The organism is Gemmatimonadaceae bacterium, from assembly GCA_020851035.1.
Lineage (GTDB): Bacteria > Gemmatimonadota > Gemmatimonadetes > Gemmatimonadales > Gemmatimonadaceae > JACMLX01.
In genome coordinates, this window is the sequence record JADZDM010000005.1 from 516,609 (window position 1) to 574,279 (window position 57,671).

Annotated in this window: 41 protein-coding genes (2 of these 41 cut by a window edge); 33 read left to right on the plus strand and 8 right to left on the minus strand. The window is 71.5% G+C overall.

Annotated features, from left to right (window positions below; translation table 11 throughout):
* The 26 genes from IT355_06035 to IT355_06160 all read left to right on the plus strand — a co-directional run.
* Positions 1-339, plus strand: the 3' end of a protein-coding gene (locus IT355_06035) for a response regulator transcription factor (GenBank protein ID MCC7052808.1). Its footprint begins 393 nt before the window's first position; only the last 339 of its 732 coding nucleotides appear in the window; its start codon lies off the left edge, out of view; it ends in the stop codon at positions 337-339.
* A gap of 246 nt (positions 340-585) precedes the next feature.
* Complete coding sequence (locus IT355_06040; protein MCC7052809.1) at positions 586-966, plus strand: hypothetical protein; 381 nt, start codon at positions 586-588, stop codon at positions 964-966.
* 1 nt (position 967) lies between these two features.
* A complete protein-coding gene (locus IT355_06045; GenBank protein ID MCC7052810.1) occupies positions 968-1,600 on the plus strand; it encodes a DUF4255 domain-containing protein in 633 nt (210 codons plus the stop codon).
* Complete coding sequence (locus IT355_06050) at positions 1,597-2,796, plus strand: hypothetical protein (protein MCC7052811.1); 1,200 nt, start codon at positions 1,597-1,599, stop codon at positions 2,794-2,796. The genes IT355_06045 and IT355_06050 overlap by 4 nt, the downstream gene beginning before the upstream one ends.
* 98 nt (positions 2,797-2,894) lie before the next feature.
* Complete coding sequence (locus IT355_06055; protein ID MCC7052812.1) at positions 2,895-6,257, plus strand: phage tail sheath subtilisin-like domain-containing protein; 3,363 nt, start codon at positions 2,895-2,897, stop codon at positions 6,255-6,257.
* Between the two features lie 64 nt (positions 6,258-6,321).
* The gene (locus IT355_06060) at positions 6,322-6,759 is read left to right on the plus strand and encodes a phage tail protein (protein ID MCC7052813.1); all 438 of its coding nucleotides are present in this window, start codon (positions 6,322-6,324) and stop codon (positions 6,757-6,759) included.
* 41 nt (positions 6,760-6,800) lie between these two features.
* Complete coding sequence (locus tag IT355_06065) at positions 6,801-8,849, plus strand: phage tail sheath subtilisin-like domain-containing protein (protein MCC7052814.1); 2,049 nt, start codon at positions 6,801-6,803, stop codon at positions 8,847-8,849.
* Positions 8,849-9,415 (plus strand): phage tail protein, encoded by a 567-nt coding sequence (locus tag IT355_06070; protein ID MCC7052815.1) that lies wholly within the window; start codon positions 8,849-8,851, stop codon positions 9,413-9,415. The genes IT355_06065 and IT355_06070 overlap by 1 nt, the downstream gene beginning before the upstream one ends.
* A 2-nt stretch (positions 9,416-9,417) precedes the next feature.
* Complete coding sequence (locus IT355_06075) at positions 9,418-9,609, plus strand: hypothetical protein (GenBank protein ID MCC7052816.1); 192 nt, start codon at positions 9,418-9,420, stop codon at positions 9,607-9,609.
* Entirely contained in the window at positions 9,609-10,301 is a 693-nt protein-coding gene (locus IT355_06080; GenBank protein ID MCC7052817.1) for a LysM peptidoglycan-binding domain-containing protein, read from the plus strand. The genes IT355_06075 and IT355_06080 overlap by 1 nt, the downstream gene beginning before the upstream one ends.
* Positions 10,302-10,312: 11 nt before the next feature.
* The gene (locus IT355_06085; protein ID MCC7052818.1) at positions 10,313-11,548 is read left to right on the plus strand and encodes a phage late control D family protein; all 1,236 of its coding nucleotides are present in this window, start codon (positions 10,313-10,315) and stop codon (positions 11,546-11,548) included.
* Positions 11,545-12,012, plus strand: coding sequence for a phage baseplate assembly protein V (locus IT355_06090; protein MCC7052819.1), 468 nt, complete (start codon positions 11,545-11,547; stop codon positions 12,010-12,012). Before IT355_06085 ends, IT355_06090 begins: the two co-directional genes overlap by 4 nt.
* 61 nt (positions 12,013-12,073) lie before the next feature.
* On the plus strand, positions 12,074-12,787 hold the full coding sequence (locus IT355_06095; protein MCC7052820.1) for a hypothetical protein: 714 nt from the start codon (positions 12,074-12,076) through the stop codon (positions 12,785-12,787).
* 1 nt (position 12,788) lies between these two features.
* The gene (locus tag IT355_06100) at positions 12,789-13,199 is read left to right on the plus strand and encodes a GPW/gp25 family protein (GenBank protein ID MCC7052821.1); all 411 of its coding nucleotides are present in this window, start codon (positions 12,789-12,791) and stop codon (positions 13,197-13,199) included.
* A 2-nt stretch (positions 13,200-13,201) separates the two neighbouring features.
* Complete coding sequence (locus tag IT355_06105) at positions 13,202-15,151, plus strand: putative baseplate assembly protein (protein MCC7052822.1); 1,950 nt, start codon at positions 13,202-13,204, stop codon at positions 15,149-15,151.
* An 8-nt stretch (positions 15,152-15,159) separates the two neighbouring features.
* Positions 15,160-17,361 carry a hypothetical protein gene (locus IT355_06110; GenBank protein MCC7052823.1) on the plus strand — a complete coding sequence of 734 codons (2,202 nt, stop codon included), beginning with the start codon at positions 15,160-15,162 and terminating at the stop codon, positions 17,359-17,361.
* Between the two features lie 30 nt (positions 17,362-17,391).
* Positions 17,392-18,861 (plus strand): collagen-like protein, encoded by a 1,470-nt coding sequence (locus IT355_06115; GenBank protein MCC7052824.1) that lies wholly within the window; start codon positions 17,392-17,394, stop codon positions 18,859-18,861.
* 19 nt (positions 18,862-18,880) lie between these two features.
* Complete coding sequence (locus IT355_06120; protein ID MCC7052825.1) at positions 18,881-20,806, plus strand: hypothetical protein; 1,926 nt, start codon at positions 18,881-18,883, stop codon at positions 20,804-20,806.
* Positions 20,807-20,818: 12 nt separating this feature from the next.
* Positions 20,819-23,497 (plus strand): hypothetical protein, encoded by a 2,679-nt coding sequence (locus IT355_06125; protein ID MCC7052826.1) that lies wholly within the window; start codon positions 20,819-20,821, stop codon positions 23,495-23,497.
* 63 nt (positions 23,498-23,560) lie between these two features.
* Complete coding sequence (locus IT355_06130) at positions 23,561-23,776, plus strand: hypothetical protein (protein MCC7052827.1); 216 nt, start codon at positions 23,561-23,563, stop codon at positions 23,774-23,776.
* A gap of 22 nt (positions 23,777-23,798) precedes the next feature.
* Complete coding sequence (locus IT355_06135) at positions 23,799-25,796, plus strand: hypothetical protein (GenBank protein ID MCC7052828.1); 1,998 nt, start codon at positions 23,799-23,801, stop codon at positions 25,794-25,796.
* Positions 25,793-28,006, plus strand: coding sequence for an ATP-binding protein (locus IT355_06140; protein ID MCC7052829.1), 2,214 nt, complete (start codon positions 25,793-25,795; stop codon positions 28,004-28,006). Before IT355_06135 ends, IT355_06140 begins: the two co-directional genes overlap by 4 nt.
* A gap of 22 nt (positions 28,007-28,028) precedes the next feature.
* Entirely contained in the window at positions 28,029-35,231 is a 7,203-nt protein-coding gene (locus tag IT355_06145; protein MCC7052830.1) for a hypothetical protein, read from the plus strand.
* Between the two features lie 27 nt (positions 35,232-35,258).
* On the plus strand, positions 35,259-36,029 hold the full coding sequence (locus tag IT355_06150) for a hypothetical protein (protein ID MCC7052831.1): 771 nt from the start codon (positions 35,259-35,261) through the stop codon (positions 36,027-36,029).
* Positions 36,026-37,201, plus strand: a complete 1,176-nt coding sequence (locus IT355_06155) for a hypothetical protein (GenBank protein MCC7052832.1) — start codon at positions 36,026-36,028, stop codon at positions 37,199-37,201. The genes IT355_06150 and IT355_06155 overlap by 4 nt, the downstream gene beginning before the upstream one ends.
* 95 nt (positions 37,202-37,296) lie before the next feature.
* The gene (locus IT355_06160) at positions 37,297-37,530 is read left to right on the plus strand and encodes a hypothetical protein (GenBank protein MCC7052833.1); all 234 of its coding nucleotides are present in this window, start codon (positions 37,297-37,299) and stop codon (positions 37,528-37,530) included.
* Positions 37,531-37,652: 122 nt separating this feature from the next.
* Here the strand turns inward: IT355_06160 and IT355_06165 are convergent, their stop codons facing one another.
* On the minus strand, positions 37,653-39,974 hold the full coding sequence (locus IT355_06165) for a carbohydrate binding family 9 domain-containing protein (GenBank protein ID MCC7052834.1): 2,322 nt from the start codon (positions 39,972-39,974) through the stop codon (positions 37,653-37,655).
* 176 nt (positions 39,975-40,150) lie between these two features.
* Here IT355_06165 and IT355_06170 point away from each other — a divergent pair, with 176 nt between their 5' ends.
* On the plus strand, positions 40,151-41,071 hold the full coding sequence (locus tag IT355_06170; protein MCC7052835.1) for a pyridoxal-phosphate dependent enzyme: 921 nt from the start codon (positions 40,151-40,153) through the stop codon (positions 41,069-41,071).
* A gap of 25 nt (positions 41,072-41,096) precedes the next feature.
* Here the strand turns inward: IT355_06170 and IT355_06175 are convergent, their stop codons facing one another.
* Both IT355_06175 and IT355_06180 read right to left on the minus strand, forming a co-directional pair.
* A complete protein-coding gene (locus tag IT355_06175; GenBank protein ID MCC7052836.1) occupies positions 41,097-41,576 on the minus strand; it encodes a DinB family protein in 480 nt (159 codons plus the stop codon).
* Between the two features lie 84 nt (positions 41,577-41,660).
* A complete protein-coding gene (locus tag IT355_06180) occupies positions 41,661-42,005 on the minus strand; it encodes a Spx/MgsR family RNA polymerase-binding regulatory protein (protein MCC7052837.1) in 345 nt (114 codons plus the stop codon).
* Positions 42,006-42,213: 208 nt separating this feature from the next.
* Here IT355_06180 and IT355_06185 point away from each other — a divergent pair, with 208 nt between their 5' ends.
* On the plus strand, positions 42,214-42,759 hold the full coding sequence (locus IT355_06185; protein ID MCC7052838.1) for a hypothetical protein: 546 nt from the start codon (positions 42,214-42,216) through the stop codon (positions 42,757-42,759).
* A 248-nt stretch (positions 42,760-43,007) separates the two neighbouring features.
* Positions 43,008-44,153, plus strand: coding sequence for a hypothetical protein (locus tag IT355_06190; protein MCC7052839.1), 1,146 nt, complete (start codon positions 43,008-43,010; stop codon positions 44,151-44,153).
* Positions 44,154-44,249: 96 nt separating this feature from the next.
* Here IT355_06190 and IT355_06195 read toward each other — a convergent pair whose 3' ends face one another.
* Entirely contained in the window at positions 44,250-47,072 is a 2,823-nt protein-coding gene (locus tag IT355_06195; GenBank protein MCC7052840.1) for a hypothetical protein, read from the minus strand.
* A 256-nt stretch (positions 47,073-47,328) separates the two neighbouring features.
* Here IT355_06195 and IT355_06200 point away from each other — a divergent pair, with 256 nt between their 5' ends.
* Positions 47,329-49,242: a hypothetical protein gene (locus tag IT355_06200; GenBank protein ID MCC7052841.1), complete on the plus strand. Its 1,914-nt coding sequence runs from the start codon at positions 47,329-47,331 to the stop codon at positions 49,240-49,242.
* A gap of 113 nt (positions 49,243-49,355) precedes the next feature.
* Positions 49,356-49,913: a hypothetical protein gene (locus IT355_06205; GenBank protein MCC7052842.1), complete on the plus strand. Its 558-nt coding sequence runs from the start codon at positions 49,356-49,358 to the stop codon at positions 49,911-49,913.
* 190 nt (positions 49,914-50,103) lie between these two features.
* Here the strand turns inward: IT355_06205 and IT355_06210 are convergent, their stop codons facing one another.
* The 3 genes from IT355_06210 to IT355_06220 form a co-directional block, all read right to left on the minus strand.
* Complete coding sequence (locus tag IT355_06210; GenBank protein ID MCC7052843.1) at positions 50,104-50,580, minus strand: hypothetical protein; 477 nt, start codon at positions 50,578-50,580, stop codon at positions 50,104-50,106.
* Positions 50,577-50,951, minus strand: a complete 375-nt coding sequence (locus IT355_06215) for a helix-turn-helix transcriptional regulator (protein MCC7052844.1) — start codon at positions 50,949-50,951, stop codon at positions 50,577-50,579. The genes IT355_06210 and IT355_06215 overlap by 4 nt, the downstream gene beginning before the upstream one ends.
* 240 nt (positions 50,952-51,191) lie before the next feature.
* Complete coding sequence (locus tag IT355_06220; protein MCC7052845.1) at positions 51,192-51,344, minus strand: DUF2256 domain-containing protein; 153 nt, start codon at positions 51,342-51,344, stop codon at positions 51,192-51,194.
* 95 nt (positions 51,345-51,439) lie between these two features.
* Here IT355_06220 and IT355_06225 point away from each other — a divergent pair, with 95 nt between their 5' ends.
* A complete protein-coding gene (locus IT355_06225) occupies positions 51,440-54,352 on the plus strand; it encodes a 2-oxoglutarate dehydrogenase E1 component (GenBank protein ID MCC7052846.1) in 2,913 nt (970 codons plus the stop codon).
* Between the two features lie 3 nt (positions 54,353-54,355).
* On the plus strand, positions 54,356-57,037 hold the full coding sequence (locus IT355_06230) for a PIG-L family deacetylase (GenBank protein MCC7052847.1): 2,682 nt from the start codon (positions 54,356-54,358) through the stop codon (positions 57,035-57,037).
* Here IT355_06230 and IT355_06235 read toward each other — a convergent pair.
* On the minus strand, positions 56,988-57,671 hold the end of the coding sequence (locus IT355_06235; GenBank protein MCC7052848.1) for a glycoside hydrolase family 95 protein. The gene runs 1,824 nt beyond the window's last position; 684 of the gene's 2,508 nt are visible here — the last part of the coding sequence; its start codon lies off the right edge, out of view; its stop codon occupies positions 56,988-56,990. The genes IT355_06230 and IT355_06235 overlap by 50 nt on opposite strands.

The window sequence follows — 57,671 nt, forward strand, 5'->3', positions numbered from 1 at the left end:
ATCGCCGCCCGCTGCGGGGAACTGAACTGCTCCCCGCGCAGCGCCGCGCTGCTGCTGCGGCGACTCGCAACGCTGGCGTCGAGGGTGTCGGCGTCGCGCGCCCCGGGGGATGTGCTGTCGCAGCTCACGGCGCGTGAGCGCGAGATCCTCGCGTTGCTGGCGACGGGGTGCTCGAACAAGGCTATCGCCGGCGAGCTGCACATCGAGACGACGACCGTCAAGAACCACGTGCACCGGATCCTCGAGAAGATCGGTGCGCGCACCCGCATCGAGGCCGCGGCCCGCGTGCGCGGGATGGAGCGGCTGCCGCACCTGAACCGGCGGGTGAGCGACCGGTAGCGAAGGACGACGCAGCAGCGCTTCCACGGCGGCGGACCCCCGGGTCCGCCGCCGTTTCGTTGCGCCATGCGTCCGGAGGTACAGTCCCGGATCCGGATCCGATGGTCCGGGTCGCGGACCGGGGTCGCGCTCCCGGATCGCGGTGGGCCCGAAATGGGATCGTGCGCTTCATGGGCAGGCGCCGCGGGCACGGGCAGTGTGTGGCATGTCCATCACCTGCCGCTCGTGACACGGAAACGGATCGCCATGGTTGCGCTCCCCGCACTCATGGAAGACCTCGTCCGCCGCGCCTGCGCGTCCGATGCCTCGGTGGAGGTCATCGAGCCGTCGGTGGCCACGGTGGACGAGTTCCTGCGGCAGCCGGCCCTGTGCGACGTGGACGTGATCATCACCGCCGGCACCCGCGCCGCGGCGCGCCGGACGCCGCGTGCGCTCCTGCTGGGCCGGCCCACGGCCCGCGTGCTGCTGATCGAGCAGGACGCGGGCGAAGGGGTGCTCGTCGAGCTGCGCCCGGCGCGCACCACACTCGGCTTGGTGAGCCCGCCGGAACTGCTCCGGGCCATCGCCGGTGACGAGGCGCACCGCAGTGCGTGGCGCGCGCTCGATGCGTCCCAGGCGGCGGGCTGAGATGCACACCGCGCTCCGGGCCACCAGCCGCACGCTGCAGGCGTACTTCCAGCGCGGCATCAACGCCGATCCGGACCTGCAGCTGCTCTTCGACGCGCTGCTGGGCGGCACCATGACCATCTCGCTCAACACGCCGCAGGAGATGCGGACGCACAACCTGCAGGGTCTCTCGCTCTGGCTCTATCGCGTGGAGCGCGACGACCAGCGCCTGAACGCCCCGCCCACGCGGCCCACGCCGGGCCAGCTCCTGCGCGCGCCGCTGCCGATGCGGCTGCACTACCTCGTCACGCCCTTCGTCGCCATCGACCCGGCCAACCCGCAGTCGAGCCCCGCCCGCGAGCAGGAGCTGCTGGGCAAGGTGCTGCAGCTCGTCCACCAGGCACCGATCATCCGCGGCGCCGACCTGGCCGACACGCTCACCGGTGGCGAAGGCCAGCTCGCGGTGCGCCTCGAGACCCTCTCGCTGGAGGAGATCACGCGGGTCTGGGCGGCGCTGCAGGCACCCTACCAACTCTCGGCGTCGTTCGAGGTGACCCTCGCGCTGATCATGCCGCAGTCCGAGCCGGTGCTGGCGTCGCCGGTGCAGGTGGTGCAGACGGAGTACGTGGTGATGGTCGGGGCCAACGCACCGTGAGCGCCGAGACCCGCTACAGCGTCACGGTCGGCGGCCGCGTGCAGCTCGTCGCGCCGGATGACCCGATTCCCGGCGGGATGCGCACCGGGGCGCTGGTGCGCGCCAGGCTGCTGGACGAGCTGACGCTGCAGCCGGTCACGGCACCGGTGGTGATCACGCCCTTCGGCGCCGCGTTCGACTCGCCGCAGGCCCGTGCGTCGGTGAACCCGCGCGCCGCCACGGGCGGACTGGTGGGCCTCGTCGGCACGGCGTCACGCGCCTTCCCGTCACTCGACGTGGTGGCCTACGACGTCGGCCTGCGCGTCGCGACCGACGGCTACCTGCCGGTGGCCGTCTCGCAGCCGCTCGGCCCGCAGCCGCTCTTCCCGCAGCAGTTCACCGCCGCGGTGCTGCCCGACCTGCTGCTGCACCGGGCACCGGTGATCCTCACCGGCCGCACGGTGCTGCAGGGCATCGGCACCACGACCGCCCTGCCCGGCGCCGTGGTGCAGGTGACGGGGCTCTGGCGCGTGGCGCCGACGGTGGTGCTGGCGCCGCCCGCATCGCCGCCGGACCTGGTTGCCATCCACCCGCCGCTCTACGCGGTGGCACCCGCCGCCACGACGGTGATCCGCATGGTCACGCCGGCGCCGGATCTCGCGAACCCCAAGCGCCTGGTGCGCGCGGTGGCAGCGGGTGCGCGCGAGGTGGTGCTCTCGAACCGGGTGGCGATCGCCGCCGGCCAGGTGCTCGAGGTGAACGCCGCCGACGTCACGCGCGCGGAGTCGGTTGTGGTCGCGTCAGTGGTGGGAGCGGTGTCGCCGGCGGGTGAGGCGGTGGTCACGCTCGAACATCCGCTGGCGAACGGCCATCCCGCAGGCGCCGTCGCGCGCCGCGTCGACCTGCTTGCCCCGGGCCCGAACGAGACGCTGGCCATGGATGCGATCGGTGGCGACGTGACGCTGCTCGTCACCACCGCCGCGGCGTTCGCGGCCGGCACCGTGGAGATCACGGCGGGCGCCGGCGTGCCGCAATACCACCGGGTGTCGCGCTACGCCGTCACCAGCGACGCGGACGGCTACTGGGCGCTGCCGCCGCTCTCGCGGGTGGCGGTGGTGGAAGTCCGGGCCACGCACGGCGCGCATCCCACCGTCACGCGCCTCGTCGCGCCGGAATACCCGCGGCGCGAGCAACGCGCCGACTTCGTGTTCAGCTAGCCCGCACCACCCGCACCGCCCACGCACGACCCGCACGCGCCGTTGCACACATCGCCGCCAGTCTCCCGCAAGGCCGCACGATCTTCAGGAGGAGTGAGATGCCCGAGTACCTGTCGCCCGCTGTCTACGTCGAGGAAGTCGACACGGGATCGAAGCCGATCGAAGGCGTGAGCACGAGCACCGCCGGCATGGTCGGGGTGACCGAACGCGGGCCGGTGAACGTGCCGATCCTGGTCACCAGCATGGGAGAGTTCACGCGCTGGTTCGGGGAACCGCTCGGCGACGTGGAGTTCCGCAACGCGAACGGCTTCCACTGCTACCTGCCGCACGCGGTGCAGGGCTTCTTCACCAACGGCGGCAAGCGGGTGTACGTCACGCGGGTGCTGCGCGACGATGCGCGTGCCTCGGTGGCGGCGCTCTTCGACCGTGGCGGACCCGCCTCGGTGGCCTCGCGGCTCCTGCGCTCGACGCGGGCCGGCACGGGCACGCTGGTCAACCAGCCGCTGGTGTCGATCCTGGCGCCGGCCGCCCTGGCCGCGGGTGACGCGATCCGCATCGGCAACGGCAGCCAGAGCGAGTACCGCACGCTGGCGGCGAATCCGGTGGCGAGCACGCATGTCGCGCTCTCGTTCCCGCTGGCGCATGCCCACGACGCGGGGACGCCGATCACCGACGTCGCGCGCCTGCTGCTGGCACCGTTCACCGCTCCCTGCACCCTGGCGGCGGCGACGCCGGCCGGCACGGCGACGGTCACGCTCACGGAGGGTGTGGCGGGTGAGGCGGCGTTCCTGGCCGCCGGCCAGGTCCTCGAGTTCGGTGCTGCGGCCGACGCCGAGCACCGGCGCATCGAGCGGCTGAGTGGCGCGGGCGCCTCACGCACCGTGGTGCTGGATGCGCCGCTGGTGCTGGCCCATGCCGCGGCGACAGCGGTGACACCGCTGAACGTGGCCGGCGGTGCGGCGACGACGCTGCTGGCGGCCGCCAATGCCCGGGACAGCGTGATCTTCGGCGATGCGATCGGCGCCGACTTCACGCTCACCGCCAACCTGGTGGTGTTCGAGGCGGGCACGGCCCAGGTGGAGGTGCGGCGGATCGCCGACCTGCACCAGCTCGCGCTGCTGCGCAGCACGTACGACGCGTACCCGCGCGGCTCGACGGTCTCCGAGGTCACCGTCACCGACGACCGGCGCACGCTCACCGCCGCCTCGGTGGTGGACACGATCACGATCGACGATGTCGCCGGCCTGGAGCCGGGGCAGCGCCTGCGCGTGGATCCCGGCGGGGCGCCGGAGGTGCGGACGATCCGTTCCGTCGACACCACCGCGCTGACCGTGACCTTCACGGTGGCGTTGGCGGGCCCGCACGGGGCGGGCCAGTTCGTGGAGGTGCTGCCGACCACGCTCACCGCAGCGACGGCGGTGGCCGACGTGAGCATCCCGCTGGCGTCGCGGCTGGGGCTCGGCGTCGGCGACGTGCTGCGCATCGGCGTGGCGCCTGACGCGGAGTTCGCGACGGTCGCCGCCCTCACCGGCGACCCGGCTGCGCCGCCGAATGCGGGGGCCATCGTGCTGGCGGGCCCGCTGGCGATCGCCCACGCGAATGGTGCCACGGTGCAGCGGGTCCGGGTCGGTCCCGCGGCGGTGGTGCGCCAACCGGCCTCGCTGGTGCTGGACGCGGCCGCCGACAGCGACGTGCTGGTGGTGAGCGAGAACTTCGGCTTCGCACTCGGCGACATGGTCGAGGTGACGACACCGTCGGGGCTCCGCTGGCTGCACGCGCTGTCGGCGGCGGCGGCGGCAGTGGTGCCGATGGAGGTGGAGCTGGATGCGCCGCTCGATCGCAGCCATGAGCTGGGGGCCGAGATCGCGCAGCGGACGGCGATGATCGGCATCTCGGCGATCGATGCGGGGCGCTGGGGTGACCGCCTGCGGATCTCGGTGGAGGACGAGGCGAACGGCCTCGTGTCGGGTGCGACGCTGGCGATCGTGAACAGCCCGACCGACATCCGGCTCTCGTCGCCGACCGGCGTGGAGCCGGGCACGGTGCTGGAGCTGATCGCGCCGGCGGGGGACGACACGGTGATCGGCGGGTTGCTGAAGGTGGCCGCCATCAACCGCTCCAACAACCGCATCACGCTGGCCGCGCCACTGAGTGCCGCGCAGAACACGGCGTACACCAATGCGCTCGGGCTGGGCCAGCAGCTGCGGGTGCGGTCGCGCGAGTTCCGGCTCTCGGTGCTGCTGATGCGGCGCCCCGACCCGATGGTGCCGTCGCGCGACGACTCGGCGGTGGACCGCGAGGTGTTCGCGAACCTCTCGATGGACCCGCGGCACTCGCGCTACTTCCTGTCGCTGATCGGTGACGTCGCTGGTGTGCCGCGGTTGAGCGACGGGCGTCCCGACGGCGGCTCGTGGTACGTGCGTGCCGAGGACCTGGCGGCGAACGCGGCGGCGCGCGAGGCGGTGCGCCTGGGCCCCGAGACGCTGGTGGACCGGTTGCCGAGCGGCATGCCCCGTGCGGCGCGCCACGCGCTGGCCGGCGGTGACGACTCGCTCGCGCTGCTGGACGACACGGTCTACATCGGCGTCGACGCCGTCGATCCCGGTGACCGGACCGGCTTGCAGGCGCTCAAGAACATCGAGGAAGTGAGCATCGTCGCGATTCCCGGCCGCACCGCCACCGCGCTGCAGGGGGCGCTGATCTCGCACTGCGAGGAGATGCGCTTCCGCTTCGCCGTGCTGGACTCGCAGCGGGCGCCGCTGGATGCGATCGCCGACGTGCGGGCGCAGCGCCAGCAGTTCGACACGAAGTACGCGGCGCTCTACTACCCGTGGCTGCTCATCCCGCAGCCCTTCCCGACCGTGCCCGGGCCGACGCTGCCGTACATGGTGCCGCCGGCCGGCCACATGGTGGGCGTGTACGCGCGCACCGACATCGAGCGCGGCGTGCACAAGGCGCCGGCGAACGAGGTGGTGCGCGGCATCGTGGGGCTGCAGCGCAGCCTGAGCAAGGGCGAGCACGACATCCTGAACCCGTACCCGGTGAACATCAACGTCATCCGCGACTTCCGCAGCAACAGCCGCGGGATCCGGGCATGGGGCGGGCGCGTGATCACGAGCGACAGCGACTGGAAGTACGTGAACGTGCGGCGCCTCATGATCTTCATCGAGCAGTCGGTGGAGCGCGGGCTGCAGTGGGTGGTGTTCGAGCCCAACGCCGAGCCGCTCTGGGCCCGCGTGGTGCGGACGATCTCGAACTTCCTGCGCACCGTGTGGCGCAACGGCGCCCTCGAGGGCACCAAGGTGGAGGAGGCGTTCTTCGTGCGCTGCGACCGCAGCACGATGACGCAGGCCGAGATCGACAACGGGCAGCTCATCTGCCTGGTGGGCATCGCGCCGGTGAAGCCGGCGGAGTTCGTGATCGTGCGCATCGGGCTCTGGACCGCCCACACCAGCGACTGACATGCCGCGCCGCTGACCCGCGCCGCGCGTTCCCCACGTCACCCCCTGTCCCGTCGAGAGAGCCATGGGCACCTCCGTCCGTCCCGACCCGTTCCGCAGCTTCAACTTCAAGATCGAGTTCGACGGGCTCCCCGTCGGCAGCTTCAGCGAGTGCAGCGGCCTCACCGCCGAGGGCGACGCGGTGGACTACCGCGAGGGCACCGACCTGCAGCTCTCGGTGCGCAAGCTGATCGGCATGCGCAAGTACACCAACATCGTCCTCAAGCGCGGCTACACCGTCAACGGTGAGCTGTGGGCGTGGTACAAGCTGATCGCCAACGGCGTGAACGAGCGGCGCGACGGCTCGATCATCCTGCAGGACGAGGAGCACAACGAGGTGATGCGCTGGAACGTGTCGAAGGCCTGGATCAACAAGATCGAGGGGCCGACGTTCAACGCCACCGCGAACGAGGTCGCGATCGAGTCGTGCGAGCTGGTGCACGAGGGGCTGGAGCTCGCGTGAGCCGGCCCCGCCGCACGTCCCACGCCGCGCGCTGACCGGCCATGGCGACGTACACCACTCCCGGCGTCTACTACGAGACGGTGGATGTCACCGACTCGCGGGTGGCCTCCGTGCGCACCGACGTGGCCGGCTTCGTGGGCATCGCCGAGCGCGGGCCGGTGGACACGCCGGTGCCGCTGGAGTCGTGGCGCCAGTTCCGCGCGCACTTCGGTGACGTGACCGGCAGCGGCTACCTGGCCTACACGGTGCGCGCCTTCTTCGAGAACGGCGGCGCGCGCTGCTGGGTGGTGCGGGTGGCGTCGCGCGATCCGCTGTCGGGGGTGGAACCGGCGGCGGTCACGCTCACCTCGCCGGTGGGCGCGCTCCCGGTGTGGCGCGTGCGCGCCTCGAGCCCTGGGGCGTGGGGCAACGCGCTCGCGATCCAGGTGACGGTGACGCACCGCGCGCAGACCACCGGCTCGCCGATCGGTGCCACGCCGACCGCGACGGCCGTGGCGTCCACCAGCGGGTTCGAGCGCGGGACGCTCGTGCGCCTGTCGCAGTCGGCCCTCGCGGCGCCGGTGTACCGCGTGGTGAACCGTGTGGACGCGGTGGAGCGCCAGCTGCACTGGGTGGCCGACCATCCGTCGCGCCGGCTGCCGTACGACGCGGCACTGTCGGGGCTCGATGCCACGCTGCCGGTGCTGATCGAGAGCGTCGAGCTCACCGTGGTGGTGAGCGAGGGCGGGACGGTGGTGGCGGTGCACGAGGCGCTGTCGCTGGTGCCGGAGCACCCGGCATACGGCCCGCGTCGCCTGTCGCCCCCGCGCGAGGCGCTTGCGGCCGGCGCGGCCCGCTCGACGGCCGTGGCGCCGTTCCGCATCGCGATCGACGAGCTGCGCGAGGCGTACGGCGCCGACCCGCTGGTGCCGCGCCCGCTGGTGCGGGCCGTGACGGCGTCCGACCTGCTCGAGGCCTCGCGCGTGACGCTCACGGGTGGCCGTGACGGGCTGCGACTGCTCACCGCCGGGGATTTCACCGGCGGCGACTGGGCGCCGGATGACTCCGACATGGTGCAGGCGGCGCGCCGGCGCGGGTTCCGCGCCCTGGCGCGCGTGGACGAGGTCGCGATGCTCGCGGTGCCCGACATCCACATCCATCCCATCGCGCCACCGCAGTTCGCACCGCTGCCGCCCTGCGTCCCGGATCCCTGCGCGATCGGCGCCACGCCGCCGGCGCCGGAGCCGCCACCGCCGGTGGTGCACGAAATCCCGCCGGTGTTCAGCGAGGCGGATGTGTTCCGCGTGCAGGCCGACCTGGTGGGCCACTGCGAGGTCATGCGCGACCGCGTGGCGTTGCTGGATCCCCCGTTCGACGCGGCGCACGGCACCACGCTGGGTGTCGCCGCGATCCGGAGCTGGCGCCAGCGCTTCGACTCGAACATGGCCGCGCTGCACCATCCGTGGGTGCGCGTGGTGGATCCGCTGCGGCTGCGTCGCGAGCCCACGCGGGCGATCCCGCCGTCCGGGCACGTGGCCGGCCAGGTCGCGCGCACCGACCGGGCGGTCGGCGTGCACAAGGCCCCCGCCAACGAGCCGCTGGCGTGGGCGCAGGACCTCACCGCGGCCATCGACGAGGAATCACACGGCCTGCTCAACACCCTCGGCATCAACGTGCTGCGGGCGCTGCCGGGGCGCGGCATCCGCATCCTTGGGGCACGGACGGTGAGCTCCGATCCCTCGTGGCGGTTCCTTCCGGTGCGCCGGCTGGTGCTGATGGTGATGAAGGCGCTGGACCTGGCCTCGCAGTGGGCTGTGTTCGAGCCGAACGACACCGGCACCCGCGAGCGGCTGCGGATGTCGATCCTCATCTACCTCGCGACCCTCTGGCAGCAGGGGCAGCTCGCCGGCGCATCGATGGAGGAGGCGTTCTTCGTGCGCTGCGACGAGACGAACAACTCCGCGGCCGACGTGGCGAACGGTCGGCTGCACGTGGACATCGGCATCGCGCCCGCGATCCCGTTCGAGTTCGTGGTGGTGCGCGTCTGGCGCTCCCGCAACGAGCTCGAGCTGGCCGAGTGGACGGTGCAGCGTGACGGGAGGGTGGCCTGATGGCGCTCCTCAGCACGGTGGGTGTGCGGTTCGACCCGTTGATGGCCTACAACTTCACCATCAACCTGATCGACACCTCCAGCACGATGGCCACCCTCAAGTCTGTGGCGATGTCGGCCATCACAGACACGCTGCTCGGTGGCTTCTCGGAGTGCTCGGGCCTCGACATGGCGCTCGAGGTGGAGGAGTACAAGGAGGGGGGCAACAACGGCGGGGTGCTGAAGTTCCCGACGCGCGTGACCTGGGCGCCGCTGGTGCTGAAGAGCGGGGTCGGTGCCGGGTCGAGCCTGTGGGACTGGCACTATGACTTCGCCATCGGCAAGGGGAAGCGGAAGGACGGCATCATCACGCTGCTGAACGACCTCCACCTGCCGTCGCACATCTGGCACTTCCGTCGCGGGCTGCCGACGAAGTACACCGGCCCGTCGCTGGTGGCGGGGCAGAACACGGTGGCGATCGAGGGCCTCGAGATCACGCACGAGGGGCTGTGGCAGGTGCCCTACGTCGGCTTCGGCGCAGCGGCGGCGTCCCTCGGCGTGTCGGCGGCCGTGGGCGGGGGGTTCTGAGCATGGACATCGAGATCGGCTCGATCGAGAGCACGGTGCGGGCGGTGGACGGGGCGGCGCTGGTGGACCCGCGCGTGCGCCGGCAGCTGCTCACCGAGTTCCTGGCCCAGGTGCGCGCCGCCGACGCGCATGCGAAGCGGGTGCAGGGCGAGCGCGACTTCACCGGCAGCCGCGCCAGCCGGGGGCCGGGCTGATGGAACAACTCGAGAAGGCGACGATCGTGGCGATGTGGAAGGACGAGATGGAGTTCATCCCGGTCCAGTTCAATCCCACGGAGTACACGCTCACCAAGGGCGCGCAGCTGGCCGAGATCGCGATCCCGGGGCTGGACACGCCGCTGGTGCAGTTCGTGCGCGGGCAGGCCGAGACGCTGTCGCTGGACCTGTTCTTCGACACCACCGACGATGGGATGGGCACCAATGCCACCAGCGTCACCACGCTCACGGACCAGATCTACCAGCTGGTGAAGATCGAACCCGACACGCATGCCCCGCCGGTGTGCGCCTTCCTGTGGCACAAGAAGTTCCCGGGGAGCGAGGTGTCGGAGAAGGTGGGCAACCAGCGCCGCACCGACTTCCAGTGCGTGGTGGAGAGCGTGAAGCAGCGGTTCACGCTGTTCAGCCCCGAGGGGGTGCCGCTGCGCGCGATCGTGACGGTGTCGCTGCGCGAGTACAAGACGCTGGACGAGCAGCTCAAGCAGCTGAACCTCAACTCGCCGGACAAGACGCAGAGCCACGTGGTGCAGCGCGGTGACACGCTCAGTGGCATCGCCGGCCGGCACTACCGCATGCCGCACCGCTGGCGCGAGGTGGCGCAGGCCAACGGCATCGCCGACCCGCGCCGGCTCGAGGTGGGTGCGTTCCTGCGCGTCCCGCCCCTGACCTGAGGCCTGCCGCGATGAACATCATGCCGCTGGTCGAGGAGTCCCGGCTCCAGGGTGGGTTCCGGGTGCCCCGCTTCGAGGTGAAGATCGAGGGTGTCGGCCTGCCGCGTGACGTGCTCCGCGACGTGTCCCAGCTCACCTACCATGACAGCACCGGTGAGATGGACGGGTTCGAGATGGTGGTGAACAACTGGGACACCGAGACCCGCGAGTTCAAGTACGTGGGCGCCGAGACCGACGCCGAGCTGCAGCGCAACGACGCGCGCGGGCTCCGCTTCAAGCTGTTCGAGCCCTGCCGTCGCGAGGTCACGGTGCGCATGGGCTACGTGGACGAGATGCGGACGATGCTCACCGGCACCGTCACCACGATGGAGCCCACCTTCCCCTCCGGCGGTGCACCGACCCTGACGGTGCGCGGGCTGAACGTGCTGCACCAGCTCCGGCGCAAGCCGTACGACTTCGCCTGGGAGAAGGTCACCGACAGCGAGATCGCGAAGAAGCTGGCCACGCTGAAGGACGACGAGACGCAGCTGAAGCGCTTCCCGCTGCCGGTGGAGGTGGACCCGGCGGTGGACGGCAAGGAGCCGCGGCTGGAGTACATCGCCCAGAAGAACCAGACCGACATCGACTTCCTGTACAGCCGCGCCCGCGAGCGCGGCTACGTGATCTTCATCATGGAGGAGTCGAAGACGCGCAACGGCACGGTGCGCCCGCGCCGGCTGTACTTCGGCCCCCCGCATGGCGGGCAGGGCGTGGTGCTGCGCGACGTGATCTACCGGCTCGAGTGGGGGCGCTCGCTGATGGAGTTCAAGCCGACGCTCACCACCGCGAGCCAGGTGAAGTCGGTGACCGTGCGCGGCTGGGACCGCGCCACCAAGAAGCCGATCGAGGAGAAGGTGGACCTCGACGACAAGGAGCTGAACCGCAACAAGGACCTCCACCGCCTGCTCGGCAGCTGCGACCCGCACGACGACATCGTGGTGGACCTGCCGGTCTTCACCAAGGAGCACGCCCGGGACGCGGCCCGCGCGCGGCTGCTGGAGGTGGGGCGTACGATGGTGAAGGCCAGCGCCACCACCATCGGCCTCCCCGACCTGCGCGCCGGTCAGCTGGTGGCGATCGGCAACCTGGGCTCGCGGTTCAGCGGCGTGTACTTCGTCACCGACACCACCCACAGCATCGGGGAGTCGGGCTACACCACGCAGTTCAACTGCTACCGCGAAGACGAGTGGCCGGAGTGGAAGCGATGAACTCCCCCTCCGGCGTGGTCATCGGCATCGTGGAAGACGTGGACGACCCCGACAAGCAGGGGCGCATCCGCATGACGTTCCCCTGGATGGGCACGAACGTGCGCAGCGCGTGGGCGCCTGTGAGCACGCCGATGGCCGGTGACGACCGCGGCAGCTTCATGATGCCCGAGGTCGGCGACGAGGCGCTGGTGGCGTTCGAGCACGGCGACTTCGCCCACCCGTTCGTGCTCGGCTTCCTCTGGAGCGGGGCGGACCATCCGCCGGAGAGCGACACCCAGCTGCGCATCATCCGCACCCCCGGCGGGCACGAGCTGCGCTTCGAGGACACGCCCGGCGCGAAGAAGGTCGTGGTGAAGACCGAAGGGGGGCTCTCGCTCACCATGGACGACGCCCAGCAGTCGATCACCATCACCGGCGGCGGCCGCTCCGTCACGATGCAGGCCGGCCAGGTGAAGATCGCATGACGACCACGCTGCCGATCACGCAGGGTGCCCCGGCGCCGCAAAGCACCGCAACGGAGGCGACGTGCCGAAGGTCCTGACCACCTCCGCCGTCATCACCTGTCCGCATGGGGGCGTGGGCACCACGATCCCGGCCACGCCGCTCGTGGACGCCGGCGGCATCGTCACCGGCGAGGGGGACACGGGCACGCTGACCTGCGTGTTCCTCCCGCCCTGCGTGGGCTACACGCTGCAGTCGATGGGGCTCAACGCCTCCACCATCGCCGGACGCAAGGTGATCCTCGCCACCGACATCCAGAAGAGCGTGACGGGCATGCCGCTCACGATCACCGAGACCACCACCTTCGTGGACGACAGCTCGCCGGCCCCGCTCCCCGCCGGCGCCAGCACCGCTGAGGCGGAGCCGGCGATGCTCGACCTGGCGCCGCCGGTGGTGGTGGCCGTGCCACCCGCGGTGGCGTTCGTGACCGCCACGATGCTCCCGGCGACGATGGTGGTGACCTTCACGCTCACGGCACCGTTCCCGCTCTCGTGGGACCTGCGCGTGCTGGTGACCTCGCCACCCGGTGCCAGCATGGATGCCACCAACGGCCTGCCGACGGGCCTCGTGGTCGCGCCCGCCGGCGGCGCGTGGACGTCGCCGTCGCTCACCGTGACCAGCACGCTGTCGGCCGCCTTCATGGCCTCGCTCGGCCCGGGTGCACACAAGCTGTTCATGACCGGTGTCACGCAGCGCGGCGCGTCGGCGTATGCCGATGCCACGATCACGGTGAGCTGAGATGACCGCCCCGCGCGACACCCGCGAGTTCCTCGGGCTCGGATGGAAGTTCCCGCTGCAGGTCACCGCCGGCGGCAGCATCGCGCGCGCACGCTACGAGGTGCGGGTGGAGGAGTCCGTCTACCTGATCCTCAGCACCGCGAAGGGCGAGCGCGTGATGCTCCCCGAATTCGGCTGCGGCATCCACGACCTCGTCTTCCAGCCCAACACGCCGGCCACCATCGGGCTCGTGGCGCAGCAGGTGCGCCGCGCGCTGGTCCAGTGGGAGCCGCGCATCGACGTGCTCGACCTGGTGGTGGAGTCACCCCCCGGCGAGCCGACGCTGCTCCTGATCCGCGTGGGCTACCGCATCCGCGCCAACAACGCGCTCGCCAACCTGGTCTACCCGTTCTACCTGCGAGAGGGAGCCTGAGCATGCCGCCCGCACACAACCTGCCGGTCATCGACAACCGGCGCTACGACGACCTGTTCACCGAGCTGCGCACGCGCATCCCGCGCTACACGCCCGAGTGGACGGACTTCAACGACAGCGACCCGGGCATCACGCTGGTGCAGCTCTTCGCCTGGCTGGGCGACATGCTGCTCTACCGCATGGGCCAGGTGCCGGAGCTGAACTACCTCAAGTTCCTGGAGCTGCTGGGGATCGAGCTGCGCGCCGCCGAGCCGGCGATCGCGGAGATCACCTTCCCGCTGGCGGCCGCCGCCACGCAGCCGTTCGTGATCATCCCGCGGCGCACCCAGGTGACGGCCGAGGCGCCGGGCTCGCCGGCCCCGGTGGTGTTCGAGACCGACCGGGCCATCACCGCGATCGCTGCACGACTGTCGTCGGTGCAGGCCTTCGACGGGTTCGCGTTCGAGGACCTGAGCGCCGCCAACACCAGCGCACTGGAGTCCTTCGCCCCGTTCGGCAACGCCGCCGGCATCGACTCGGCCCTCTACCTGGGCTTCGAGACGGCGGCACCGTTCCCGCAGGTGGAGCTGGACCTGGCCTTCGTCACCGCCGCGGCGTCGGCGCCGAAGAGCGTGAACTGCGCCAGTGGCACCTCGGCACGGTTCGCATCCGCCCGCATGGTGTGGGAGTACTGGAACGGCAGCGACTGGCGCCCGCTGGACCTGCTGGTGGACGAGACCCTCGCCTTCACGCGGTCGGGCCACGTGCGGCTGAAGACGCCGGCGGCGGGGGTGATGGTGGCCGACGTGATCGGCGAGGTGGCCGCAGCGCGCACCTGGATCCGCGCGCGGCTGGTGCAGGCGCAGTACGAGCGCGCCCCGCAACTGCGTGCCATCCGCACCAACACCGTCTCGGCGACACAGGCGCAGACCGTGCGCAACGAGGTGCTGGGCGGCAGTGACGGGCGCGCGAACCAGGTCTTCCGCCTGGCGAGCGCACCGGTGCTGGCGGGCACGCTGCGTCTCGAGGTGAACGAGGGCGACGGGTTCGCGGCGTGGACGGAGGTCACCGATTTCTTCGGCGCTGCCGGCCGCGACCGGGTGTTCGCGCTGGACCGCACCACCGGCGAGGTGCGCTTCGGTGACGGCAACCACGGCGCCATCCCGGTGGGGAACAGCGACCTGCCGGCGAGCAATATCGTGGCCCGCGAGTACCGATTCGGCGGCGGTACCGCCGGCAACCTCGCTGCCGGTGCCATCAAGACGCTGGTGGGCAGCATCACCGGCGTGGACGCGAATGCGATCACGAACCAGCAGCCCTCCGTCGGCGGGCGCGCCGAGGAGTCGCTGGCCGAGGCGAAGCTGCGGGCACCGAGTGCGATCCGCAGCCGCGGGCGCGCGGTGACGGCGCAGGACTACGAGCAGCTCGCGATCGAGGCCGGCACCATCCGCCGCGCCAAGGCGCTGCCGCTCTCACATCCCGACTTCCCGGGCGTGCAGGTGCCGGGGGTGGTGAGCATGATCGTGGTCCCCGATGGCACCGCGCCCAACCCCGTGCCCAGCGAGGGCACGCTGCGGATGGTCTGCGCGGCGCTGGAACCGGCGCGCGTGATCACCACCGAACTGTATGTCGTGCCGCCGGTGTACCGGCAGGTGCGGGTGACCACCGACGTGGTGGTGGATGACCGCGCCGACCTGGCCGCCGTGAAGACGGCAATCACGTCCGCGCTGCTGCAGTACTTCCATCCACTGGTGGGCGGCGAGGACGGGCAGGGGTGGCCCTTCGGCGGCGACATCTTCTACTCGCGGGTGTACGGCCGTGCGACGGTGCCGGGGGTGCAGAGCATCGAGCGGCTGGTGATCGCGCTGGACGGCATCGAGGCCGCGCCCTGCACGAACGTCGCCCTCTGCGACGGCGAGCTGGCGTACTCGGTGGACCACGTGGTGCGCGTCGCATACGCCTCGGGGAGCTGAGGCGCGCCATGACGAGCTTCCCGATGCTGCCTCCTGTGCCGCGGCCACCGCACGACCCCAGCGTGCTCACGCTCGACGCCGGCCGCGGGTGGCGTGCGGCGTTCCTGGATGCGGCGGTGATCGCGGCGCGAGACGGGGCGCTGCAGCTCGACCTCACGGCCGGCGCACGTGACCTGCACGAGCCGTCGGGCAGCCTGGGCGGACTGGTGCCGCCGGCGTGGGTGACCGTGAGCGAGGCCGGCGACATCTGGCTGCTGGACCGGGCCTCGGGCCGGCTCGCGAAGTTCGATGACTGCGACTGCCGGTTCGTCACGGTGCCGCACACCGGTGGACTGGGCGTCGGGGCGCGGCAGTTCACCGACCCGCGGGGCATCGTGGCGACATGCGGCAACCTGGTGGTGGTTGATCGTGGTGCGGCGCGCCTGTCGGTGTTCTCGCAGCGCGGCTACGCCCTGCGTGAGCACGTGACGCCACCCGCCAGCGCGCAGCCCGTGCCCTGGCAGCCCACCTGCATCGCCGCCGATGCACACGGGCACCTCTACGTCGGTGATCCGGCCAACGGTGCCGTGCACCGCTTTTCCACGCGGGGTGTCTGGCTCTCCGCGCTGGTGGGCCTTGGCGACGTGCAGCACCTGGCGGTGGACCGGCACAACCGGCTGTACGTGGTCGTGTCCACGCTCGCGGAGGTGCTGGTGTTCGCGCATGACGGCACGCCGCTGGAGGCCGCGACCTCGCGGGATGCCATCGCCCGGCGTTTCGCGCCGCTGCCGTTCCGGGTGACGCCGGCGGGTGTGATCGATTTCTCGCACCACCACGACTGCTGCTGCGAGGCGTTCGATGCCACCGGCGCGGCGCTGCCCGGTGGGGCGCCGGCCACGAAGGTCACGTTCGCCACGGCGGGCAGCTACCGGAGCGCGCCGCTGGACAGCGACATCGCACAGTGCCAGTGGCACCGGGTGACGCTCACCGCGGCAATTCCACCGGGCTGCAGCGTGACGGTGTACACGCGCACGTCGGAGCTGGCCGAGCCGGACGACCTGGTGGCGGCGCTGCCGGACGCGGCGTGGGAGACGCGCGCCGTGGCGCGGCGTGCGGCGGGCAGCGATGGCGCCTGCGTGGAGTGGGACTGCCTCGTGCGCAGCGGGCCCGGTCGGTTCGCGTGGCTGGAGCTGCGCCTGCAGGGCGACGGCAAGGGCACGCCGCGGGTGCACTGCGTCACGATCGAGTCGCCGCGGGTGTCGCTGTCGCGGTGGCTGCCCGGCGTGTTCGTGCACGATCCCGATGCCGGCGACTTCACCGATCGCTTCCTGTCGCTCTTCGACACCACGCTGCGCTCGATCGAGTCGCGGCTGGACCTACAGGCCGGCCTGTTCGACCCGCGGTCCACGCCGGCGGAGTCCCCGTCGGCCGGTGCGCCGGACTTCCTCTCCTGGCTGGCGGGGTGGGTGGGGATCGCGCTCGACCGGAGCTGGCCCGAGGCGCGGCGACGCGAGTACCTGCGCCGCGCGCCGGCGCTCTTCGACGAACGCGGCACGGTGGCCGGGCTGCGGTCCATGCTGCTGCTGTACCTGGGCCTGCGCGACGACCGGCGGGAGCCGTCGACGGGCGGCGGGTGCGGGTGTGCAGCGACCGCGGCACGCTGCGAACCGCGCGTCGATCCCTGTGCAGCGCCGCCACCGCGCCACGCCCATCGCGCACCGGCGCTGCTGCTGGAGCACTGGCGCCTGCGCCGCTGGCTGTTCGTGGGCGGGGCGCGGCTGGGAGAGGACGCGGCGCTCTGGGGCAACGCCATCGTGAGCCGCAGCCGGCTGGGTGACGGCGCCCGCACCGGCGTCACGCGCCTCATCGGCACGCAGGATCCCTTCCGCGACCCGATGCACGTGTACGCCTCGACGTTCACGGTGTTCGTGCCGGCGAGCCTCGCCTGTGATGCCACGGCACGGCGCGGACTGGAGGCGCTGCTGCGCGACGAGAGTCCGGCGCACACGCGGTGGCACCTGGAGTACGTCGCGCCGCGGTTCCGCGTCGGCGTGCAGTCGATGATCGGCTACGACTCCGTCGTCGGCCGCTACCCGGCGCCGGGCGTCACGGTCGACCAGTCCACACTCGGGCGCTCCACCATCCTCGGCGGGCCACCCGGCGATCCCGTCACTCCACCGCTGCGCGTCGGGACCTCCGCGCGCATCGGCAGCACCACGACCCTGCAATGAACGCCCGTCCGCTGCCACCCCGGAGATTCCATGTGCCATGACTCGACGACGTGCCCCGACTGTGACTTCGGGCCACTGGCGCGCAACCACTACTTCACGGGCAAGCTGCTGGTCGAGCGCGATTTCCGCGACGAGCAACGCTTCTTCGTGGACAAGCTGCGGCTGCACCACGCGCGGCTGCACGGCTGGGGCGTGGTCTGCGGGCTGAAGGTGGTGCCGCACGCCAACGCCGCCTGCCGCACCCGCTATGTCTGCGTGCAGCCGGGCACCGCGGTGGACTGCTGCGGCCACGACATCCACCTGCGCGAGCTGGAGTGCATCGACCTGCACGCCATCCCCGCCGTGAAGGCGCTCCTCGACGCCGGTGACGCCGAGACCGGGCACCGGCTGCAGGTGTGCATCCGCTACCGCGAGTGTCCCACCGAGGACATCCCGGTGCTCTACGACGAGTGCGGTTGCGACGACACGCGCTGTGCGCCGAACCGCGTGCTGGAGAGCTTCCGGCTCGACGTGATCGTGGATGCGCCGGTGCCGCCGGCGGCGCCCGCCCCGGGAGCATGTGCCGACCTGTGGAACGAGGCGATCGAGGGCTGCGACGACTGCGAGGACGAGAACTGCGTCATCCTCGCCACCATCGCCAACTGGCACGTCGGTGACGCGATCGGGACGGCGCAGATCGACAACGTCACCGACCGCCGCATCCTGCCGAGCGTCTCGGCGATCAAGCGCGTGCTGGACTGCGTGCTGACGACGGGTGGCGGGGGCGGCGGTCCGGCGGGGCCAACGGGGCCAACGGGGCCTCAGGGTCCGCAGGGGCCGGTAGGGCCACAGGGTCCCGCAGGGCCGCGCGGCCCGGTCGGCCAGGACGGACGCAACGGCGCCGACGGCTTGCCGGGCCTGCCCGGGCTCCAGGGGCCACCCGGCCCCGGCCTCGAGGCGGACCTCACACGCATCATCGCGCTCAGCTGGCGGCACGACCGAGACAGCGGCCAGCTGCTCGCGATCCTCGACCCGAACGGGCGGCCGCTCGGTCGCGGCATCGTGGTGGCCTTCAGTGCTGAAGTGCAGTGGGACAGCACGGTCGCCTCGCACGTGTTCGAGGCGCTCGCCCGGCAGGACCTGTTCATCGACAACAAGAGCGGGCAGTTCGACTGCCGATGCCCGCTGATCACGCCGCACGTGGCGGTGGATGCCACGATCGTCGGCACCGTGGTCACGCAGGCGGTGGCGCTGGCGGCGCCCGGTGCGGCACCACCGGGCGGCCTGATGAAGGCGCTGGCGCTGCTGATCGACGACAAGGCGCGCATCCAGCTCGAGCGACCGGACAGCGGCGGCCTCTTCGTGCGCCTGCGCGGCGACTTCGTGGTGGACCGAGAGAAGCGCGCGATCGACGCGGAGTTCGTGCGGGCCGAGCTGCCGACGGGCGACCGGCCGTCGGGATCGGCGTTCGGCATCCAGGGCGGCACGTTCGAGAGCTGGTTCACGATCAAGCGGGGATGAGGCGGCCATGGGAACCAGCATGAACTCCGTCGCGGTCACACGGCCGCAGCGCTCCACCACCGCCCGCCGCTGCACGGCGTGCGGGGGCCTCGAATGCCTGTGCCGGCCGCGCTTCTTCGCCGGCCAGCTGCTCACCGAGGAAGACCTGAACCGCCTCGACCACTACATCGTGGCGAAGCACAAGCTGCACAACCGCTACCTGCACGGCTGGGGCGTGGTGTGTGGCCTGGACGTGCAGTGCGACGGCTGCGACAGCGGCTCGGTGATCGTGCGGCAGGGCTACGCCCTCTCGCCCTGTGGCGAGGACGTGGTGGTCTGCGCCGACCAGCGCGTGAACGTGTGCGACCTGATCAACGAGTGTCGCACCGTCACGCAGCCCGACTGCAGCCGCCCCGGGGTGGATGGGGGCTGTGACGAGCCGGTGCAGCAGTGGATCCTCGCCATCTGTTATGCCGAGTCGTCGTCGCGCGGGGTGGCACCGCTGCGATCAGCCGGCTGCGGCTGCGGCGGCACGACGTCCGGCGGGTGCGCCTGCGGTGGGGGCGGGAAGTCCGGTGGGTGCGGCTGTGGTGGTGGTGGTGCGAAGTCCGGCGGCTGTGGCTGCGGCGGTGGCGGCGGCGGGCATTCACACGGCGCGTCGTCGTCCGGCGGCTGTGGCTGTGGCGGCAGCAAGGGCACGGTCGCCACCACCAGCGCCTCGCGCGGGGCGTCGCTGATGCAGTGCGAGAACACCGTCACCTGTGAGACCTTCTCGTTCCGCGTGTACAAGGCACCGAAGGCGCGGGACCGGAAGACGTCGCAGGGCGCCATGGTGGATTCGTTCATGGCCTGCCTGCTGGAGCTGCAGGATGCGCTGCCGCCGGTCAAGCCCACCGGCACCACGCAGCAGGAGCTGCACGAGTGGTGCTGCGAGATGCATGACGCGCTGGCCGACTGGTATTTCGCCAATTCGGGGTACGGCTGCGAGACGGCCCGCCGAGTGGCGGCGATCGCCTGCCCGCAGCCGGGTGACCCGGGGTTCAACGACGCCATCGGCCGCGCCGCGCAGGAGTTCGCGCTGGCCATCCTCGACATCATCATGGCCTGCCTTTGCAAGGCGATGATGCCGCAGTGCCCGGTGGCACCCGCCGATGGCTGCGTGCCGCTGGCGATGGTCACGGTGCGCACCGACGACGGCTGCAGCGTGCAGTCGATCTGCAACTGGACCACCGAGCGCCAGTACGTCCTGACCTTCCCGACCATGGACTACTGGCTGTCGGTGCTGCCGTTCGGCCGCCTGCTGCGCGAGGCGATCGAACGGCTGTGCTGCCGGCCGATGCTGCGCCCGAAGCGCGATTTCGTGCCGGATTCCGATGCCCAGCCGGCCCCGGTGGCGGGCATCGGCGGTGTTGGTGCGATCGGCGTCGGCGCCATCGGCAGTGCGACAGCCGATGCGGCGGGCAACACCACGGGCGGTGCGTGGCGGACAGCCGCCGCGAGCGTCCGGGGCGACGACTACACCGCCAATGCACCGGCCGACAACTTCCGCGCCTCGGCCGCCACCACCGCCGCCAGCCGCGATTTCATGTCACTGGCGTTCCAGGCCCTGCTCACGCGCGAAAAGTCCGATTCCGCCGAGACGCTGGTGCGTGGGTTGATGGGGGATCGCGACGAGAAGGGTGAGCCGGTGTGGTCGAAGACCGAAAGCGACAACGCCCTCCATCGGTTCGTGCTCGACCAGATGGCGAAGCCGATGTTCCGCACCCTCGTCGGCGAGCAGGGACTGTCGGCCATCGGCGGACTGGCCGGAGGCCTGCTCGGTGACGTTGCGGCCGGCGTCATGCGCGGGCCGCGCAGCAGTGCGCCGGCGGACGACGTGCTGGAATCGCTGCAGCGCACGGTCGCGCGCCAGCAGGAGCAGATCGATGAACTGCTGCGGCAGCGCCCGCGCGGCAGGAACAAGTAGCCGGGACCCGCCATGACGACACCGATGCAGACCGACCGGCCGCGCTTCTACGAGCAGCAGTACCTCGACGCCGCCGACCTCAGCGCGCTGGTGGACTACCAGCGCATCGCCCGCGCGCGCCACGACCTGGGGGCACACTCCTGGGGCATCGCCTCGGGCCTGCAGCTCATCGAGAAGCCGGTGAAGAGTGGCGTGGACGTATACCTCCAGCCCGGGTACGCGTGGGACGGGCTCGGGCGCCCGCTCGTCGTGCTCTCGCCGTACCGGATTCCCTCGGAGCTCTTCGCGAGCATCCCGTTCACCGCCGGTGTGGACGACGGCGTGCCACCGGGACGGCTGGTGGAGGTCTGGCTGCAGTTCACCGCCACGCCGCGCGGCGGGCCGGCCGACGGCTTCGAGGCCTGCACCGCGGACGACCAGTCCTCACGGCTCTTCGAGTCGTTCCGCATCGTGGTCGGCGAACGCCCCGCGCACTCCGACCGCCACGTGCCGGTCACCGTCGGCCCCTACACGGTGGACGCCGCGCAGGTGCCGCAGCGCATCGGCGCGGTCACCGACCCGTTGCTGGTGGACGAGTCGATTGCGTACCAGACCTTCCCCGGCACCTGGGACGCGGCGCAGTGGCTGGTGCCGCTCGGCGTGGTGCGGTGGGCGCCGCCGGCGATCCCCACCGACGCCGGCAGCTTCAAGGCGCGTGCGGCGGCGGATCTCGCCGTCAGCGACCAGAAGCGGCGGTACGCGGGTGTGGTGGCCGAGACGGTGGATGCGGCACGCGGATTCGTGCGGATCAGGCCGCGGGATGCGGCGGCCTACGCGCCGACCGTCTGGAACACCGCCACCGACAAGGACCTGCTCTGGGTGGAAGGCAACGCGCGTGTGCAGGGTGATGCCAAGCTGCTCGGCGGACGGCTGATGCTGCGCGACGAGTCGAACGGCGACAGCGGCGGTCCGCTCGCCATCCGCCGTCGCCCGGTGCCGGGGCTCGGCCCGCTCGTCACCGACATCTTCGCGCAGATCGGCAACGCCGATGCGGGGACGAACCGGTTCGTGGTCGGTCCGGTGACTGGCGCGGCCACGCCGGCGGACTTCAAGGAGCGGTTCGTGGTCACGGCGGCGGGTCGCGTTGGCATCGGTGCGCCGATGCCCACCACGGCACCGCTGGTGATCCGCGCACAGGGTGGCAGCGAGGACCTGCTCGCCTTCGAGACGCCCCTCGGTGTGCCGACCTGGAAGCTGAACACGCTCCCAGGTGGCAAGCCGGGACTCAACTTCAGCGAGGGGGGGGCCGATGGCCGGCTGTTCCTGCAGCCCGGCGGTAATGTCGGCATCGGCACCACTGACCCGAAGCACCGGCTGCAGGTGCATGGCGAGGACAATGCGCTGGTGGTGGTGAGTGATGCCGCCGCCGGCGTGGCCGCGAACATCGGCATCGAGCTGCGCACGAAGTCGGCGTCGGGGGTGAGCTACATCGACTTCACCAAGGGCAGCACCGACCTCGCCAACGCCGGCACGCCGGACTTCAGCGGCCGGCTGTCGTTCAACGAGGCGAACACCGGCGCCTTCTCCCTGCGCGGCGGGCGCCTCGGCATCGAGACCACCACGCCGACGAATCGCGTGCACATCGAGGGCAATCTCGGGCTGCGGGTGAACCGGATCTACACCAGCGGTGGCGCGGGCAACGGACCCTCGGTCTGGAGCAGCCTGTCGTTCAACGCCCACCACGACGAGGCCAACGCCGCGTGGGTGTTCCCCGATCCGGCACGACGTGCGGTGACGATCGAGATGGACGACACCGGCGGTGTGCCACGGTTCGACGTCTGGAGCACGACGCTGGCCAACACCACGGGCTGGGTGCGTCGGGTGCACGTCAACGGCGATTCCGGCGACGTGGTGATGAACGACTTCGGGGGGCGGACCGCGATCGGGCCGACACCGGCGCTCTGCCGGCTGCACGTCTCCGGTGACACCAACGGTGACGCCGACCAGGTCACCGCGCACGTGGCCGTGATCGACAACCGCAATGGCGGCAACAGTGCCGACGTGCTGGCCCTGCGCGTCGCCGCCCCGGTCGCCGGGTTCGGGAACAACTTCCTCACCTGCTTCGCCGGCGCCACCGCGGTCGGTTCGATCGAGGGGGACGGCATCGGCGTCTCATTCAACACCACGTCGGCCGACTACGCCGAGTGGCTGCCACGCGACGAGGACGAGCCGGCGATGCAGCCGGGTGATCTCGTGGGCGTGTTTGCAGGGCGCCTGCGCCGTGAGACCGTCGGCGCCGACCAGCTGCTCATCATCTCGACATCGCCGGCCCTGCTCGCGAACACGCCAGCGCGCGACGAGCGCCACCGCTTCGAGCGCGTAGCGATGCTCGGGCAGGTGCCGGTGCGGGTGCGCGGCGCGATCCTCGCCGGCGACGTGATCATCCCCTCCGGCGACGAGGACGGCACCGCCATCGGCGTCGCGGCCACCGAGGCCACGCTCGACGACTTCGCGATGTCGGTGGGGACGGCGTGGGGCGCGGCGAAGGGACCGGGCATCTCGCTCGTGCGCTGCGCCGTCGGGCTGGTCTCGGCGCGCGCCTGGCGGAGCGTCGGGCGTGCGCTGGCGGTGTCACGCGCCACCACCAGCATGCCCGCCGAGCCGGCTCCCGTGCGGGCGCCATCGCCACGCCGGCGCAAGACCGTGAAATGATGCCCCAGCCGCACGCCCCGCGTGCGGTCGCAACCCACACTCGTGCCCTGAACCGGGAAATCCATGCGCCAGCAGCTCGAAACCCGCCTCAACGACCTGCGCACCGAGCTCGAGGCCGGCCGGAAGTTGCAGCACGACCTCGACCTGCGGCAGGAAGAGCTGCGGCAGACGATGCTGCGGATCAGCGGCGCCATCCAGGTGCTCAGCGAGATGCTCGCGGAACAGCAGGCGCCCGCAGCCGGCGCCACCACCTCCCCGGGCGAGGCGGCGGGTTCGTGAGCCACCGCCCCCGGTGTCGCGCGTGATCGCACCGGCCCGCCGCCGCAGCACGCTGCGCGCGCCGCGCATCGCGCAGCGTGTGCTCGTGGCCGCCGACCATCCGGAGCCCGAACGTGTGCGGCGCCGGCTGCACGACGCCTTGCAGGCACACCTGCCGGCCGCATTGCAGGCACGGTTCGCCGCCGCGTCGCACCGGGCGGACGACACGGTCTGGCGCATCCGTCGGCTGGAAATCGACCTGGTGGTGAACGCCTCATGGGAGGAGGCCGACCTGGCCGGCGCATGGGCCACCGAGCTGGCCCGGGCGGTGACGCATGCGATCGAGTCCGGTGCCGACGGCGTGACGGTGATGCGATTCGCGTCGCCCGCGGCGTACCTGGCCAGCTTCCTCACCGACCTCACCAACGGCACCTGCTGGACGAAGTGGTGGTACGGCGACTTCGACGGCCTGCGCATGCTGAGCCGGCCGGACGCGATCCGCACTGCGCTGCTGCGCGACGCCGGCACGGGACTGGCCGCGCTGGCCACCCTCGACACCGCCGACCTGGCACTCGTGACGGCGCAGGTCACGCGCCAGGCCGCCCGGCTGCTGGTCGAGGCACTCGGCGCGACGCTGCCTTCTGCGGATGCGTCCGGCATCGCGGCACTGCTGCTCGAGCGCACACGCCACGTTCCGCCGCCCGCGGAGCGCGACGACGAGGAACGCTGGGTGCTGCGCATGCTGGCCGAGGTGGCGCGCCTGCCGATGGCGGAGCGCAGCCGCGACGTGGTGCCGCTGGCGCGTGCCGTGGCGCGCCTCGCCACGCTCACCGCCGAGGGCGTCGGCCGGCTGCCGGTGATCGCACATGCGCTGCGCCTGGGCGAGGCTGCGGCGCTGCACGCGGTGGCGGGCAGCGGCGACGGTGGCCGGCTGGCTCCCCTCGTCGCCCTGCCGGTCGAGGTGCGCGCCGTGCTGGTGTCGCGGTTCACGACCCCTGGCTCGGACGCCAACGTCGCACAGCACCACGCGGAGCCGGAGCATGAATGGATGCCGGTGGCCGCACCGCTGCTGCTGGCTGACATGGCGCGTGCAATGCCGTTCGAGGAGGTCGCGGACGGGGTGCCCGGCATCGGCGGCGGTGACGACCCGCCCGTGCGCCGCGCCACTGCCGCCGCGCTGCTGCGCCTGTGCGTCTTCGCGACGGCCTGCGGTGGTTGCCACGCGATCCGCGTGCTCGGGGATCCGGTGGCGCGCCGGCTGGCCGGCGTCGGCGTGGATGTGCCTCACTCGGCGCTGCTGGGCTGGATCGCCGGGCGGTCCGCAGGCGACGCGACGCGACTGGAGCGCGCCACAGCGCGATGGCACCAGGCACGCGGTGCGATCGGCTCGGCGAGCTGGATGCTGGTGCAGGCGGCGCCTGGCGATGGTGCACCGGTGACCGTGCTGCTCGATGCGGCGCGTGGGCACTGGCTTGCCGTGCGCGAGGGCGACGGGCCGGACGCCGCGGACGGACTGCACGACTGGATCGACGGGACGGTTGTGGCGCCGGCACCGGCCGCTGTGTTCTGCGCCGATCGCGCGCAGCGTGACGCGCTGCACCTGCGTCACCCTGGACGTGGGTGCGTGATGCTGCCCGGCGTGTCTGGTGCGCCGCCACTCGACGCTGCCGATACCTCCGACGTGGCGCAGGCGCTGCTGCGGCTGGACCGGCTGGGCGATGAGCTCGACTGGATCGCGCTGCCGTCGGTGCTGCAGGTGCCTGCCACGATGGCGCGTGCGTTGCAGGTGGTGGCGCAGGGCATGCTGCGCTCGCTGGCCTGGCGGCTGCCCGGATTCTCACGGGCCACGCTGCCGCACCTGTGGGCCAACTTCCTGTCGGTGGACGCGCAGGTGCTGGTGGAGGAACAGCGCGTGGTGGCCACGCTCTCGCGGCCGCCGCTGGCGATGATCGTGTCGATGACGGGGCTCTTCCACGCGCGCTACTCGCTGCCCTGGATGTCACCGCCGCTGGTGATGCTCTTTCCGGCGGAGGGGGCATGACCGCGCGCCTGTACGACCTGCCGTGGGCCGCCATCGACGCCTGCGCGACGCCGCAGGCGACGGCGTTCGACGCACTGGATCGCCGGCTCGCCGCCGCCGCGCAGCGCGTGCGCGCGCGTGACCAGTGCACGCTGGACGAGCTGCGCGGCATCTCGGTGGGGCATGCGCGGGTGGAGTCGCTGCTCGCGGACGGTCGCCGCGCCCACGCCCGTGGTGCGCTGGCTGGCCCGGACGAGGCGCCGCTCGCCGATGACCTGCTGCTGCACCCGGCGTGGCGTGCCCTGGCTCGCTGGTGCGCACCAGGCGTCGTGGAACGTGAACTCGTCCTGCTGGCGCTGGCCCGCGAGCTGTTCAGCCACTACGAGCCCGTCTTCGGCTACCTGAACGACGACCTCACCCGCCGCTGGCCCACGCGCGCGCTGGCGCTGCAGCTGCTGGCGCGCAGCGAGGCGGAGGCCTCCACGCTCACCGACGCGATGGGACCGGCGTCACCGCTGGTGCAGGCGGGCGTGTTGCGCCTGCTGGACGTGACACCATCGCAGTCGGCATCCTCGGTGGGCGTAGGCGTCACGCCGCTGGCGGTGGCGCTGCTGGGCGACGCGCGCGCGCCGTGGCAGCACCTTCCCGCGGCGGTCCGCGTCGAGGTGGCGCCGGCAGGGGATGGCGGGGACGGGTCATGCCTGTACCGGCTGGACGCGATGCTGGCCGACGGACACGGCGACGGCACGCCGCTGGTGGTGCTGGAAGGGCGCCGCGGATCCGGCCGCACGATGCTCACCCGCGCACTCGCCGCGTCGCGCGGTTGCCCGCTGCTGCACCTGGACCTCGCCGCGCTGCAGTCGCGCGACGCGGTGGGGCAGCTCGCGATGCCCGAGCTGCATTCGGCGATCCGTGATGCGGTGCTGTTCCAGCGCCTGCACGATGCGGTGATCCTCGTGGATGGCATCGATGCCTGGTGTGACGGCGACCCGCAGCCGGCGGGGCGCATGGCACTTCCCGAGGCGCTCACCGATGCGGCGGGGCCGGTGCTGCTGCGCGTGGCGGCCACCACCCGGTGGCACACGCTGCTGCAGCGTCACCGGGTCGCCCGCCTGGCGATGCCCGCGCTCACCGTGGCCGCACGCGCCGCGGTGTGGCGGCGTGCCCTCGCCTCGAGTTCCCTGTCCACGCCGGACGATCACGCGGTGGCGGCGGTGCTCGCGGACCGCTTCGACATCACGCCGGGCGAGGTGCGGCGCGTGGTGACGCAGGTGACCGACGAGCAGCACGCCCACGTCGGCGACGACCTGGCGGCCGACGCTGCGCCGACCGCGCGCCTCGTCGCCGCGCTCTCGCTCGCCACGCGCACGCGCTCCCGCGACGGACTCGGCGCCCTCGCCGTGCTGGCCCCCACACCGCACTCCTGGGACGACCTCGTGTTGCCGGCGAACACCATGCGCCGCCTGCAGGAGTTCACCGCCGCCGTGCGCGACCGCACCATCGTGCTGGACGCGTGGCAGTTCGGGCGCCGCGCCGCCGGCTCGCGGGGCGCGACCGCGCTCTTCGCCGGCGCCTCGGGCACCGGCAAGACGATGGCCTGCAGCGTCATCGCGCGCGAGCTGGGACTCGACCTCTACGTCATCGACCTCTCGGCCGTGGTGAGCAAGTACATCGGCGAGACGGAGAAGAACCTCGACCGCATCTTCCGCGCGGCGCGCGATGCCGGCGCCGTGCTCTTCTTCGACGAGGCCGATGCGCTGTTCGGCAAGCGGTCGGAGGTGAAGGACGCGCACGACCGGTACGCGAACATCGAGGTGGCGTACCTGCTGCAGCAGCTCGATGCGCATGACGGCATCGTGGTGCTGGCCACCAACCTCGCGCGCAACCTGGATGCCGCGTTCTCGCGCCGCATGCGCTACGTGGTGGAGTTTCCGTTGCCCGCCGAGGCGGACCGCCTGCGGCTCTGGCGCGGCGTGCTCCCGCCGCCGGCGCCGCTGGCGGACGACGTGGACCTGCCGTTCCTGGCCGGCGCGTTCAGCATCGCCGGCGGCGACATCCGGAACGTGGCACTCGACGCAGCGTACCTGGCGGCTTCGGAGGGCCTGGGCCGTGAGCCGATCGCGATGCGGCACTTCGTGGTGGCGATGGCGCGGCAGTGCGTGAAGCAGGGGCTCACGCCCTCCGTGGCGCAGTTCCGGCAGTACGCCGGCCTGCTGCCGCGCAACGCCTGAGCGCACGCGGGCTTCACGTGTCATGACGGCGCCCACGCGTACCTTCGCGCCGCAGGTGCGCAAGCCGCCGGATGTCACGCCCGACTCCGCCGTCCTCGATGGCGGGTCGCTCGCGGGGCCGAAGGTGGATGCGGTCACGCCATCACGCCTGGACGCCGATCGCCAGCAGCGCACGCTCGGCAACCTCGCCGTCCTGAAGCAGGGTGGCGATGGTGCCGCTGGCGCCAGGGCCGCGTCACCGGCGCGCGGTGCCGGTGACGCGCTCCGCGATGGTGGAAAGCCGGCCAGCGCGGGAGGCGCTGGCGGCAGTGACGTCGCGGTGTCGCGCGACCAGCTGGCGGCCCCGCCGCGCCCGGTGGCGCTGGAACCACCCGCTGCTGTCACGCCTGCCGCGCCGGAGATTCCGAGCCCCGGTCCCGTCGAGGCGCCGGTGCTGCACCCGACCGGTGTCAGCGCCATCGGCGACGTGCAGCGCGAAGTGTCGAAGGCGGCCAGTGCACTGCCGCGGCTCGACTCGGGGGCCTTCACCGCCGCGCAGGCGGCGCAGCGTGCGCAGGGGTTCCGCCTCGCACGCACCGGCGGCGGGGCACGCGAGGGTGCGCCGTCGCGCGGCGGTGGTGGTGGCGCACAGGAGCCGCAGGGCGACCGGCCGCGTGAGCCGGATCCGGTGCCGGCGCAGACCAAGGCGCTGGTCGAGGTCGGGAAGAAGAAGCTCCCGGATGTGCCACGCTACGGCTTCAACCCCACGCCGTACGGCCGCGTGCCGGTGCTCGGCAGCCGCCCGTTCACGTCGTCGGAGATGCTGGTCCTGAAGAACACCGCCAAGGGTGAACTGGCGGAGGCCCTCGCGAGGGAGGACGGAAAGCGCATCGCTGATCGCAAGGTGCGTGAGGATGCCTTCAACGCCGCGGAAGCGAAGAAGCTCGAGGGTGAGGGCGGGAAGAAGAAGGGCGGGAAGGATACGCCGGCGGCGAAGTTCGAGGACGACGGGCCGAAGACCTACGGCGAGATGCGGCAGATGCTGCTCGACGTGCCGAAGCCGCCCGAGGTGGCCGACCTCGCGAAGAAGAAGGAGAAGGACAAGGCGGTGGCCGAGATCCTGCCTCCGTACCACGAACCGGAGCCGCCACCACCGATCGCCTTCAAGCCGGCGCAGAAGGAGGACATCGGGCGGGCGCTGGCCGGGCTGCGCGCCGAGGGTGGCGTCACGGCTGTGCAGATCCTCAGCGGCATCCGCAAGTCGGTGTACTCGTCCGGGTTGATCGGGCCGGTGCTTGAGTCGGACGCGCCGACGATCGGGCTCTCGCACCTTCCGCAGGTGCGGGCCTCCGTCGACGCCAAGGTCACCGAGCTGCAGAAGGGCGCCGGCATCACCGACCAGGAACTGGAGAAGGCGGTCGCGGCGCGGCGCGAGGAGCTGCGTCGCCTGCGCGAGCAGATGGCGAAGGGCAGCACGCAGGAGGAGATGGACGCGCAGCGTGCTGCAGCCGAGAAGACGAAGAAGGAGGCCGCCGAGGTTGCGGCGAAGAAGGAGGCGGCCGACATCCGCGCCGGCAAGGTGAAGAAGGCCGCGCCGAAGGTGAAGCTCGCCATGGACGTGGATTCGCGGCGCGAACGACTGCTGGGCTACGTGACGAAGGACGTGAGTGACCTCGTGGTCCGCTTCAAGCAGAAGGGCGAGATCCGCGACAGCGTCGTCGCGCGGATGCACAACGACTTCGCCAACGCCTACAAGTTCGCCGCCCAGCAGGACGAGTACGAGATCATCCGCAAGTCAAACGACCCGGTCTCGGCGCGCTTCGGCTTCACCCCGGTCTCCGCCGCCACTGGTGAGGCGCAGGAGAAGCTGGACGAGTGGCTCAAGGCGCGGCTGGCCGACGTGGAGGCGAACAAGAAGGCGCAGAAGGTGCTCGATGACCTCGTGGTCGCCGGCTACCAGGCCGAGGCACGGCAGCTGGGTGACGCCAAGCGCGAGGCGATCCGCGCGTGGGCCGAGAAGCGTTCGGGGAAGAAGCGCACCGCCGAGCAGAAGGCCGCCGACACCGCGCGCGACAAGGCCACGCAGATGCAGGCCGACGCCGCCGCCATCGAGCAGCTCGGGCGGGCCCGCCTCGCGGTGGGCGTGATGAACGACTTCGGCGTGGCGTCCGCCATCGCGGCCGAGGTGCAGAAGGGCAGCGACCGCGCCACGATCATCGCCAACCTGCGGCTCAACGCGGCCCAGCAGGCCATCCTCGACGCCTACCTCACCCCGGGCGAGCCGGGCGACGACCGGGCACTGAGTGCCGTGATGGCCGCCACCCGTGGCCGCATCCAGGCCGAGCTCCAGGGGCCGATCGCCGCTGACATCGAGGCCAGCATCCTCACCGAGTTCGGTGAACGGATGCTCCTGCTGGACCGGATCGGCAATGCGCAGCGCGACGGCTTCTCGGCCATGGATATCGCGCAGAAGGTGCACAAGGCGCTGGATTCGATGGACACCGACGAAGGCACCGTCTACGACAGCCTCGCGAACCTCACCAAGATCCAGGCACAGGCGATCCGGCTCGCCTACAAGGCGCTCTACCCCGGCAAGACGATCGAGGGGGACATGAAGGGTGGTGCGGTCTATGGCATGAGCGGCAACGAGCTGCGTCGTGCGCAGAAGCTCATGGACGCCGACCAGGCCTCCGCCGATGCCATCGGGCACCGCATCGCCCTGAAGGGCAACGAGGGCACCTGGTACAACGCGGTGAACCCGTTCTCCACCGCCGACATCGAGGAGCTGGACAAGATCAACCACGGCAAGTCGCTCGAGGAGCGGCAGGCCGCCGAGGACGCGTACAACGCCATGTACGACGACGCGCTCTCGAACGAGCTCCTCCAGCTGCCGCCGAACGTGCGGGCGGAGAAGGACCCGAAGAAGCGCGCCGAGCTGCTCGCGGAGCACCGCCGGAAGACCTTCGAGAAGTACCGCAAGGACGGCAAGTCGCAGCTGCTCGCGGATGCCGACGAGGAGCTGCAGAAGGACCGTCACAAGCAGCGCTTCCGCTTCTCCGTCGCCGGTGACGACGAATCGGCCGACGCCCTCGCCCTGCGCGACCACCTCCCCACGCCGGCCGAGATCCGGCAGTTCGAGGAGGACATGGCGCGGCAGGGGCACCCCGGCATGGGGAAGCTCGTCACCGGCGACCGGAAGAAGATCGAGGCGATCTACGAGCGGATCCGCACCGAGGCGAAGGCGCGCGGCCAGCGTTCGGGATGGACGCCGGACCAGGTCGAGGCCGAGATCGCGCGGCGGTCGGCCAAGGTGGAGCGCGCGTTCAACCACCACTTCTCGTCGCAGTACGAGAACACCTCCGGCAGCGTGCTGCGCGCCGCGTTCGACACCGGGTTCCGCGAGCATCCCGAGCAGCTGAACCTCGTCAACGCCCTCGCCGACAACGACCTGCGCAAGGCCGACGCCGCGCGCATCATGGTCGAGCACAAGGGCGTCTGGGCCGATGACGACATCGAGAACGCCGTGCTGGCGAAGCAGTACGAGCGCCGGCTGGAACGGGAACGGCAGGTGGCGATGCCGCTGCAGCGCGTGGTCATGGCGCGACAGCTCGTCGAGATGGAGAAGGAGGCGCGGGACGGCGCCTACGCGGCGGCGAAGCAGGCCGGTGCCTCGGAGGCCGAGGCGCGCCAGCGGGCGAAGGCCGCGTGGACGGGGGCCCGCGAATGGGAGGAGCGGGAGCGCCTGCAGCGCGCCGTGGACCGGAGCATCGAGAAGGTCGCCCAGGAGCAGGCGAAGGGGGACATGGACGCCCTCCGCAAGGTGTTCAAGGCCGACTATCATCTCGACCTCGACACCGTCGTCCTCGGCGACACCTCGGGTTACGACAACCAGAAGGCCGCGAAGCTGCTGCAGCAGGGCGGCCACCTCACGCTTGGCCAGACCATGTTCTTCGCGGTGCGCGGCAACGGCACCGACGAGGAGGCGCTCAACGCGCTGAAGGGGCACACCAGCGCCGAGATCGACGAGGCGCGCAAGGAGTTCCGGACGCTGGCGCTGGACGATCGGTGGACGGCGCGCGGCATCCTCAACCGCGCCTGGAGCAGCGAGCCGCACGACGATCTCGACATGGACGCCGAGATCAAGGACGACATCAGCGGGCGGACCGGCTTCGACGTGACGCAGATGCTCAAGGGGGAGCCCGAGACCATCTTCGAGAAGCGGGAGCGGCTGAAGGAGGCGATCGACTGGGAGCGCGAATCCGGTCCGCTGGGTGACTGGCTGGCCGGCGACCAGCAGACCGCACTCGACAGCCAGCTCACCCGGCTCGACGCGACGATCCTGAAGCTCTCGAACCCCGACCTCAGTGCCGAGGAGCGGAAGCTGCAGCTCGGGTTCTTCTCGCAGGACGTCGCCTCGGTGCACGCCGGCATCGAGGCGCACCGGGAGATGCTCGACACCTGGACCGACCGCATCACCACCGTCGTCGGCTTCATCGTCGGCGTGGCCGTCACGATCCTCACCTTCGGTGCGGCCGGCCTGGTGCTGGCTGCCGTGCTCGGGTCGGTGCTGGCCACGGCGTCGACGATCGCGATCAAGGCCGCCATTCTCGGCGCGGCGTACGGCTGGGAGGATCTCTACACCGACATCGCCGTCGGTGTCGTCGACGCCGTGGCGGCTGCCGCGACGGCCGGCATGGGCGAGAAGCTGATCGGCGCCGTGAAGAACGCGGCGGCACCCGCGGCGTCCCGCTTCGCGTTCGGGCGGAGCGTGCAGTGCGCGCTCCAGGGCGGCGGGCGCGCCGCGTTCCTGAACCCGGCCGAGGGGGCCCTGGCCAAGGCCATCCCCAAGAGTGCGATGCTCGAGTCGATGGTCAAGCGCGGCGGGATCTCGAAGATCCTCGCCGTCGGCATGGCCGAGGGGGCCGAGAACCTCGTCGCGAACATCCCGTCGGCCCTCGCCACCAGTGCCCTCGACGACAACAACTACAAGGAGGGGAACTTCATCACCAACGTGCTCGCGGGCACCGCGAAGCAGGCGGGCATGAGCGTGGGCATGGGCCTGGCACTCAAGCCCGTGATGAAGGGTGCGGGCAGCGTGCTGGAGGTGATGGGCAAGGTGAAGGACGCGGCGTTCAAGGGGCAGCCGATACCGCGCTTCGACTCGTTCGAGGTGGTGCGGAGCCGGTATCCCGACATCACCGTGGAGGAGTACTCGAACCTGCGCAAGATGCACGAGAGCGAGGTCGGGATGCGCGACCGCGCCGCGCGCGAGAGCCGCGCCGAGGCGGGCGAGTCGTCACCGGCCGCGCGCGAGGCGGCCCGTGATGCCACCGATGCGGTGCCGTCGAAGGAGCGCCTCGACGTGCCGGATGACGCCACCCTGCGCGGTCGCGGCGGCGACGACGCGGACATGGTGTCACACCGCGCGATGGACGAGGGCCAGGTGCGCGAGCTGCTGCCGGCCGGCATGCGCGAGACGCTCAAGGTGCAGGTGGATCCCACCGCCTCCCCGGACAGCATCAAGGTCGAGCGGGTGAAGCGGCTCGGCGTGATCGTGGGCGTGCAGCTGGTGGTGGGCCCGAAGGCGCGGCCGATGGACGTGCTGGCCCACATCGGCACCGTGCACGCCATGCAGCGCTACGTCGGCGTCACGGGCGCGATCGTGCGCGCGGTGGAGTACGCGCGATCGTGGATCGTGAAGAACGGCCCGCCGCCGTTCGGCACCAAGGCGTGGGAGGCCTGGCACGAGCTGCACAAGCTGCCGCGGATGCTCGAGGACCGTTTCGAGCTGCTGCGGAGCGGGGCGCTGGACCCGAAGGCGCGCGAGGCGATCTTCGCGGACATCGACCGGATCTCGCGGCATGTCGACCACTTCCGTTCCACGCTCGAGATGCGCGACCTGTCGCCGGGCGTCGGCCACATCGCGGCGCCGGGCGAGAAGGCACCGCGCGCGTGGGGGTCGCGCAAGATTCCTCCGTCCGACCGTGGCAATCCTGCGCACGAACGCTTCGACGCCGATCACTCGGCGCTGGCGAAGCGGAAGGAGTACAGCAAGGCCATCTTCGAGCAGGTCGACCGGTCCTGGCGCGAGATGGAAGGGGGCCAGCTGCGGACGTACCGCGTGCTCGAGGTGCGCGACCCGGTCACGCGGGAACTGCTCGTGCGGCGCGAGGAAATCCAGTCCATCGATTCGGCCGGTCAGCCGGTGAAGCACTGGGTGCAGCGGGGTAGCGAGGGCAACGTCACCGGTGAGATCGGCGAGGAGGCGTTCCGGAACCAGTTCCACGCCGACCAGGCCGACAGCAAGCGGCAGGGACAGGTCCTGCTGCCCGCGTCGGTGATCCAGCGGGGCGGCGGCCAGGGTTTCGACGGCGTCATCGTGCACTTCAACGACAAGGGCGTCGCAACGCTCATCCTGGTCGAGGTGAAGAACTACCCCGGCCGCTACGTGCCGCGCGCGGACATCACCGCCATCCGCGAGAACCTGAACGCGAACCTGCGCCATCTCGAGGCACAGCTCAACGACGTGAAGAAGGCGGCCGCGCTGGGCCTGAGCCCCACGCAGGCCGCCGCCGTGCGTGATGCCATCGCGAAGAACCGCATGAAGTTCGAGCTGCAGCTCGGTGACACCACCAACCTCGGCCAGCTCGGTGCCAGCGGCTCGTCCGTCCTGCGCGACGTGCGCGCGGACGTTTCGCGCCGCCGTCGGTTTGCCTTCGACCAGGCGGACGTGACGGCGCAGCGCATGGCCCCGGAGCACATGCGGGCCTCGGAACAGCTGGCCGAGGCCCGGGCGCGCCTCGACAGCCCGGCCGAGCTGCACCGCCTCGCCAAGGGTGACGGCACGGTGCTCACCGCCGCCGGCGTGCGGCGCGCCGAGGCCACCATAACCGCCCAGCGCCAATTGGCCGGCCTGGCCACGACCCCACTGCGTGGCGGCAGCGGTGGTGTGACGTTCCTCGATGCCCAGGACCGCCCGTTCGTGGTGTTCGCGCCCGAGCGGGGCGCCAGCGGCGCCGCGATCGCCGCGGACCTTGGCCGCACGCTGCGGGACACGCGTGGCGGGCCCGATCCCCGGACGCACGTTATCCTTGACGAGACCCACCTGTCCGCGCCGGAACGGGTCGCGGTGCAGCAGGAACTCGCGCGGCTCGCCGCGATCCAGCCGGAACTCGACCTCGGCCTCGTGGTGGTCGTGAATGTCTCGACGGGCACCGCCGCCCGACTGAAGCTGGCCACGCCATGACCGCGCCCCCGGGACGCAGGAGCACCGATGACGCCTGAGACGGCCCCCGGCCCGTCGTCCTGGCCGGAGCTGGTGGCCCGCTGGGCGGGGCCGTACCGCGAGAGCCTGGCCACTTTCGACGATATTCCGATCCGTATGTCCGCAAGTCGGGCGGGGGAGCCCGCCGGGGACCGGCTCGGCGGGTACGATGCCACCACCTCGGCCGTGCTGGTGCTGAGCGGGCCGGCGGCGGCGCGCCCGTTCCTGGCGCTGGTGTCGGCGCAGCTCCCGCGCGCCATCGGTGAGCTGCGTCCCCTCCGCGGCGCTGACACCGCCTTCGCGGCGTGGTGGACGCTGTCGGTCGTGAACGCGGCGGAGTGCCTGGGCGCCGACGTGCCGGAACCGGTGGCGACGCTCGCGCCGGAGTGGCTGCCGGTGCTGGCCACCCGACTCGACGAGTTCCCGGATCGTGAACGGCACGCCCTCGCCCTGGCCTGCGCCGCCGCGGGGCTGCCCCAACGCGTGCGCAGCTTTGCCGACGATGGCGTGAATGCGACCTTCACCCCAGGCGCCACGTTCGGCTTCAACGTCCCCGCCTTCGCCGCCCACCTCGCATCGGCCATCACCGCCCGCGCCGACTACCCCGACGTCGAACCGGCCTGGCTCGAGTTCGTCCACAACTTTCCCATCAAGCTCGACACCGACATGCTCGACTGGCCCGCCCTCCTCTGGGCCGCCCGCGCCGTCTACGCCACCATCGGCGGCATCCCCGTCGCCGAGGTCGGCGACGAGCTCCACCGACTCGTCACCGGCGCATGACCGCGCCAACCGACTCCCCGGAAGACTGGCTCCGGCACGAGAGTGCACAGCTCCGCGCCGCCCGCGCCGCCAGGCCCGGACACTCGATCCTCTTCCCCGACCTCGGTGACGCCACCGTCCGGCGCCAGGTCGTGCGCTGGATGGCCAGCGAGTACGACGCGCCCACCCCCGGCATCCTCGAGGTCCTGCGCACCGCACTCGCAGACCAGGACTGGGAGGTCCGCGCCAGCGCCATCATCGCCGCTGCCCGGCTCCATGCCATCACGCTGCGCAGCGCCGTCCGCGAGGCCGACCTGCCGTCCGCCGGACAGTTCGGGCTGGACGACATCGACGTCCAGCTCCTCATCGGCATGCGCTTCATCGCCGCCACCCTCCTCGGCGCTGCGGAATCCGCCGCCGACGCTGCAGCCATCGTGGCCGCCGACTTCCCCATGCTGCACCACGACCTCGGCGCGCTCGTGCAGCGCCAGCCCTGCCTCCCGACCACCCGGCTGCAACTGTTGCTGCACGCGCTCCTCACGCCGGCGCCCCTGCGTGACGTCCTCCCGGAACAGCTGCCGGCCGGCATCGAGGTCCGCGACGACCGCGCCTTCATTGCCGGCACCGCCATCGAGATGACCTGGCTCGCGCCGGGACGCTTCATCCTCGGTGGTGACGTCTCCCCCGACTCCGACACCGCGGCGATCCGCCACTGGGTGCTGCCACGAGGCATCTTCATCGCGCGCCGTCCACTCGTCGCCACCGACATCGCGCAGTGCGGCGTGCAACCCCCCGCGAACGACGACCTCGGCGCCGAGGTGCAGCTCCGGTTGCGCATGATGACCGATCCGCCGGTGATGCTCACGTTCCCACACGCCGTGGAGGTGTGCGAGGCCCTCTCGGCCGCGCTCGACGCGAACGTCACGCTCCCCGGCGCCGATGAACTCGAGTGTGCGGCACGCAGCGCCGACGGCCGGCGCTACCCGTGGGGCAACGGCATGCAGCGCCTCACCGGCCGTGAACTCTCGCCGCTGAACCTCGAGCGGTTCGCCGCACCGGCCCCGCAGTGGACGTCCACCCGGGCCGCCGCCGGCACGCCGGTCACCCTCGGCGGCCCCACCTCGCCCCTCTGCGCCGCCCGCAGCACCACCCACGCCTGCGCTGCGCTCCGGATCGCGATCCACGCCCCCTGACAGTGCCGGACTCTGCCGTGCCAGGTGGCACGTGTGCAAGTCCCCACCGGTCGCGCCTCTCCCATGCGTACCTCCAACCAATCAGGAGAACTCGCATGACCAACCGTACCCTGCGCCTCGGCGCCGCCGCCCTCGTCACCGTTGCCCTCGCCGCCTGCGCGAAGCCGGCCGACAAGCCCACCGTCGTCGACAGCGCGGCCAACGCCACGCAGACCGTCGTGCCGACCAGCGACTCGACCGCCAAGGTCGACTCCGCGCTGAAGGTCGACTCGACCGCGCCGACCACCGAGACCAAGCTCCCGACGCCGGACACGGCGACGAAGCCGTAACCTCGGAGCACACGTGCAGCGGGGAGGTCACCGGACACGGTGGCCTCCCCGTTGTGCCTCGCGCCGCCGGCTCGTGGGCCGTCACGGCGATCGACTGCCTCCCGAACTTCGACTACACGCCACTAGTGCCGGAACAGGTACGAGAGCTTGATGAAGATGCCGTCGGACTCCCGCAGCAGCCGCGTGTCCAGCACCGTGCCCCGCGATCCCCAGCGGTCGCCATAGCCGATGAAGGCCGTCGTGCCTGGGGTGGGCTCGTACTGCACCAGCCAGTCGGTGCTCAGCGATCGCGTGTGAGTCGGCTGCGACGGCCCGCCGTCCGATCCCGTGATCGGCTGCCCCGTGATCGTGTTGCGCACGGCATCGCTGCGGTTCCCGTTGAACTGCGTCACCACACGGAAGAACACCGTGCGTGACGGCTGGTACTCCGCCTTCAGTCGCGGGATCGTCACGCGGGCATACATGGTGCCATTGGCGCGCGCCAGTCGCGCGTGCGTGAGCATGCCCTCCAGGCGCGTGCCCGGGGTCGGACGCAGTGTCACTGCGGCGGTCGCCCGCCGCACGGTGCCGGCGATCCCCTCGCCGAAGAGCGGCACGTCGCCGGCCTCCACGCTCAGCGAGCCGTTCACGCGGCGAAACACGGGCGTCGTGAGCGATCCCGAGACCGTCCACAGGTTCGACAGGCGGGCGCCCGGCTTCTGCGCCACCAGCTGAACGCTGCCATCCCGCTGGTATATCCCCGAATCGACCGTCACGAAGTCACGCTGCACCGACGGCGACAGGCCCCAGCCGCCGCGCATGGTGATGAAGGTGCCTACCTGCTCGTTTCCCTCGATCATGCCGGCACGCGAGAACGACCCATATCGCCAGATGCGCGACGGACCGGCGAAGATGCTGATGTTCTGGAACAACGACGTCTCGGTGCCCAGGAACGACACGCGATGGAACATGTGTGCCTGCTGGAACGCGCGGCGCGGCACGAACCCGGCACCCGTCTCGAAGTCGTCGCCGACACCGGTGGTCGCCAGGTTGAAGCCCCAGCGCCGGCCGGTGCGATCCAGCTCCGCGTTCCAGATCGGCGCCTGCGTCGACGACCCCGTGCGCGACGTGAACGAGCTGCCGTACTGCACCTGGGCGTAGTAGAGCTTCTGGAAGACGTAGCGCGTGTCGGCTGCCACCACCGTGTTGGTCACCCCGCCGCCGCGCCGGTCGGTCACGGTGATGCCGGCCACCGAGTTCTCGCCGTAGTCGCGGCGCAGTCGCGCGATGTTCACCGCGTCGTAGTGGTCGGACAGCTCGTCCACCGCCGACATCAGTGCCACACCCAGCCGGCCGGTCTTGCCGGTGACCTTCAGCCCGGCGATCGGGTTGTCGATCGTGCGGGAGTACACCAGCTGGTTCGGGGTGGCGAAGAGCTCGATGCCCTCGAGGAAGAAGGGCCGGCGCTCCGGCACGAACAGCGCGAAGCGCTCGTTCGCCGTCACCAGTCCCACGTCCGCCTCCACCTGCGAGAAGTCGGGGTTGATCGTGCCGTCGATGGCCAGCGAGGGGAAGCCGAGCCGCAGGTTCACGCCGGCATCACCCCGCATCGGGCCGCGGGTGAAGTGGCCGGCGCCGTTCTCCGAGCCCACGCTGGCCCCCGTCACGAACGGTTGCACGTCGGTCACCACGCCGCGGTTCACCCGCTCGATCCCCGTCAGCGTGCCGCTCTGCGCCAGGAACGACGATGCGCCGCGCTGCGCATCGGTCCACGTGTCCTCGGCGGTGCGAGACGGGATGCTCCGCAGCACCTGGATGCCCCACGTCTGCACCTGCTCGGCCGAGAACCGGATGCTGCGGAACGGAATCTTCATCTCGATCACGTAGCCGGTGGCCGTGCGCCGGCCGGAGGTGACGAACTGGAAGTCGGGGGCGAAGTCCACGCTGCCACCGAACATGCTGCCGGCGCTCACGGCGCCCTCCGTCCGCACCCCGTCGAGCTGCACCCCGAGGGCGTTCGCGCCGAAGAGGTAGGCGCGACGCCGGTCGTTGAACGTGTCGAGGTAGATCGCGACGCGGTCGTCGTTGGTGACGTTGTCGCGCTTGGAGACGGTCGCGCGCACCGCCGCCGGGTCCGACGCGGTGGCGATGATGCCGAAGTAGATCGCCTGCGCGGTGTAGACCACCCGCACCTCGGTGGAGTCCACTGCCGGCCGCTGGTCCACCGGCTGGTACTGCGAGAAGCCCGTCAGGCGCGCGGCGCCCTGCCATGCCGCGTCGTCCATGACGCCGTCGACCACGAGCGAGTCGTCCACGCGTGTGGGGCGCACCGCCGGGGCGCCGCGCCCGGGGACGGCGAGTGGAGTCGCGGGAGCCTGCGACGTGGCGGCGGAGGCGAACGGCAGGGCGGCGAGCAGTCCCGCGAGCACGCGCGACATCGCGCGCGGACGGGTAGGGGTCAGCAAGAGCATGGTCCTGTGGAGTGATGGCCGATCGGCATCGCCGGCCGGAGCGGGCAAGGTAGCGGACTGCGCCGCAGTGGCGTCACCCGGTGCCGCTGTCCTTGCCCCATCTCGCGATCGGTGGCTACCTGTTCCGGGTTCGTCCGCCTGACGATGGTGTCCCACGCCCCGACTCCTGCATGCCGCTGCACCTGGACACCCCGCTCATCGCGTCGCATCCACTCAGCCGATCGGCGGGACGATCGATCTGGCTCAAGCTCGACGGACTGCAGCCACCCGGGTCGTTCAAGATCCGCGGGATCGGCCACGCCTGCGAGGTGCACCGCGCAGCCGGTGCCACCCGCTTCGTCTCCTCGTCCGGGGGGAACGCGGGCCTCGCCGTCGCCTACGCCGGCCATCGGATGGGCATCGCGGTGGTCGTGGTGGTGCCGCAGACCACCACCGAACGCGCGCTCGCGCTGCTGCGGCAGCATGGCGCCGAGGTGGTCGTGCACGGTGCGTCGTGGCAGGAGGCGAACGAACACGCGCTGTCGCTGGTGGGGCCGGCGGACGCGTTCATCCATCCGTTCGACGACCCGCTCCTCTGGGACGGCCACGCCACGCTGATCGACGAGGTGGCCGCGGCGGGACTGCGACCGGATGCGGTCGTGCTCTGCGTGGGTGGCGGCGGGCTGCTCTGCGGGGTGGCCGAGGGGCTGCAGCGGAACGGGATGGCGGCCGTGCCGATCCTCGCGGTCGAGACCGAGGGGGCCGCGTCGCTGCACGATGCGATGCGCGCCGGCGAGCTGGTCACGCTCGATCGCATCGCCACCGTCGCCACGTCGCTCGGCGCCCGCCGTGTGGCCGCCCGCGCGCTGGCGTGGACACGGGAGCGGACGGTGCACAGCCTGCTCGTGTCCGACGCGAGCGCGCTGCGCGCCTGCGAACGCTTCCTCGACGACCACCGGATGCTGGTGGAGCCGGCGTGTGGTGCGAGCCTCGCGCTGGCCTATGACCACGCCGAGCAGCTGGCCCCGTATGGCACCGTGCTGATCATCGCCTGTGGTGGAGCGACGGCCACGATCGACCAGATCCGGGCGTGGTCGGCGGCCGGCGCGTGACGCGGCCGACGGCGTTTCCCCGGCCCTAGCGTCCGAGCAGGCGCTTCAACTGCGCGATCTGTCCCACGTGGTACGCGTCATGCTGCGCCAGGCCCACCAGCATCTCGCCGAACGTGACACCGGTGCCAAGCGCTGGTTCGCGTGTCTTCCCGACGGCGCGCTGCAGGCGCTGCGCCGGCATGGTGGCCACCGTGTCGGCCACCCGGGCGTGTGCGCGCGTCAGCGCCGCCTTCGCGGCACGCCAGGCGGCGTCCGTCGGTGCGGGCACCGGTGGCCAGTCGCCGCGCGCGGGCGTTGCCGGTGCGGCACCATCCAGCCGCCGCTGCACCTCCTCCGTCCACGCCGTCATGTGCAGCACCAGCTGCCAGATGGAGTGACCACCCGGAATGGGCGTGGCGGCGGCGTCGGCGGCGGACACGCCGCGCAGCATGCGGGTCCGTGAGGTCCCGTACCATGGGTCGCCGTCGTGACCGGCGATGTACTGGGTCAGCAATGGGGATGGCATGCCGGAATCTGTGCCGACGGGTCACCGTCTGGCGAGGGTCTGCCGGCGTGCCGCCTGCCGGTGCTCACCGTGGTGCTGCGACGGTCAGGCCAACCCTGCGGCCGCCCACGTCGTCGCGTTGAAGCCGGCCAGGATCCGCGTGCCCGTATCCAGCAGCGGACGCTTGATGAAGTTGGTGTTCGCGAGGATCAGGTCCCGCGCCGCCGCCGGCGTGAGCGCGGCCTGTTGCCGTGGCGGGAGCTCCCGGTACGCGGTCGAGTTCCGGTTGAACACCACCTCCCAGCCGGCACGATCGAACCAGTCCTGCACCGTCGCCGCGTCCAGCGCGTCACGTCGGTAGTCGATGAAGGTGTAGGCGATGCCGGCGGCATCGAGCCACTTCATCGCGTTGCGGACCATGTCGCAGGACCGGAAACCGTAGAGGCGCATGCGGAGTAGTGACGGGACCAGGCGTGAACCGGGACCGAATGATATCGCGGCGCGGCTGGCCTGTTGGAGTCCTGGTGGCCGAACCTCTGCGCGCCCGGTGGTGCGGTCTCCCGCGGGCGACTCTGGTCGCACCGCCAGCATTGCGATGTCGTTGACACGACTGTGGGCATCGCGCTATTCAGCTTGCCCCCGCACCGGAGCCGCCCGCATGACCGACCTCACCTTCGCGACCGCACAAGCCGACACGCGCCGCGCCTACCTCTGCGGCGCACCGGGTGTGCTAACGTCGGGGCTCGTCTGGCTCGCCGCCGCCGGTACGGCGGCACTGGTCTCCAGTGACAGGGCAGTGCTCGTGCTCCTCCTCGGCGGCGCACTGATCTTTCCCGTCAGCCTGGTGGTCACCAAGCTGCTCGGCGCGAGCGGGAAGCACGCGGCCGGCAATGCGCTCGGCGGTCTCGCCGGAGAGAGCACGGTCTGGCTCATCACAGGGTGCATCATCGCCTACGGTGCGCACCTGCTGCGCGGGTCCTGGTTCTTCCCGGTGATGCTGCTGGTGATCGGCTCGCGCTACTTCGCCTTCCAGACCGTGTATGGCATGCGCACCTACTGGGTGCTCGGCGCGCTGCTGTGGGGGGCGGGCATGGCCATCGCGATGGCGAACGGGCCGGCCGTGGCAGGCGCGCTGGCCGGTGCCGTCATCGAACTTGTCGTCGCAGGCGTGCTCTTCGTGCAGGCGCGACGGCGGAGCGCGTGATGTCGTCGACGCGCCCTTCAAGGGGACGGAGATCTTGAACGGCGTTCAAGGGGACGAGTTCAAGGGGACGGAGATCTTGAACGGCGTTCAAGGGGACGAGTTCAAGGGGACGGAGATCTTGAACGGCGTTCAAGGGGACGAGTTCAAGGGGACGGAGATCTTGAACGGGTCCCCTTGATGCGTCCGGAGTTCAAGATCTCCGTCCCCTTGAAACTCCCGAGCCTCGCTGCCTGCGATAGCTTGCAGCCGTGTCCACCACCTGGTCCGCCTTCGCGATCACCGCTCCCGGCATCGCCCCCGTCACCGCCGCGGAGCTCGACGCGCTCGGCCTCCCGCACGAGGCACCCACGCCCGACGGCGTGGCGTTCCCGGCCGACTTCCGCACCATCGCGCTGACCAACCTCTGGCTCCGCACGGCATCCCGCATCATCGTGCGGCTGGGCGAGTTCAAGGCGCAGGGGTTCGCCGACCTCGAGAAGGGTGCGTCCCGACTGCCGTGGAACCAGGTGCTGCTGCCCGGCCAGCCGATCGCCATCCGGGTGACCTGCCGCAAGTCGCGCCTGTACCACAGCGATGCCGTGGCCGAACGGGTGGCGAAGCAGGTGTCGCGGCACTTCGGCATCGATGCGCCCGTGGTGCGCCTCACCGACAGCGACGACGACGACGCCCCCACCGACGAGGCGCAGCGCATCCTCGTGCGCGTGGTGCACGACGTCTGCACCATCAGTGCCGACACGTCCGGCGAGCTGCTGCACAAGCGCGGCTACCGCCAGGCCGTGGCCAAGGCCCCGCTGCGCGAGACGGTCGCCGCGGCCTGCCTGCTGGCGTGCGACTATGACGCCGGCACCCCGTTCATCGACCCGATGTGCGGCAGCGGCACGATCCCGATCGAGGCGGCGATGATCGCGCGGAAGCAGGCCCCAGGCCGCGCCCGTCCGTTCGCGTTCGAGCACTGGCCCGGCGCCGACCGCGACGTGCTCCCCGGCCTCCGCCGCGCCACGAAGGCCGCCGGTGTCGACGTGCCGGACATCGTGATCACCGGCAGCGACCGCGATCCCGGCGCCATCCGCATGTCGCAGGAGAACGCCGTCCGCGCCGGCGTGGACGCGATGATCGACTTCCACCAGCGCTCCATCGACGCCATCGAGCCCCCCGCCGAGCAGGGCCTCTGGCTCAGCAACGCGCCCTACGGCCGCCGCGTGGGCAACAGCGATGCGCTCACCGGGCTGTTCGTGCAGGTCGGCAAGCTCGCCCGCGGCGCGTTCGCCGACTGGCGCGTGGCGCTGCTGATGGCCGAGGTCTCACACGTGAAGGCGCTGCAGTCACCGACCACCGAGATCCTCCGCACACGCGTCGGCGGGATCCAGGTGGCGCTGCACGGCATCGAGACGTAGCCGGCCGTCTTCGACGGCAAGGGCAACCACTCCATCGCCAAGACGCACGGCGGGCAACGCCCGCTTGGAACGGCAGCACTGCACGCGGTGCAGGTGTCAGGGTGACAGCACCGCGTGCCTCGCCGGCCGCGGCTCTGCACGGCGGCTGACGATCTGGGCGCGCAGCACCGTCAGCATCGGCAGGTTCGCGTCGGCCGTCGGCCACCGCTCCGCGAACGCCCCGATCGTCCGCAGCGCCTCGTCGGGACGCCCGAGCCGGGCCGTGATTCGGGCCATCGCCAGCGGTGCCAGCCGGGCCTTCTGCTGTCCCTCGAGTTCGACGGCGCCGCGCACGACGTCCTGCAGCGCGCGCCGTGCCGCCAGCGCCTCGGGCAGCGCGCCGGACTCCTCGAGCACATGGGCACGCGTGTCGACCAGGTCGGCGATCCCGTCGCCCTGGCTCTCGGCCCGGTTCGCCAGCGGGATCGCATCGCGGGCGCGACCCTGCGCAGCCAGGAGCTCGGCCTCCAGCGCCAGCGTGGCAGCCTGTTCCGCCCGGTCGGAGGCCCGCGTGCGCGCCTTTGCCGAATCCAGCAGCGGCCGCGCGAGTGCCACCTCGCCCAGTCGCAGGAGCGGCTTGCCGGTCCAGTACAACGCCTGGGGTGGAAGTCGCGACGCGCGACCCAGGCGCGACGCCACCACCAGCTGCGCCCGCGCCTCGTCGCGCCGGCCGAGGTCGAGCAACGTGCTGGCCAGCAGTGCACGGTCGCGCACCTCGCTCAGGCGCGACGTGGGCTCGGCCGCGTCGATCTCGATCGCGCGACCAAGCCGCGCCACGGCACTGGCGTACCGCCCCTCATAGAGATCCACGTAGGCCAGCGCGCGCAGCCCGCGCGCCTGCTCCGGCCCGGTCCGAATCGCGATCGCCTCGTGCACCACCCGGGCCGAGTCGCTGTGGCCGAGCAGCAGCAGCACGCGGCCCACCTGCTCGTTCTGCATCGCGCGCTGGAGGAACGCGGTGTCGCGGTCCAGCGCGGCCACGTGGGCCGCGCGCGCGCTGGCGTACTCCCCGAGCCCGACATGGATCGCGGCGACGTTGAAGTGGTCGCTGGCGCCGAGCGTCCGGTGCGCACGCAGGGTGTCGAACGCGGCCAGTGCCTCGCGTGACTCACCCGCCCGCATCAGGTCGTAGCCGAGCATGGCGTAGATGTCGTAGTCGTCCGGATACCGGATGAGGTACGCCCGGTGCAGCGATGCCGCGCGCAGCCAGTCGCCGTTGCCGCGGGCGCTGGTTGCCTCGATCAGCAGGCGCTCGCGTGGCGGCAGCCGGCTGGCCAGTGCCAGCGCGCGCGCCATGTGCGCGTCACCCTCACGCACGTCGTTGAAGATGTACGCGACGTTGGCCAGGCCGGCGCGGGCGGCCGCGAAGCCGCTGTCGAGCACCAGCGCCCCGTCATAGAGCGTGCTCGCATCGCGATACAACGCGCGATTGGCGGCGGCGTTGGCGCCGGCGTACAGGCGGAGCGCCTCGAGTGACGGCGTCGTGGCCCGCGGCAGGGGGATCGCGGCCGCCACGTCCTCGCGCGTGTCACCGAGGTCGCGCCGCAACCGGCCGGCCACCTCGTCGATCGCCTCGAGCAGCGCCTGCGGCGCCACCGTCGTGGCGTAGCTCCGCAGCACGCTGCCGCTGGACGGCTCCAGCACGCGCAACGTGACGATGCGCGTTGCCGCCGCCGGCGTCACGCCCAGGCTCACCACGTAGCGCGCGGACTCGCGCTCCGCGACCTCACCGGCCGTGGCGTCGGTGAGCGGCGCGGTGACCTGCTGGCCCATGCGGCGCAACGTCTCGGCCACCGACTTCGGGCTCACGGCATTCACGCGCGCCGACTGTTGCAGCGCGCTCTGCAGCGCGACCGCCAGGGCACGCGCCGATGCGCTGTCCGCAACCGGCACCTGCACGTCGGCAATCACGATCCGGTCACCGCGCCGCAGCGGGAGCGTTCCCCGGGGTGCCGGTGCGAGCCACGCCGCGCAGGCCGCAACGGCCAACGCGGCCGCACCAGCCGCCCACCGGCGCGGAAGCCCGGCGCGGCGCGGCAGCGCTGCCGTGACCGCCACGTCCGTGACGGTGCTCGCGGTCGGGCGAATGGATGGCATCACGTCCGGCGCCGGGGCCGGCCCGCCCGCTGGCGCCTCGATCGCGGGCTGCGGTGCGGCCGGTGCACGGACCAGTGCCGGGAGTCGTCGCAGCCGTTCGACCTCTGCTGCCACGGCGGGATCGGCCTCGTCACCATCCGCCTGCGCCAGCGCCGCGTAGCGTCGGCCATACGCCACCGCCGCGTCACGGTCGCCATGTTTCACCAGTGCCTGCATGTGCGCCAGCGCGCGGCTCGCGCTCAACGGATCCAGCTCCACCAGGCGCTCGGTCCACCGGAGTTGCGCGTCGATGTCACCGGCGGTCGCCGCCCGCGCCGCGAGCCGGTCGAGTGCGCTGATCACCTGTCGCTGCGTCCGCAGTCGCTCCGCATCCGCCCAGCGGTCGAACTCTCCGGCACCGGGCACGAAGAACCCATCGAGGAATGCGCCCTGATGGAGCGACACCACCGCCTCGTCATCGCCGCGCGACACCGCGTCACGGAACTCCAGCAGGTCGCACCGCATGACATCGGGCACCAGGCTCAGCTCAGCCATTCCCGCAATTGGTGACTGGCCGAGTTCACGCCGGAGGTTGTAGACGATCTGGTTGAGGGCATGGCGGCCCTTGTCCGCCTCGGCGTCGGGCCAGAGGAGCAGCAGCAGCCGCTCACGCGTCACGCCGCGGGGCCACTCCGACGCCACGACGGCGAGCACCGCCAGTCGCCGGCGCTGGTTCGTGAGGTCGGTGGCATCGCCATCGTCGCGGTGCACGCGCAGTCCACCGAACGTGAGAAGTCGAAGCATGGCAAGGACTTTGGCTCGTGTGACCGGCGTGTGACCGTAGCGTGAGGCCCACGCCGTACCCTCAGAGCGAAGGACGTCGGCAACATCGACATCCGCTCGCGGTGCGTGCGACATCGCTCCTGAGGTCTAACGCGGATCGTCACCCCGCGCCATTGGGATCCCGGTCCGATCCCGGCCTCGACGTCACACGCATGCGGAATGAGACACGCGCTGGCAACTCGCCGGCGTGCCACCCACCAGTCCCGAGGGTTCCGACATGCACCCGATCCGCGCGCCGCGCTCACGCCGGCGCACCATGCTCATGGGTTCCACGCTGCTTGCACTCCTGACGGGGTGCGGTGGTGGCGATCCGTCACCAACGCCTCCGGTCCTGCCCGGCACGCTCGCCGTCGCCGTGTCACCCACCACACTGGCGATCACGGCAGGAGCCACCGGTGCGGCCTCCGCCACCATCACGCGCGGTGGCAGCTTCAGCGGCGCGGTGGCGCTCACGGCCGAGGGCGCACCGACAGGTGTCACCGTGACGTTCGGCTCACCCTCGATCGCCGCCGGCGCCACGACCAGCACCATCAGTGTGGCCACCACGGCCAGCGTCACCGCGGGATCGTACCCGATCGCGGTGAAGGCGACCGGCACCGGGGTGTCGCTCGCCGCCGCAACCCTCACGCTCAACGTGTCGGCCGCGGCCGCCACGGGCACGCTCGCGGTCGCCGTTGCGCCCACCACCGCCTCGATCACTGCCGGCACCAGTGGCGCTGCCACGGTCACGGTCACGCGCGGCGGTGGTTTCGCCGACTCGGTCGCGTTCACGTCCAGCGGGGCACCCAGCGGCATGACGGTCGCCTTCACCCCGCCGAAGATCGCCGGTTCCGCCACCACCAGCGCCGTCGCCATCGCGGTCGCGGGCACCGTCTCGGCCGGCACCTATCCCATTGTGATCAGCGCGGCCGGCACCGGCGTGACCACGGCCACGACGACGCTGGGCGTGACCGTCACGCCGGCGGTCGCCGGCAGTGCCATCTCGGTGTCGTACTGCGCTGCCGACGCGCCGATCTGGCTCGCCTACCAGGATGGCACGAGCGGGGCCTGGACACGTGTCACGCCGAACTCGGGCACCAGCACGTATCAGTTCACCGCCAGCAACTCCAGGGTCGGGATCGCTGCCGTCGACACCGTCGGCAGCGGCTACAACCTCTCGATCGTGTATGCCTCACCGGCGGAACACAACGGCGCCGGCGCGACGCTCGGCTTCGGACGCTGCGGTGCGAAGACCGTCAACGGCACCATCGCGAACGTGTCGGCCAGCCAGCTTGCCTTCGTCACGCTCGGCTACAGCACGGCGTTCGTGTCGCCGGCCACGTCCACGAGCTTCCAGCTCTCGAATGTCGCCAGCGGTCCGCAGGACCTGTTCGCCGCCCGTGTGGCCGGTGCCACGCAGCGGCCGGACAAGCTGATCCTGCGCCGCGGTCTCGACATCGCCAGCGCCGGCACCATCCCGGTGCTCGACTTCAATGCCGCCGAGTCGTTCGCGCCCGCCACGGCGACCGTGACGCTCGGCAACCTGGGCAGCGACACCGCCAGCATCTCCACAATCTTCAGCGGCAACCGCGGCTCGGCCTTCGGGTTCATCGGCACGATCTCGCAGTACCTCACCGCGTCCGGTGCGGTGACCTACGACGCCATCCCCGGTGCGCGGCTCAACACGGGTGAGTTGCAGTCACTCTTCGCGCAGGCCGGCGGGTCGAACGCGAGTCGCTTCAGCGGTGTGTACTTCCGGTCCCCGACCAACCAGACCATCACCTTCGGGCCGGCCCTCTCCACGCCGACGCTCACGCGGCTGGCCGGTGGGGCGTACTCGCGGGTGCAGGCACAGCTGCCGCTGCAGTCGGAGTACGCGCGGTCGTTCCAGGCGACGTTCTCGCAGAGCAGCGCGAACCGGACCGTGAACATCACCGTCACCAATGCGTACTCCGGCGGCGCGGCCTGGGACGTGAGCGTTCCCGCGTTCAGCGGCAGCGGCTGGACCGATACATGGGGCCTGCTCAACGGCACCCCGATCAGCTGGAGCGTGTCGGCCAGCGGCGGCGCGATCTTCCTGCTCGACACGAGCGTCGGCGACGGCACCCCCTTCCGCAACGCAGAACGCTCGTCCACCACGCCGTTGCCGTAGCCACGCGTGCGGGCGCCGGTGCGGGTACGTGGCGATGCTGCCACGTGCCCGTGCCGTGCGCCGGTGTGCCCGTCCCGTCACATGCCTGCCATCCACCCTCGCCGGGCTTCCACATGACAACGCCGGTCGCAGGTCGCGTCACAATCGCTGCAGTCTTCCTCGCCGTCGCGTGCACCGGTTGCCTGTCGGGCGGCAGCGAGGCGCGCGCCCGCGACTCGACCGCACTCGAGTCGGAGGCGGAGGATCGCGCGCCAGGTGCGCCGCCGGAGGAGGCTTCCGGCGCCACACCCGCCACCGGTGTCGTGACCGTCACGACCGCGACGCCGTCGGCCGGCGACGGCGTCGTGCGCGCCAGGCGGCGCATACCGCTCGCCTTGCCCGGCGCAGCCCTCGCCTTCTCCATCGAGGGCGAATCAGGCCCGCTGCAGCACGCCTTCCTGGTCGTCGTGGACTCGGGTGGCACCGTGAAGGTCATCACCCATCGGTGGAACAACGCCGACAACAGCGTCGTGGCGCAGACAGGGTGCGGTGCGCGTACGCCCTGCCCAGCCGCACAGGTGCGTGTCGACCAGGGCTCCGGTGCGGTGACGTTCACCAACCTCGTGCTCACCGGGCTCGACGGAAACACCGCCGATCCGGCCACGTCCACGCTCACTGGTACGGTGCGCTGACGGCCCCCGGTTCACTCACCACCATCGCTTCCGTCGGAGCGCGCTGCCGCAGCTGCGGTGGTCCGCAACGGCACCCGCAGGACGCAGCGCGGCGGACCCTGTGCGTCCTTGCCGTTCTCCTTTGCGCCCCTGCGTCAAAGCGGTTGCTCTTCAGCGGCGAAGGACTGCCGGGAGAAGGCGGCGACCTTCCTCACACCTCGTCACGCAGCACCTCCAGCTCGGCAATCACCTCGAAGTCCTTCGGTCGACCCGCTGCGCGCTTGACATGAATCAGCCACGGAAGGTCGAGCAACAGGATGTCGAGTCCGAAGGCGTGCACCACGACGCTGTGCGGCAGCAGGTCCACGAAGCCACCGCCGCCCGTGATCTCGCCCAGCAGGTCGATCGCCCCGGCGCCGGTGGTCAGCGTGAAGTTGAGCCCCCCGCGCAGCGTTGCCACCGACCAGTCGAAAGGCAGCCCCGGTGGCGCACCGCGCAGGTATGGCGACAATGGCGCAAGCGCCGCCACGAGCCGCTCCAGGTTCGACGCGTCGCGCGCGTACACGATGTCGAGATCGTCGGTCAGCCGGGATGACCCGTGCGCGCGCGCGGCCACGCCACCGACGACGATGTACTGCACACCGGCCGCGGTCAGCGCCGCGAGCAGCTGCTCGAGTGGCGTGATCACCGCCTGCGCCGCTGCCGCTGCGTCGCGCCGGCGAGCGTGGCGAGCGACACCTGCCACTCGCCGAGCGACTGCAGGCGCTCTGCCACCGAGCGCCGCCGGTTCTCGCGCAGCGACGCGCGATCGACATCCGCCTTGTACCGCTCGATCACCGGGTCCGCCGCCGGCAGCGGCACCAGGTCGATGTGGATCGCATAGCCCGCGGCGGCGGCTGTCCGCACCAGCGTCGCGACGGTGGCGTTGGCGCTTCCGCCTTCGAGCCGCGCAATCGCCGACTGCGAGGTACCGCAGCGCTCGGCGACGTCCGCCTGCGACAACCCCGCCGCGGCCCGCGCCTCCTGCAGCCGCAGGCCGGCGGTGAGAATATCATACATGCGATGAACAGTACGGGTACGCTATGCAAAGCCGCAAGGCGGCGGCCCGCGGCCGTGGGCGCAGCACCATTGCGGTGGTCGGCAACGGCACAACGACTTCAGCGGAACGGCAACCGCACGACCGCTGTCCTCAGCGCCGGACCTATTGCGTCCCTGCCGTACTCCTGTGCGCCCCTGCGTCGAAGCTGTTGCTGCCCGAGCTCGTGCTGTCCGAGCTGCTACCGGCAGGCAGGCCGACGCCTACCCACGCCGGCACCGCTCGGAGCAGTATTTCACCGACTCCCAGTCCCGCGCCCACTTCTTCCGCCACGTGAACGGTCGCCCGCACCGCAGGCAGTCCTTGGACGGGCGTTCGGATGGCTTGCGGGATCGGTCAGGGTGCGAGTGGGCCATGCCGCTCCAAGCCGCCGACACTGGCCCGGGTTCCCGGCTGCGAGCACCACGCAGTGTGAGGGCAAACCCGACCCCGGACGCTGTAGATTCCGCACATGGCTGACACCCCCATCAACAGCAGCGCCTTCAACGACGGCTACATCGCCGAGATGTTCGAGGCCTACCAGGCCGACCCGACCAGCGTCGACGAGTCGTGGCGACAGTTCTTCCGCCTCGCCGCCGCGTTCGGTGGCAGCGCGGGCGCCGCCCCCGCGCCAGAGGGCGCCCCGGATCCTGACCTCCCGCGCCTGGCGGCCTCGGCCGCGTCGCTGGCGAACATGATCCGCATCTTCGGACACCTCGCCGTGCCCATCGACCCGCTCGGCACGTCGCCGCTCGGCGCCCCGGAACTCACCCCGGAGTTCCACCGCATCACCGCCGCCGACCTCACCCGCGTGCCGGCCCACGCCCTCGGCTACGACAACGACCCGCGGTTCAAGACCGCTGCCGACGTCATCGCCATGCTCCGCCGCCGCTACTCGTCACGACTCGGGCTCGAGGTCATGCACCTCCCCGACGAGACCGAGCGGCTCTGGTTCCGCACCATCCTGCGCGAGGAGAAGCTCACCCGGCAGCTCACCGCCGAGGAGAAGGTCACGGTCCTCAGGCGCCTCACCCAGGTCGATGGCCTCGAGCGCTTCCTCGGCCGCGCCTACCAGGGCAAGAAGCGCTTCAGCATCGAGGGCACCGACGCGCTCGTCCCCATGCTCGACACCGCCATCGCGGAGTCCGCGCAGCAGGGCACCAGCGAGATCGTGATCGGCATGGCCCACCGCGGCCGCCTCAACGTGCTCACCAACGTGATGGGCAAGCCGTACGAGACCCTCTTCTCCGAGTTCGAGGGACACCACGGCGACACCGCCGAGGACGAGACCGGCGACGTGAAGTACCACATGGGCTACGAGGGGGCGCACACGCTCCCCAGCGGGCAGTCGGTGAGCCTCACGCTCGTGCCCAACCCCAGCCACCTCGAGTTCGCGAACCCGGTCATCAACGGGGTCGCGCGCGCGCGCCAGCGCCGCAAGGGCGCCGATGGAACCCGCGACCGCAAGGCCGTCCTCACGATCTGCGTGCACGGCGACGCGGCGTTCATCGGCGAGGGCGTCGTGGCCGAGACGTTCAACATGTCGCGCCTGCGCGGCTTCGAGGTCGGCGGCACGCTGCACATCATCTCGAACAACCAGGTCGGCTTCACCACCGACCCGATCGACGCCCGCAGCACGCACTACGCCAGCGACCTGGCCAAGGGCTTCGACGTGCCGATCGTGCACGTGAACGCCGATGACGCCGAGGCCTGCGTGATGGCGGTCCGCATCGCGATCGCCTACCGCACCCGCTTCGGCAAGGACTTCCTGATCGACCTCGTGGGCTACCGCCGCCACGGCCACAACGAGACCGACGAGCCGCTCTTCACGCAGCCGGAGCTCTACGGCCGCATCAAGTCGCACCCCACGCCGCGCCAGGTGTGGGGCAACCGGCTGGTGAAGGACGGCGTGATGACCAAGGCCGACGTGGACCACATGGACGCCGCGTTCGCGAAGGAGCTGGAGGGCATCTTCGACGCGGTGCACAACACCCCGCACGCCGAGGAGTACGACGCCGTCACCGACGCGCCGCCGCTGCGCGCGGTGCAGACCGCCGTGCCGGTCGCACGCCTGCGCGCGTTGAACGAGGCACTGCTGTCGTGGCCCACGGACCTCGCCGTCAACCCGCGCCTCGCGAAGACGCTCGAGCGTCGCCGCGAGGGCCTCGAGATGCAGGTCGACTGGGGCCACGCCGAGGCGCTCGCCTTCGGGTCGCTGCTGCAGGATGGCGTGCACGTGCGCCTCACCGGCCAGGATGTGGAACGCGGCACGTTCAGCCACCGCCAGGCCGTGCTGCACGATGCGAACACCGGCGCGACCTACACCGCCCTGCAGCACGTGCCGGGCGCGAAGGCGCAGATGGAGATCGCCAACAGCCCCCTCAGCGAGACGGCGGTGATGGGCTTCGAGTACGGCTTCAGCACCGCCGCCCCCGACACACTCGTCTGCTGGGAGGCGCAGTTCGGTGACTTCGCCAACGTCGCCGCGCCGATCATCGACCAGTTCCTCGTCGCCGACCGCGCCAAGTGGCAGCAGGACAGCGGCCTCGTGCTGCTGCTGCCGCACGGTTACGAGGGGCAGGGCCCCGAGCACTCGTCGGCACGCCTCGAGCGGTTCCTGCAGCAGGGCGCCGACGAGAACATGACCGTCGCCTACCCGTCGTCGCCGGCGCAGTACTTCCACCTCCTCCGCCGCCAGGCGCTGCGCCCGTCGCGCCGCCCGATGGTGCTCATGCAGCCCAAGTCGATGCTGCGGCTCCCCGATGCGATGAGTGGCATCGCCGACCTCGCGAACGGCGGCTTCCAGCCGGTGATCGATGATCCCGGTGCGAAGGGTCGCGAAAGCCAGGTCACGCGCGTGGTGCTCTGCACCGGCAAGATCTATTACGAGCTGAAGGCCGCGAACCCGGGACCCGGCATCGCACTGGTGCGCGTCGAGGAACTGTATCCGTGGCCGGCCCCGGAGGTGACTGCCGTGCTCGCGCGCTACCCGAATGCCACCAGTGTGGTGTGGACGCAGGAAGAGCCGCGCAACATGGGTGCGTGGACCTTCGTCGAGCCGCGCCTGCGCGAGATCACCGGCAGCGCGATGTCGCTCAGCTACTCGGGCCGTCCCGACCGCGCCAGCCCGGCGGAAGGGTACGAGGCCACGCACAAGCTGGAGCAGGCCCGGATCATCGCCGAAGCCATCACGCCCGGCTCGAAGCCCGCGAAGGGCAGCGCCGCCAGCAAGTCCGCCGGCAAGTCCGCCCCCAGGACGGTTGCGAAAGCGACGGTGAAGAAGGCGGCTCCGCGCACGAAGGTGGCCGCGCCCGCGAAGCCGGTGAAGCCGGTCAAGAAGGTCGCCCGCGCCACCAAGGCGGCCAAGCGCCCCCGGTCCCGATAGGCCGTGCGAGCTCCGTTCCGCATCACCGCAGTCGCCGCCGCCGCGCTGCTCGCACATTCCGCGCCCCGCGCGGTGAGTGCACAGCCAGGCGCCGTGCCGCTCCACGACATCTCCACGGCGCTCGGCACCACCGCCCGTGTGCTCATGATCGGCGCCCACCCCGACGACGAGGACACGCAGCTCCTCGGCTGGCTGGCGCGTGGCGCGAAGGTCGATGCGGCGTACCTCTCGCTCACCCGCGGTGACGGCGGCCAGAACGCCATCGGCAACGACCTGGGCGAGGGGCTCGGCGCCGTCCGCACCGAGGAGCTGCTCGCCGCGCGCCGCATCGACGGCGCACGCCAGTTCTTCACACGCGCCTACGACTTCGGATTCTCCAAGACGGCCGAGGAGACCTACCGGCACTGGCCGAAGGACTCCGTGTTCGGAGACGTGGTGCGCATCGTGCGGGCGTTCCGGCCACACGTGATCATCGCGGTGTTCAGCGGGACGCCCCGCGACGGACACGGACACCACCAGGTGTCGGGGATGCTCGCGAAGGAGGCGTACGAGGCCAGCATGGACACCGTCCGCTTTCCCGTGCGCACGTACGGCGCGCCCTGGACGGCCGGCAAGTTCTATCGAGCCGCACGCTTCAACGCGGCCGGTGCCACCCTCCGGATGGACGTCGGCACGTACGACCCGATCCGCGGCGAGGGGCTGGGCGAGATCGCGGGGCAGAGCCGCAGCCAGCATCGCAGCCAGGGTTTCGGCGTGGCGCAGCCGCGCGGCGTGGTCACCGACTACGTGCGCCGCGAGGCCACGCGCCTCAACCCCGACGTCGAGGCCACCCGCGAAACGTCGATCTTCGACGGGTTCGACCCGACGCTCGCGCGGTTCGGCGCCGTCACGCTCGCGCCGCAACGGCCGGCCCTCGACAGCCTGCGCACGGTGCTGGCGGCGCTGCGCGCACAGGTGGATGCCGTGACCCCGTGGACCGCGCTTCCGCGCATCGACCTCGCCCGCCGGCTGCTGGATCGCTGGTGCACCGCCGGCAACCCGGCACGCAGCGGCGCCTGTCGTGGCGAGGATCCCGTGCCCGATGGCGTCAATCAGGCCGACGCCGACCTGCTCATGAGCGCCGCGCGCACCTTCGGGCAGCTGCAGCGGCTGGCGGAAGTGTCGAGCGGCCTGATGCTGGAGGCCACCGTCACCCGCGAACGCATTGCCGAGGGTGACACGGCGTCGTTCACGGTGCGCATCACGAACCGCAGCCCGTTCGTGGCGCGCGTGTCGGTCTTCACGCCCAGCGGCGCGGCCGCCACCGCGCCGCGCGACACCATCGCCCCCGGCGAGGCCTACGTCACCACGCTTCCGCTCCCGTCGTATCCGCGCTCGGCCCCCTGGTGGATCCGCACGCGCGCCGACTCCAGCCTGGCCACACTCGGCAACGAGATCGTGGAGCCGGTGGCACGTGCCGGCGACATGTTCGTGGAGCCCGCCTCGACCCTCGACGAGGCGGCACGCAGCGCCGGCCCCACCGCATCGGTGCCCGCCGTGGTCAACGGCGTGCCGGTGCAGCTCACGGCACCCATCACCTGGCGCCGCATCGACGAGGTGAATGGCCAGATCGACAGCCCCGTGATGTCGGTGCCTCGGGTGGCGGTGACGATCGATGGTGGGCAGGCCGGCTACGTGCGCGCCGGCGTGCCGTTCACCCGCGTGGTGACGGTGCGCGTGGTGGCACAGGGGCCCGTGGATGGCCCCGTCACCGTGCGCCTGCAGTGGCCGCGGGGTGTGGCCAGCGACAGCGCCACACGACAGGTGACGCTCGTGCCGGGTGCCGAGACGGCGGTGCCGTTCACGCTGCGTGGCACACTCGTCCCCGGACGGCATGTGATGACGGCCACGGTGCAGGCCACCGTCGGCGGTGCAACCACGACGTACGCCACCGGCTATCAGCGCATCGAGTATCCGCACATCCGCGCCCAGCACCTCTACCGTCCCGCCGCGGTGGCGCTCGAGGCCGTGGGCACCGGCGCGATGCCGCGAGGCCTGGTCGGCTACATCGACGGGCTCGCGGACAATGTCGCGCCGGCGCTCTCGCAACTCGGTGCAACCGTCGAGAAGCTCCCCGCGACCGCGATCACGCCAGCCGCGCTGTCTCGCTTCGCGGTGATCGTGGTCGGTCCGCGCGCACTCGAGGCGCAGCCGGCGCTCGCCTCGCGCATGCCGGCGCTGCACGCGTGGGTGCGCACCGGCGGCACGATGATCGTGCAGTACCAGCAGGCCGACATCGCGCGGCCCGGCATGGCGCCGTTCCCGCTCACCTTCGCGCGACCCGCCGCCCGTGTGACCGAGGAGGATGCGGCCGTGCGCGTGCTGAACCCGGCCAGCCGCCTGCTCACCGTCCCGAACCGCATCGAACCGTCGGACTGGAACGGCTGGGTGCAGGAACGGGCCACGTACATGCCCACCACCGCCGACTCGAACTACGCCACCGTGCTCGGCATGCACGACGGTGACGAGGCGGAGAACGCGAATGCGCTGCTCACCGCGCGGATCGGCAAGGGCACGTACGTGTTCACGACGCTGGCGCTCTTCCGCCAGCTTCCCGCCGGCGTGCCGGGTGCGGCGCGCATCGTCGTGAACATCCTCAACGCCGGCTCGTCTGCCCCGGCACCGAAGCGGCGCCCGGTGCCGTGAGCCGTGCGGCTGCGCGCACCTCGTACCGCCGGCCGGCACTCGCGGCGAACTCGATCGTGCCGGCGTCCACCCGCGTGATGCGCACGCGCTGACCGTCCGCGGTCACGGTCGTCCCGGCGCCGGCCGCAATCCGGCACCGCCGCGTGACGCCCGCCAGCACGCTCGCCGTCGTCACCCGGCCACCCGCCCACGTCACGTCGATCGTGAAGCCGCCACGAGCGCGGAGCCCGCGCACGCGACCCTCCGACCACTCGGCGGGCAGTGCCGGCAGCAGCCGGATCACGTCCTGGTGTGACTGGACCAGCATCTCCGCGATGGCGGCAGTGGCACCGAGATTCCCGTCCACCTGCAACGCACGGCCGCATAGTGAGAACAGCGTGGGCAGCGACGACTTCGTGAGCAGCGCGCGGAGCTGCGCCAGCGAGGCCTCACCGTCACGGAGGCGTGCGCGCAGCCCCATCTTCCACGCATACGACCATCCACACCCACCGGTGCCGCGCCGGTCCAGCGTGACGGCGGCCGCGGCAGCGAGTGCGGGTGTGCCCTCGGGTGTGATCTCGCTGCCGGGATACAGCCCCCAGAGTCCCGAGAGATGCCGGTGCTGCGGCTCCAGGTCCTCCCAGTCCTCCAGCCA

Excerpts from the sequence above, each read along its gene's own strand:
- IT355_06040 (MCC7052809.1), top strand. The coding sequence starts at position 586 with ATGGTTGCGCTCCCCGCACTCATGGAAGACCTCGTCCGCCGCGCCTGC.
- IT355_06045 (MCC7052810.1), top strand. The coding sequence starts at position 968 with ATGCACACCGCGCTCCGGGCCACCAGCCGCACGCTGCAGGCGTACTTC.
- IT355_06055 (MCC7052812.1), top strand. The coding sequence starts at position 2,895 with ATGCCCGAGTACCTGTCGCCCGCTGTCTACGTCGAGGAAGTCGACACG.
- IT355_06060 (MCC7052813.1), top strand. The coding sequence starts at position 6,322 with ATGGGCACCTCCGTCCGTCCCGACCCGTTCCGCAGCTTCAACTTCAAG.
- IT355_06065 (MCC7052814.1), top strand. The coding sequence starts at position 6,801 with ATGGCGACGTACACCACTCCCGGCGTCTACTACGAGACGGTGGATGTC.
- IT355_06070 (MCC7052815.1), top strand. The coding sequence starts at position 8,849 with ATGGCGCTCCTCAGCACGGTGGGTGTGCGGTTCGACCCGTTGATGGCC.
- IT355_06075 (MCC7052816.1), top strand. The coding sequence starts at position 9,418 with ATGGACATCGAGATCGGCTCGATCGAGAGCACGGTGCGGGCGGTGGAC.
- IT355_06080 (MCC7052817.1), top strand. The coding sequence starts at position 9,609 with ATGGAACAACTCGAGAAGGCGACGATCGTGGCGATGTGGAAGGACGAG.
- IT355_06085 (MCC7052818.1), top strand. The coding sequence starts at position 10,313 with ATGAACATCATGCCGCTGGTCGAGGAGTCCCGGCTCCAGGGTGGGTTC.
- IT355_06090 (MCC7052819.1), top strand. The coding sequence starts at position 11,545 with ATGAACTCCCCCTCCGGCGTGGTCATCGGCATCGTGGAAGACGTGGAC.
- IT355_06100 (MCC7052821.1), top strand. The coding sequence starts at position 12,789 with ATGACCGCCCCGCGCGACACCCGCGAGTTCCTCGGGCTCGGATGGAAG.
- IT355_06105 (MCC7052822.1), top strand. The coding sequence starts at position 13,202 with ATGCCGCCCGCACACAACCTGCCGGTCATCGACAACCGGCGCTACGAC.
- IT355_06110 (MCC7052823.1), top strand. The coding sequence starts at position 15,160 with ATGACGAGCTTCCCGATGCTGCCTCCTGTGCCGCGGCCACCGCACGAC.
- IT355_06115 (MCC7052824.1), top strand. The coding sequence starts at position 17,392 with ATGTGCCATGACTCGACGACGTGCCCCGACTGTGACTTCGGGCCACTG.
- IT355_06120 (MCC7052825.1), top strand. The coding sequence starts at position 18,881 with ATGAACTCCGTCGCGGTCACACGGCCGCAGCGCTCCACCACCGCCCGC.
- IT355_06125 (MCC7052826.1), top strand. The coding sequence starts at position 20,819 with ATGACGACACCGATGCAGACCGACCGGCCGCGCTTCTACGAGCAGCAG.
- IT355_06130 (MCC7052827.1), top strand. The coding sequence starts at position 23,561 with ATGCGCCAGCAGCTCGAAACCCGCCTCAACGACCTGCGCACCGAGCTC.
- IT355_06140 (MCC7052829.1), top strand. The coding sequence starts at position 25,793 with ATGACCGCGCGCCTGTACGACCTGCCGTGGGCCGCCATCGACGCCTGC.
- IT355_06145 (MCC7052830.1), top strand. The coding sequence starts at position 28,029 with ATGACGGCGCCCACGCGTACCTTCGCGCCGCAGGTGCGCAAGCCGCCG.
- IT355_06150 (MCC7052831.1), top strand. The coding sequence starts at position 35,259 with ATGACGCCTGAGACGGCCCCCGGCCCGTCGTCCTGGCCGGAGCTGGTG.
- IT355_06155 (MCC7052832.1), top strand. The coding sequence starts at position 36,026 with ATGACCGCGCCAACCGACTCCCCGGAAGACTGGCTCCGGCACGAGAGT.
- IT355_06160 (MCC7052833.1), top strand. The coding sequence starts at position 37,297 with ATGACCAACCGTACCCTGCGCCTCGGCGCCGCCGCCCTCGTCACCGTT.
- IT355_06170 (MCC7052835.1), top strand. The coding sequence starts at position 40,151 with ATGCCGCTGCACCTGGACACCCCGCTCATCGCGTCGCATCCACTCAGC.
- IT355_06175 (MCC7052836.1), bottom strand. The coding sequence starts at position 41,576 with ATGCCATCCCCATTGCTGACCCAGTACATCGCCGGTCACGACGGCGAC.
- IT355_06180 (MCC7052837.1), bottom strand. The coding sequence starts at position 42,005 with ATGCGCCTCTACGGTTTCCGGTCCTGCGACATGGTCCGCAACGCGATG.
- IT355_06185 (MCC7052838.1), top strand. The coding sequence starts at position 42,214 with ATGACCGACCTCACCTTCGCGACCGCACAAGCCGACACGCGCCGCGCC.
- IT355_06195 (MCC7052840.1), bottom strand. The coding sequence starts at position 47,072 with ATGCTTCGACTTCTCACGTTCGGTGGACTGCGCGTGCACCGCGACGAT.
- IT355_06200 (MCC7052841.1), top strand. The coding sequence starts at position 47,329 with ATGCACCCGATCCGCGCGCCGCGCTCACGCCGGCGCACCATGCTCATG.
- IT355_06205 (MCC7052842.1), top strand. The coding sequence starts at position 49,356 with ATGACAACGCCGGTCGCAGGTCGCGTCACAATCGCTGCAGTCTTCCTC.
- IT355_06215 (MCC7052844.1), bottom strand. The coding sequence starts at position 50,951 with ATGTATGATATTCTCACCGCCGGCCTGCGGCTGCAGGAGGCGCGGGCC.
- IT355_06220 (MCC7052845.1), bottom strand. The coding sequence starts at position 51,344 with ATGGCCCACTCGCACCCTGACCGATCCCGCAAGCCATCCGAACGCCCG.
- IT355_06225 (MCC7052846.1), top strand. The coding sequence starts at position 51,440 with ATGGCTGACACCCCCATCAACAGCAGCGCCTTCAACGACGGCTACATC.